At 74.0% G+C, this 55,609-nt stretch carries 53 protein-coding genes and 2 pseudogenes (1 of these 55 cut by a window edge); 24 read left to right on the top strand and 31 right to left on the bottom strand.

Features of this window, described 5'->3' with window-relative positions:
- On the bottom strand, positions 1 to 171 hold the 5' portion of the coding sequence (locus ABD946_RS23355) for a MarR family winged helix-turn-helix transcriptional regulator (protein WP_345286647.1). It extends 279 nt beyond the left edge of the window; the window shows 171 of its 450 coding nt (coding positions 1–171); the start codon lies at positions 169 to 171; its stop codon lies off the left edge, out of view.
- 133 nt (positions 172 to 304) lie between these two features.
- Between ABD946_RS23355 and ABD946_RS23350 the strand changes: the two genes are divergently transcribed.
- The 6 genes from ABD946_RS23350 to ABD946_RS23325 all read left to right on the top strand — a co-directional run bounded on the left by ABD946_RS23350 (position 305) and on the right by ABD946_RS23325 (position 7,117).
- Positions 305 to 1,732, top strand: coding sequence for an MFS transporter (locus ABD946_RS23350; protein ID WP_345286645.1), 1,428 nt, complete (start codon positions 305 to 307; stop codon positions 1,730 to 1,732).
- A 310-nt stretch (positions 1,733 to 2,042) separates the two neighbouring features.
- Complete coding sequence (locus tag ABD946_RS23345; RefSeq protein WP_345286643.1) at positions 2,043 to 3,344, top strand: FG-GAP-like repeat-containing protein; 1,302 nt, start codon at positions 2,043 to 2,045, stop codon at positions 3,342 to 3,344.
- A gap of 83 nt (positions 3,345 to 3,427) precedes the next feature.
- Positions 3,428 to 4,327 (top strand): NAD(P)-dependent oxidoreductase, encoded by a 900-nt coding sequence (locus tag ABD946_RS23340; protein ID WP_345286641.1) that lies wholly within the window; start codon positions 3,428 to 3,430, stop codon positions 4,325 to 4,327.
- A 103-nt stretch (positions 4,328 to 4,430) separates the two neighbouring features.
- Entirely contained in the window at positions 4,431 to 4,844 is a 414-nt protein-coding gene (locus tag ABD946_RS23335; protein WP_345286639.1) for a VOC family protein, read from the top strand.
- 89 nt (positions 4,845 to 4,933) lie between these two features.
- Positions 4,934 to 5,812, top strand: a complete 879-nt coding sequence (locus ABD946_RS23330; protein ID WP_345286637.1) for an oxygenase MpaB family protein — start codon at positions 4,934 to 4,936, stop codon at positions 5,810 to 5,812.
- 294 nt (positions 5,813 to 6,106) lie between these two features.
- Entirely contained in the window at positions 6,107 to 7,117 is a 1,011-nt protein-coding gene (locus ABD946_RS23325; RefSeq protein WP_345286635.1) for an isopenicillin N synthase family dioxygenase, read from the top strand.
- Between the two features lie 40 nt (positions 7,118 to 7,157).
- Here ABD946_RS23325 and ABD946_RS23320 read toward each other — a convergent pair whose 3' ends face one another.
- The 3 genes from ABD946_RS23320 to ABD946_RS23310 form a co-directional block, all read right to left on the bottom strand.
- The gene (locus tag ABD946_RS23320) at positions 7,158 to 8,132 is read right to left on the bottom strand and encodes a septum formation family protein (protein ID WP_345286633.1); all 975 of its coding nucleotides are present in this window, start codon (positions 8,130 to 8,132) and stop codon (positions 7,158 to 7,160) included.
- A gap of 96 nt (positions 8,133 to 8,228) precedes the next feature.
- Positions 8,229 to 10,595 (bottom strand): ABC transporter permease, encoded by a 2,367-nt coding sequence (locus tag ABD946_RS23315; protein WP_345286632.1) that lies wholly within the window; start codon positions 10,593 to 10,595, stop codon positions 8,229 to 8,231.
- Complete coding sequence (locus tag ABD946_RS23310) at positions 10,592 to 11,296, bottom strand: ABC transporter ATP-binding protein (RefSeq protein ID WP_345286630.1); 705 nt, start codon at positions 11,294 to 11,296, stop codon at positions 10,592 to 10,594. Before ABD946_RS23310 ends, ABD946_RS23315 begins: the two co-directional genes overlap by 4 nt.
- Before the next feature lie 209 nt (positions 11,297 to 11,505).
- Between ABD946_RS23310 and ABD946_RS23305 the strand changes: the two genes are divergently transcribed.
- The 3 genes from ABD946_RS23305 (at position 11,506) to ABD946_RS23295 (ending at position 14,298) form a co-directional block, all read left to right on the top strand.
- Positions 11,506 to 12,810: a sensor histidine kinase gene (locus ABD946_RS23305; RefSeq protein WP_345286628.1), complete on the top strand. Its 1,305-nt coding sequence runs from the start codon at positions 11,506 to 11,508 to the stop codon at positions 12,808 to 12,810.
- Positions 12,807 to 13,487: a response regulator gene (locus ABD946_RS23300; RefSeq protein ID WP_345286626.1), complete on the top strand. Its 681-nt coding sequence runs from the start codon at positions 12,807 to 12,809 to the stop codon at positions 13,485 to 13,487. Before ABD946_RS23305 ends, ABD946_RS23300 begins: the two co-directional genes overlap by 4 nt.
- Positions 13,488 to 13,578: 91 nt before the next feature.
- The gene (locus ABD946_RS23295; protein ID WP_345286624.1) at positions 13,579 to 14,298 is read left to right on the top strand and encodes a MerR family transcriptional regulator; all 720 of its coding nucleotides are present in this window, start codon (positions 13,579 to 13,581) and stop codon (positions 14,296 to 14,298) included.
- A gap of 99 nt (positions 14,299 to 14,397) precedes the next feature.
- On the opposite strand, the gene ABD946_RS23290 is transcribed toward ABD946_RS23295, so the two are convergent.
- Positions 14,398 to 15,336 (bottom strand): NADP-dependent oxidoreductase, encoded by a 939-nt coding sequence (locus tag ABD946_RS23290; RefSeq protein ID WP_345286622.1) that lies wholly within the window; start codon positions 15,334 to 15,336, stop codon positions 14,398 to 14,400.
- Between the two features lie 110 nt (positions 15,337 to 15,446).
- Here ABD946_RS23290 and ABD946_RS23285 point away from each other — a divergent pair, with 110 nt between their 5' ends.
- Positions 15,447 to 15,842 carry a winged helix-turn-helix transcriptional regulator gene (locus ABD946_RS23285; RefSeq protein WP_345286620.1) on the top strand — a complete coding sequence of 132 codons (396 nt, stop codon included), beginning with the start codon at positions 15,447 to 15,449 and terminating at the stop codon, positions 15,840 to 15,842.
- A gap of 191 nt (positions 15,843 to 16,033) precedes the next feature.
- Entirely contained in the window at positions 16,034 to 17,086 is a 1,053-nt protein-coding gene (locus ABD946_RS23280) for an AraC family transcriptional regulator ligand-binding domain-containing protein (protein ID WP_345286617.1), read from the top strand.
- A 63-nt stretch (positions 17,087 to 17,149) separates the two neighbouring features.
- Here ABD946_RS23280 and ABD946_RS23275 read toward each other — a convergent pair whose 3' ends face one another.
- The 4 genes from ABD946_RS23275 to ABD946_RS23260 are packed head-to-tail and all read right to left on the bottom strand — an operon-like array spanning position 17,150 to position 22,851.
- Complete coding sequence (locus ABD946_RS23275) at positions 17,150 to 19,309, bottom strand: 3-hydroxyacyl-CoA dehydrogenase NAD-binding domain-containing protein (protein ID WP_345286615.1); 2,160 nt, start codon at positions 19,307 to 19,309, stop codon at positions 17,150 to 17,152.
- Between the two features lie 28 nt (positions 19,310 to 19,337).
- Entirely contained in the window at positions 19,338 to 20,552 is a 1,215-nt protein-coding gene (locus tag ABD946_RS23270; RefSeq protein ID WP_345286613.1) for an acetyl-CoA C-acetyltransferase, read from the bottom strand.
- A 14-nt stretch (positions 20,553 to 20,566) separates the two neighbouring features.
- On the bottom strand, positions 20,567 to 21,709 hold the full coding sequence (locus tag ABD946_RS23265; RefSeq protein ID WP_345286611.1) for an acyl-CoA dehydrogenase family protein: 1,143 nt from the start codon (positions 21,707 to 21,709) through the stop codon (positions 20,567 to 20,569).
- Positions 21,710 to 21,720: 11 nt separating this feature from the next.
- Complete coding sequence (locus ABD946_RS23260) at positions 21,721 to 22,851, bottom strand: CaiB/BaiF CoA transferase family protein (protein WP_345286609.1); 1,131 nt, start codon at positions 22,849 to 22,851, stop codon at positions 21,721 to 21,723.
- Positions 22,852 to 23,039: 188 nt separating this feature from the next.
- Here ABD946_RS23260 and ABD946_RS23255 point away from each other — a divergent pair, with 188 nt between their 5' ends.
- Entirely contained in the window at positions 23,040 to 23,303 is a 264-nt protein-coding gene (locus tag ABD946_RS23255; protein ID WP_345286607.1) for a DUF1876 domain-containing protein, read from the top strand.
- Between the two features lie 295 nt (positions 23,304 to 23,598).
- Here ABD946_RS23255 and ABD946_RS23250 read toward each other — a convergent pair whose 3' ends face one another.
- Entirely contained in the window at positions 23,599 to 24,633 is a 1,035-nt protein-coding gene (locus tag ABD946_RS23250) for a hypothetical protein (protein WP_345286605.1), read from the bottom strand.
- The gene (locus tag ABD946_RS23245; protein ID WP_345286603.1) at positions 24,630 to 24,983 is read right to left on the bottom strand and encodes a PadR family transcriptional regulator; all 354 of its coding nucleotides are present in this window, start codon (positions 24,981 to 24,983) and stop codon (positions 24,630 to 24,632) included. The genes ABD946_RS23250 and ABD946_RS23245 overlap by 4 nt, the downstream gene beginning before the upstream one ends.
- A 143-nt stretch (positions 24,984 to 25,126) precedes the next feature.
- Here ABD946_RS23245 and ABD946_RS23240 point away from each other — a divergent pair, with 143 nt between their 5' ends.
- The 5 genes from ABD946_RS23240 to ABD946_RS23220 all read left to right on the top strand — a co-directional run bounded on the left by ABD946_RS23240 (position 25,127) and on the right by ABD946_RS23220 (position 30,444).
- The gene (locus tag ABD946_RS23240; RefSeq protein ID WP_345286601.1) at positions 25,127 to 25,810 is read left to right on the top strand and encodes a carbohydrate binding domain-containing protein; all 684 of its coding nucleotides are present in this window, start codon (positions 25,127 to 25,129) and stop codon (positions 25,808 to 25,810) included.
- A gap of 165 nt (positions 25,811 to 25,975) precedes the next feature.
- Complete coding sequence (locus ABD946_RS23235; RefSeq protein ID WP_345286599.1) at positions 25,976 to 27,352, top strand: FAD-dependent oxidoreductase; 1,377 nt, start codon at positions 25,976 to 25,978, stop codon at positions 27,350 to 27,352.
- An 81-nt stretch (positions 27,353 to 27,433) separates the two neighbouring features.
- Positions 27,434 to 28,411 carry a hypothetical protein gene (locus tag ABD946_RS23230; protein WP_345286597.1) on the top strand — a complete coding sequence of 326 codons (978 nt, stop codon included), beginning with the start codon at positions 27,434 to 27,436 and terminating at the stop codon, positions 28,409 to 28,411.
- 116 nt (positions 28,412 to 28,527) lie between these two features.
- The gene (locus ABD946_RS23225) at positions 28,528 to 29,778 is read left to right on the top strand and encodes a sensor histidine kinase (protein WP_345286595.1); all 1,251 of its coding nucleotides are present in this window, start codon (positions 28,528 to 28,530) and stop codon (positions 29,776 to 29,778) included.
- Positions 29,779 to 29,802: 24 nt separating this feature from the next.
- Positions 29,803 to 30,444 carry a response regulator transcription factor gene (locus tag ABD946_RS23220; RefSeq protein ID WP_345286593.1) on the top strand — a complete coding sequence of 214 codons (642 nt, stop codon included), beginning with the start codon at positions 29,803 to 29,805 and terminating at the stop codon, positions 30,442 to 30,444.
- Here ABD946_RS23220 and ABD946_RS23215 read toward each other — a convergent pair.
- Positions 30,417 to 30,806 carry a hypothetical protein gene (locus ABD946_RS23215; RefSeq protein ID WP_345286591.1) on the bottom strand — a complete coding sequence of 130 codons (390 nt, stop codon included), beginning with the start codon at positions 30,804 to 30,806 and terminating at the stop codon, positions 30,417 to 30,419. The genes ABD946_RS23220 and ABD946_RS23215 overlap by 28 nt on opposite strands.
- Before the next feature lie 69 nt (positions 30,807 to 30,875).
- Between ABD946_RS23215 and ABD946_RS23210 the strand changes: the two genes are divergently transcribed.
- On the top strand, positions 30,876 to 31,556 hold the full coding sequence (locus ABD946_RS23210; RefSeq protein ID WP_345286589.1) for a Pr6Pr family membrane protein: 681 nt from the start codon (positions 30,876 to 30,878) through the stop codon (positions 31,554 to 31,556).
- A 7-nt stretch (positions 31,557 to 31,563) separates the two neighbouring features.
- On the opposite strand, the gene aroA is transcribed toward ABD946_RS23210, so the two are convergent.
- The 4 genes from aroA to ABD946_RS23190 all read right to left on the bottom strand — a co-directional run bounded on the left by aroA (position 31,564) and on the right by ABD946_RS23190 (position 35,927).
- The gene (gene aroA / locus ABD946_RS23205) at positions 31,564 to 32,808 is read right to left on the bottom strand and encodes a 3-phosphoshikimate 1-carboxyvinyltransferase (RefSeq protein WP_345286587.1); all 1,245 of its coding nucleotides are present in this window, start codon (positions 32,806 to 32,808) and stop codon (positions 31,564 to 31,566) included.
- 279 nt (positions 32,809 to 33,087) lie between these two features.
- The gene (locus tag ABD946_RS23200) at positions 33,088 to 34,293 is read right to left on the bottom strand and encodes an MFS transporter (protein ID WP_345286699.1); all 1,206 of its coding nucleotides are present in this window, start codon (positions 34,291 to 34,293) and stop codon (positions 33,088 to 33,090) included.
- Positions 34,294 to 34,343: 50 nt separating this feature from the next.
- Positions 34,344 to 35,429 carry a PLP-dependent cysteine synthase family protein gene (locus ABD946_RS23195; protein WP_380150115.1) on the bottom strand — a complete coding sequence of 362 codons (1,086 nt, stop codon included), beginning with the start codon at positions 35,427 to 35,429 and terminating at the stop codon, positions 34,344 to 34,346.
- A gap of 114 nt (positions 35,430 to 35,543) precedes the next feature.
- Positions 35,544 to 35,927 carry a hypothetical protein gene (locus ABD946_RS23190; protein WP_345286586.1) on the bottom strand — a complete coding sequence of 128 codons (384 nt, stop codon included), beginning with the start codon at positions 35,925 to 35,927 and terminating at the stop codon, positions 35,544 to 35,546.
- A gap of 187 nt (positions 35,928 to 36,114) precedes the next feature.
- Here ABD946_RS23190 and ABD946_RS23185 point away from each other — a divergent pair, with 187 nt between their 5' ends.
- The gene (locus ABD946_RS23185) at positions 36,115 to 36,903 is read left to right on the top strand and encodes a heparin lyase I family protein (RefSeq protein ID WP_345286585.1); all 789 of its coding nucleotides are present in this window, start codon (positions 36,115 to 36,117) and stop codon (positions 36,901 to 36,903) included.
- 7 nt (positions 36,904 to 36,910) lie between these two features.
- Here the strand turns inward: ABD946_RS23185 and ABD946_RS23180 are convergent, their stop codons facing one another.
- The 3 genes from ABD946_RS23180 to ABD946_RS23170 form a co-directional block, all read right to left on the bottom strand.
- On the bottom strand, positions 36,911 to 37,828 hold the full coding sequence (locus ABD946_RS23180; protein WP_345286583.1) for a 1-phosphofructokinase family hexose kinase: 918 nt from the start codon (positions 37,826 to 37,828) through the stop codon (positions 36,911 to 36,913).
- 107 nt (positions 37,829 to 37,935) lie between these two features.
- Positions 37,936 to 39,375, bottom strand: a complete 1,440-nt coding sequence (locus tag ABD946_RS23175; protein ID WP_345280480.1) for an NF041680 family putative transposase — start codon at positions 39,373 to 39,375, stop codon at positions 37,936 to 37,938.
- A gap of 101 nt (positions 39,376 to 39,476) precedes the next feature.
- Positions 39,477 to 39,920 carry a hypothetical protein gene (locus ABD946_RS23170; RefSeq protein WP_345280416.1) on the bottom strand — a complete coding sequence of 148 codons (444 nt, stop codon included), beginning with the start codon at positions 39,918 to 39,920 and terminating at the stop codon, positions 39,477 to 39,479.
- A gap of 110 nt (positions 39,921 to 40,030) precedes the next feature.
- On the opposite strand from ABD946_RS23170, the gene ABD946_RS23165 reads away from it, so the two are divergent.
- The gene (locus ABD946_RS23165; protein WP_345286581.1) at positions 40,031 to 40,207 is read left to right on the top strand and encodes a hypothetical protein; all 177 of its coding nucleotides are present in this window, start codon (positions 40,031 to 40,033) and stop codon (positions 40,205 to 40,207) included.
- Positions 40,208 to 40,214: 7 nt separating this feature from the next.
- On the opposite strand, the gene ABD946_RS23160 is transcribed toward ABD946_RS23165, so the two are convergent.
- Together ABD946_RS23160 and ABD946_RS23155 are read right to left on the bottom strand one after the other, a co-directional pair.
- Entirely contained in the window at positions 40,215 to 41,081 is an 867-nt protein-coding gene (locus ABD946_RS23160; RefSeq protein WP_345286579.1) for a carbon-nitrogen hydrolase family protein, read from the bottom strand.
- 2 nt (positions 41,082 to 41,083) lie between these two features.
- Positions 41,084 to 42,562, bottom strand: a complete 1,479-nt coding sequence (locus ABD946_RS23155) for an APC family permease (RefSeq protein ID WP_345286577.1) — start codon at positions 42,560 to 42,562, stop codon at positions 41,084 to 41,086.
- 126 nt (positions 42,563 to 42,688) lie between these two features.
- On the opposite strand from ABD946_RS23155, the gene ABD946_RS23150 reads away from it, so the two are divergent.
- The gene (locus ABD946_RS23150; protein ID WP_345286575.1) at positions 42,689 to 43,291 is read left to right on the top strand and encodes a TetR/AcrR family transcriptional regulator; all 603 of its coding nucleotides are present in this window, start codon (positions 42,689 to 42,691) and stop codon (positions 43,289 to 43,291) included.
- 50 nt (positions 43,292 to 43,341) lie between these two features.
- Here ABD946_RS23150 and ABD946_RS23145 read toward each other — a convergent pair whose 3' ends face one another.
- The 9 genes and pseudogenes from ABD946_RS23145 to ABD946_RS23105 form a co-directional block, all read right to left on the bottom strand.
- Complete coding sequence (locus tag ABD946_RS23145) at positions 43,342 to 43,620, bottom strand: mycoredoxin (RefSeq protein WP_345286573.1); 279 nt, start codon at positions 43,618 to 43,620, stop codon at positions 43,342 to 43,344.
- 25 nt (positions 43,621 to 43,645) lie between these two features.
- Positions 43,646 to 44,716 (bottom strand): glycerate kinase, encoded by a 1,071-nt coding sequence (locus ABD946_RS23140; RefSeq protein WP_345286571.1) that lies wholly within the window; start codon positions 44,714 to 44,716, stop codon positions 43,646 to 43,648.
- Positions 44,713 to 45,537: a sugar phosphate isomerase/epimerase family protein gene (locus ABD946_RS23135; RefSeq protein WP_345286569.1), complete on the bottom strand. Its 825-nt coding sequence runs from the start codon at positions 45,535 to 45,537 to the stop codon at positions 44,713 to 44,715. Before ABD946_RS23135 ends, ABD946_RS23140 begins: the two co-directional genes overlap by 4 nt.
- Positions 45,537 to 46,670 carry a dihydrodipicolinate synthase family protein gene (locus tag ABD946_RS23130; protein ID WP_380148782.1) on the bottom strand — a complete coding sequence of 378 codons (1,134 nt, stop codon included), beginning with the start codon at positions 46,668 to 46,670 and terminating at the stop codon, positions 45,537 to 45,539. Before ABD946_RS23130 ends, ABD946_RS23135 begins: the two co-directional genes overlap by 1 nt.
- On the bottom strand, positions 46,667 to 47,818 hold the full coding sequence (locus ABD946_RS23125) for a Gfo/Idh/MocA family protein (RefSeq protein ID WP_345286567.1): 1,152 nt from the start codon (positions 47,816 to 47,818) through the stop codon (positions 46,667 to 46,669). The genes ABD946_RS23130 and ABD946_RS23125 overlap by 4 nt, the downstream gene beginning before the upstream one ends.
- A gap of 118 nt (positions 47,819 to 47,936) precedes the next feature.
- Entirely contained in the window at positions 47,937 to 48,917 is a 981-nt protein-coding gene (locus tag ABD946_RS23120; protein ID WP_345286693.1) for a hydroxyacid dehydrogenase, read from the bottom strand.
- A 71-nt stretch (positions 48,918 to 48,988) separates the two neighbouring features.
- Positions 48,989 to 49,849 carry a carbohydrate ABC transporter permease gene (locus ABD946_RS23115; RefSeq protein ID WP_345286566.1) on the bottom strand — a complete coding sequence of 287 codons (861 nt, stop codon included), beginning with the start codon at positions 49,847 to 49,849 and terminating at the stop codon, positions 48,989 to 48,991.
- The gene (locus tag ABD946_RS23110) at positions 49,846 to 50,754 is read right to left on the bottom strand and encodes a carbohydrate ABC transporter permease (protein WP_345286564.1); all 909 of its coding nucleotides are present in this window, start codon (positions 50,752 to 50,754) and stop codon (positions 49,846 to 49,848) included. Before ABD946_RS23110 ends, ABD946_RS23115 begins: the two co-directional genes overlap by 4 nt.
- Positions 50,751 to 52,095, bottom strand: a pseudogene (locus ABD946_RS23105) (ABC transporter substrate-binding protein). The gene ABD946_RS23110 and the pseudogene ABD946_RS23105 overlap by 4 nt, the downstream one beginning before the upstream one ends.
- Positions 52,096 to 52,329: 234 nt before the next feature.
- Here ABD946_RS23105 and ABD946_RS23100 point away from each other — a divergent pair.
- From ABD946_RS23100 to ABD946_RS23090, 3 genes and pseudogenes are all read left to right on the top strand, one after another.
- Positions 52,330 to 54,182, top strand: a pseudogene (locus ABD946_RS23100) (DUF2264 domain-containing protein).
- Entirely contained in the window at positions 54,179 to 54,919 is a 741-nt protein-coding gene (locus tag ABD946_RS23095) for a sugar phosphate isomerase/epimerase family protein (protein WP_345286562.1), read from the top strand. Before ABD946_RS23100 ends, ABD946_RS23095 begins: the two are co-directional and overlap by 4 nt.
- Before the next feature lie 96 nt (positions 54,920 to 55,015).
- Positions 55,016 to 55,237, top strand: coding sequence for a hypothetical protein (locus ABD946_RS23090; RefSeq protein ID WP_345279483.1), 222 nt, complete (start codon positions 55,016 to 55,018; stop codon positions 55,235 to 55,237).
- 2 nt (positions 55,238 to 55,239) lie between these two features.
- Here ABD946_RS23090 and ABD946_RS23085 read toward each other — a convergent pair.
- Positions 55,240 to 55,609 (bottom strand): GNAT family N-acetyltransferase (locus ABD946_RS23085; protein WP_345286560.1); only part of this gene is annotated, 370 nt, incomplete at its 5' end.

The raw sequence follows: 55,609 nt of genomic DNA, 5'->3' as shown, positions 1-55,609 counted from the left end.
GAAGGCCTCGCTGAGCTGACCGATCGTCATCGGGCCTTCCACCCCCAGGCGGCTGAGCAGGATGTAGGCGCTGCGGTCCAGCCCGCCCTCGCGCTTGCCGCGCGGGCTCAGGTGGCTGTGCCGGCCGAGCAGCATGGTCTCGAACTCGACCTGCTGGGTGGGCCTCTCCATCGCGCGCTTCCTTCCCTGCGGCACCTCTCCCACCAGCAGGTATACCACGGCACTGTGCACCGTACATGCGTTGTGCATCATACACATCAGATGTACGGTGCACAGGCACCTGCCACCGCCCCGAGGAGACCCCGTGCCGGACAGCCCGCCCGCGAACACCCACCCCCGAGCCGTCACCGGCGTGCTCGCCCTCGCCGGCATGCAGACCCTGGTGGTCCCGCTGATCGGCGACCTGCCCGCGCTGCTCTCCACCAGCGCCTCGAACGCCTCCTGGGTGATCACCGCCACCCTGCTCTCGGCCGCCGTCGCCACCCCCGTCGCCGGACGGCTCGGCGACATGTACGGCAAGCGCCGGATGCTGTTGGTCTCCACCGTGCCGCTGATCGCCGGTTCGGTGGTCTGCGCGCTCTCCTCCTCGGTGCTCCCGATGATCGTCGGGCGCGGCCTCCAGGGCGTCGGCATGGGCATCGTCCCGCTCGGCATCAGCCTGCTGCGGGACCTGCTGCCGCCCGAGCGGCTCGGCTCGGCGATCGCCGTGATGAGCGCCTCGATGGGCGTCGGCGGCGCGCTCGGCCTGCCGTTCTCGGCCGCCGTCGCCGAGCACGCCAGCTGGCGGGTGCTGTTCTGGGTGGCCGCCGGACTCAGCGTGCTGGTGGCCGTGCTGGTGGCCCGCACCGTCCCGGCCGGACGCTCCGTCAGCTCCCCCGCCGGACGCTTCGACCTCCCCGGCGCGCTCGGCCTCGGCGCCGGCCTGGTCTCGCTGCTGCTCGCCGTCTCCAAGGGCTCGGACTGGGGCTGGGGCAGCGCCACCACCCTCGGCCTCCTCGGTGCGGCACTCGCCCTGCTGCTGCTCTGGGGCGTCTGGGAGCTGCGCACCGCCGACCCGCTGGTCGACCTGCGGGTGACCGCCCGCCCCCAGGTGTTGATCACCAACGCGGCCTCCGTCCTGGTCGGCTTCGCCATGTACGCCCAGTCCCTGGTGGTGCCCCAACTGCTCCAGCTGCCCGAGGCCACCGGCTACGGGCTGGGCCAGTCGATGATGGCGATGGGCCTGTGGATGGCCCCGGCCGGGCTGGCCATGATGGTGCTGGCCCCGCTCGGCGCCAAGCTCTCCGCGGCCAAGGGCCCCAAGGTCACGCTGGCCGTCGGCAGCCTGGTGATCGCCCTCGGCTACGGCTCGGCGCAGCTGCTGCTCGGCTCCACCTGGGGCCTGCTGCTGGCCTCCCTGGTCTGCAACACCGGCGTCGGCCTCGCGTACGGCGCGATGCCCGCGCTCATCATGGGCGCCGTCCCGCCCCAGGAGACCGCCTCGGCGAACAGCTTCAACACCCTGATGCGCTCCATCGGCAGCTCCGTCTCCGCCGCCGTCACGGGCGTGGTGCTGGCCCAGCTGACCACCGACTTCCACGGCCGTGCCCTGCCGTCCGAGCACGGCTTCCGGATCGCCCTGCTGATCGGTTCGGGTGTCGCCCTGGCAGCCGCCGCGGTGGCCACCGCCATCCCGGCCGCCCGCCCCGTCCGGGCCGCCGCCGCGCCCGACCCCGCCCCGGCCCGGGTCTGACCCACCGCAGGGGCTCGGCCGGACGGCCGAGGGCGGCTGACGGTCCGTCACCCGACCGGGTGGCGGCCGGGCACCCCACCCCGAGCCGCCCCGCCGCACCCGCCGGGCCCTTGCCATCATCCGTTCCCCGGGCCGACCCCCGACCGCCCGGCGGAAGGACCCGCCGTGAAGCTCACCCCCGCCCTCGACCTCGCCCGTCACCCTGACCCTGACCACCGCGCTCTGCACGGCCGGGGGCCTGGCTCACCGCCCGCCCCGTCCACGCCGCCTCCGCCCGGGGGCTCGCCCCGCCCCGATGGTCCTGCGGGTGATGCCGCTGGGCGATTCGATCACCGCCGGCGACGGCAGCTCCACCGGAGCGGGCTACCGGCTCCCGCTGTACCGGACGCTGTCCGGTCGGGCACCGGGCGGTCAGGCACCGGGCGACCGGGCACCGGCCGAACGGCCGCGCTACAGCACCGACTTCGTCGGCTCCGGCGCGTACGGCGCGGTGCCCGACCCGGACCACGAGGGGCACAGCGGTTCCCTGATCGACCAGATCGCCCCGGGGGTCGACGGCTGGCTGGCCGCCGCCCAGCCCGACGTGGTGCTGCTGCACCTCGGCGTCAACGACCTCCTCCGCGGCGAACGCGCCCACGCCCCGGACCGCCTCTCCGCGCTGATCGACCGGATCACCGCCGCCCGGCCGGGCGCCACCGTCCTGGCCCTGGGCCTGATCCCCACCACCCACGGGGTCGAGAGCGCCGCACAGAGCTTCAACTCCTCCATGCAGGAGGCCATTTCAGCCAGGCAGCGGAGCGGCGCCAAGGTCCGCTACGTCACCCCGCCGTCCCTCGTCCCCGCCACCGAACTGCCCGACGGCCTGCACCCGAACGACCGCGGCTACGCCAGGCTCGCCGAGGCCTACGCCCGGGCGCTCGACCAAGCGGTCGCCGACGGGCTGGCGGTCCGCCCCGCACCGCACCGCGCGGGCACCGAATCGGGCGGCGCGGGCCGGGACCGCTGGGCCGACTTCGACGGCGACGGCCGGGCCGACCGCCTGGTGATCGCCGACGGCGGCGCGGTCCGGGCACTCCTCAACCGGGGCGGCGACGGCCACGGCGGCTGGCACGACCTCGGCCAGATCGCCACCGGGACCACCACCGACCGCACCCGCGTCCGCCTCGCCGACCTCGACGGCGACGGCCGCACCGACTACCTCACCCTCACCGACAACGGCGCCGTCACCGCCCACCTCAACCGAGGCGGCGACGGCCACGGCGGCTGGCAGAACCTCGGCCAGATCGCCACCGGCACCACCACCGACCGCACCCGCGTCCGCCTCGCCGACCTCGACGGCGACGGCCGCACCGACTACCTCACCCTCACCAACGACGGCGCCGTCACCGCCCACCTCAACCGAGGCGGCGACGGCCACGGCGGCTGGCACGACCTCGGCCGGATCGCCACCGGGGTGACGGTCCCTCAGCAGCAGGTGGAGTTCGCCGACTTCGACGGCGACACCCATGCCGACCGCCTGGTCACCGACGGCGCGACCTGGGCCGCGCTGTACGCCGGCGGCCCCGGACAGGGCGGCTGGACCGACCTCGGCCAGATCGCCACCGGCCCCTGAGGCCTCCGCCGCCCCCGCCCGGTCATGACGAGCCGTCAGTCGTATGCTCACCAACGGGGAACCACGACCGAGAGGGGAACGTCATGTCGGACCGGCTCGCCATCGGTGTGCTCGGCACGGGGATCATGGGGGCGGCGATGGCCCGCAACCTGGCCCGTGCCGGGCACTCCGTCACCGCCTGGAACCGCACCCGCGCCAAGGCCGAACCGCTGGCCGCCGACGGGGTCCGGATCGTCGGCGCGGCGGCCGAGGCCGTCGAGGGCGCCGACGTGGTGCTGACCATGCTCCACGACGGCGCGGCCGTCCTGGACGCGATGGGCCGGGCCGCCTCCGGCCTGCGCCCCGGGGCGCTCTGGATGCAGTCCACCACCGTCGGCCTGGAGGACGTCACCGCGCTGGCCGAACTGGCCGCCGCGCACGGCCTGGTGTTCTTCGACTGCCCCGTGCTCGGCACCCGCGCGCCCGCCGAGGCCGGGAAGCTCACCGTGCTGGCCGCCGGGCCCGCCGAGCACTGGGCCGAGCTGGTGCCGGTCTGGGACGCGGTCGGCGCCCTCACCGTCCGGACCGGCGACGACGGCGCGAGCGGCGCCGCCACCCGCCTCAAGCTGGTCGCCAACAGCTGGGTCCTGGCCGCCACCAACGCGGCCGGCGAGGCCCTGGCCCTCTCGCACGCCCTCGGCGTCGACCCGCAGCAGTTCCTCGACCTGATCGCCGGCGGCCCGCTGGACATGGGGTACCTGCACGCCAAGTCCGCCCTGATCCTCGGCGACGGCCTCAGCCCGGCCTCCTTCGCCGTCACCACCGCCGCCAAGGACGCCCGCCTGATCGCCGAGACCGGCGCCCGGCACGGCGTCCGGCTCGACGTGGCCGCCGCCTCGGCCGAACGCTTCGAGCGGGCCGCCGCCCAGGGCCACGGCGACCAGGACATGGCCGCCGCGTACTACGCCAGCTTCGCGCCCGGCACGGAGCCGAAGCACTCCTGACGGACCGTCACGCGGGGCCGGACTCGACAATCGAACATCCGGCCCCGGCGCGGCACCCCGCCCTACGCTCTCCTCCAGGTATCCCGACCGGAGGAGACGCCCGATGACCCAACCGCCCCCGCCCCAGGTCTGGCCCAGCCTGCGCGCGGCCGACGCCCCGGCCCTGATCCGCTTCCTGGTGGAGGCCTTCGGCTTCGAGGAGACCGCCGTCTACGCCGACGGCGACACCGTCCACCACGCCCAGCTGTCCTGGCCGGCCGGCGGCGGCGTCATGCTCGGCTCCGTCCGGGGCGGCGAGGACGACCCGTGGCCGCTGCGCCCGGGCACCTTCGGCGCCTACGTGGTGGTCACCGGCGACCCGGACACCCTCTTCGACCGCGCCGTCCGGGCGGGCGCCGAGGTGGTCACCGCCCCGCGCGACGTCGACTACGGCAAGGACGGCTCCCGCGACTTCACCGTCCGCGATCCGGAGGGCAACCTCTGGTCCTTCGGCACCTACCCGGGCGAGCCGCGCTGACCACGCGTCAGATCATGGTGTTGACCGGCCGGTTGCCGCCACCCTAGGGTCTCGGCAGCCAGCCGTCCGCACCGGAAGGATCCCCCCCGATGAACCGCTACGAGTGGCTGCGGCGGATCCGCCGGCTCGACCCGGAGACCCAGTACACCGAGATCTACCGGATCATGAGCCAGTACGAGTTCCCCTGGGACACCAACCAGGCGCTCGGCTTCGCCCTCTACCGCACGTACGCGGTCCCCAGCATCGGCCGCCTGCTCGCCGAGACCGGGGAGTTCACCGGGCGGGCGCAGAAGCGCTACGACGACACCGTGCTGATCCTGGAGGCGGTGGTCGAGCACGGCTTCGACTCCCCGCAGGGCCGCGAGGCGATCCGGCGGATGAACCAGATGCACCGCCGCTACGCGATCTCCGACGAGGACTTCGTCTACGTGCTCGCCACCTTCGTGGTGGTCCCCAAGCGCTGGATGGACGACTACGGCTGGCGCCGCTTCTCCCCGCACGAGGTGCGCGCCTCGGTCAACTACTACCGCGAGCTCGGCCGCCGCATGGGACTGCGCGGCGTCCCGGAGACCTACCGGGAGTTCGAGACCCTGCTCGACGGGTACGAGCGCGCGCACTTCGCCTTCGACCCCGGCGGCCGGGCCGTCTCGGACGCCACCCTGGACCTCACCGAGAGCTGGTACCCGCGCCCGCTCGGCGGCCAGATGCGGCTCTCCGCGCTCTGCCTGCTCGACGACCCGCTGCGGGAAGCCTTCGGCTACCCCGCCCCGCCGGCCGCCCTGCGCGCCGCCGTCCGCGCCGGGATGCGGCTGCGCGGCCGCTTCGTCCAACTGCTGCCCGCACGCCGCACGCCGCACTTCGCCCGGGACGGGCGGCAGGTGCGGGGCTACCCGAACGGCTACCGGCTGAGCGAGCTGGGCACCTTCGGGACCGACGCCCCCGCGAAGTGCCCGTTCCCCCACTCCTGACGGAACGGCCCCGGACAGCGCAGTCCCCGGTACTTCCGTCCGTCTGCCGGATCCGTGGCCGTCGCTCGCGGAGCCGCGCCCGGAGGGAGTTGCCGGGGGCCTGACCGGGGGGCTTGGACCTGATCGCGCGGGGGGCCGACGTCTCGGCCGGCGGGGCGACCCGTCCGGTGTTCCCGGGGTGTACCCACAAGTCTCCTCCGCATTCCGGACAGGTCAACCCTCTGAGCGGAACAAACGCGCACTAATCTGGTGCTGTGGTCCGGTAGCAGCGGCACTCACCACGGACGGCGGCACATGACAGCGCACCTCACCGGTCTCCCGGTCATCGACCTCTCCCTCGCCGACGGCTCCGCCGACGACCGCGCCCTGCTGCACGACGCGCTGCGCGCGGCCGCCACCGAGGTCGGCTTCTTCCAGCTCATCGGCCACGGCGTGACGCCGGAGGAGACCACCGAGCTGACCGACGCCATGCACGCCTTCTTCGCCCTGCCCGAGGCGGACCGACTGGCCGTCAGCAACCTCAACTCCCCGCACTACCGCGGCTACACCCGCACCGGCACCGAGCGCACCGGCGGCAGCCAGGACTGGCGCGACCAGCTCGACATCGGCGCCGAGCTGCCCCCGCACGTGCCCGGCCCCGAGGACCAGCCCTACTGGTGGCTGGAGGGGCCGAACCAGTGGCCGCCCGCGCTGCCCGCGCTGCGGCCCGCCGCGCTCAACTGGATCGACCGCCTGGGCGCGGTCGCCGCCAAGCTGCTGCACGAGCTGCTCGCCTCGATCGGCGCCCGCCCCGACTTCTACGACTACGCCTTCGCCGGCCACCCCCACCTGCGGCTCAAGCTGGTCCGCTACCCCGGCACCGCTCCCGACGGGGCGGGCCAGGGCGTCGGGGCGCACAAGGACTACGGGTTCATCACCCTGCTCCTCCAGGACACCGTCGGCGGGCTGGAGGTGCTGCTCCCCGACGACACCTTCCTCGCCGTCCCGCCGGTGCCCGGCGCCTTCGTGGTGAACCTCGGCGAGCTCCTCGAAGTCGCCACCGACGGCTACCTCAAGGCCACCCGCCACCGCGTGGTCAGCCCGCCCGGGGCCCGCGAGCGCTTCTCCGTCCCGTTCTTCTACAACCCCCGCCTCGACGCCCACGTCGAGCCGCTCGACTTCCCGAGCGCGCACCACGCCCCGGGCGCCACCGACGACCCGGCCAACCCGCTCTTCGCCGAGTTCGGGCGGAACGAGTTGAAGGGCTACGCCCGGGCCCACCCCGAGGTGACGGAGCGCCACCACCCGGAGCTGCTCTCCGCCTGATCGGGCCCGGGGGCTCGACCGGGCCGCGGCGCGGGCCCGGTCAGGCCTCGTCGGGAGCGTCCTGCGGGACGACCGGCAGGTCCAGGGCCGAGCGGAAGCGCAGGTCGGCCTGGCCGTGGACGCGCAACTTGTCGACCTCGGCGAGCAGTTGGACGGATTCGGTCCGCGCCACCAGGTCGGCCTGCCGGGCCTGGGCCTCCAGCTCCGCCTTGAGCGCGTCCAGCCGCTGCTTCGGCCCCTCGCTCCAGCGGACGCCGTCCAGCAGGCCCGACTCCACCCGCAGCGCCTTGGCCAGGTCGGCGGCGAACTCCCGGTACTGGAGCGGGGCTTGGGACGGATCCTGCTCCGGCCACTGCGACAGCGCCTCGTCGACGGGGTGCTCGGCCGCCAGGTAGCCGTACTGCTCGGGCGAGTAGCCGGCCGTGCCCTTGGTGATCGAGCCCCGCCGCGGCTGCGGGTGGGTGAAGTGGCAGACCATTCCCCGTCCGCCGAGCTTCCACTGGGTCTCGCTCGGCATCAGCGCGCCGATCCTGGTCCCGCGCGGGATCGCCATGCGGTCGAGCACGTACCCGTACTGGCCGTGCCGGCACCGCCCCAGGACCATGGTGCGCAGCTCCTCGCTCCCCGGGTACGCCTGGTCGGCCAGGTCGTAGGCGGTGAACACCTCCATCCGGTGCGGCTCGGTGCAGGGCACCTCCTCGGCGCGCGACAGCTCGTCGTTCCCGCCCCGGAAGCACTCCCCGGGCTCCCACGGCTTCTCGGCGTCGCGGACGCGCTGTCCGACCTCCCGGACGGCCTCCGAGCCCTTGGTCGCCACCACCACCGTGGTGACGGCCACCAGGGCGACCGCCACCACCAGGGCGGCCCAGGCACCCGGGCCGAACCGCCGCCGGGGCCGCTCGAACTGCCCGGGCAGCCCGGGCGGCGGCGGGTAGGACGGCGCGGCGTAGGGGTTCGGCTCCTCCACCGCACCGTCACGCGGGCTGCCCGGCCGGTCACATGACGGCGTGTCCACTGCTTCGCTCCCCCTGGTCCCGCCGCCACCACCAGCGGTCGAACGGCTGCGCGAGCGTACCGGAGCGGGCGGACGGCCCCGGCCCCGGGCCCGGGGTCACTCGGTCCGCAGGGCCGTGGCGGTGGTGGTGCGGGCCGCCCAGGTGGCCGGGAGGAGGGCGCCCAGCAGGGCGATCAGCAGCCCGGCCGGGGCCAGCAGGGCGAGCTGCCCCGGGCCCGGGCCGGCCAGCACGGACCTCGGGAGGTCGACGCCCGCGGCGTGGCCCATGGCGGGGACGACCACCTCGTGCAGCAGGACTCCGGCCGGGAGCCCGAGCGCGGTGCCGAGCAGCCCGATCAGGGTGACCGAGGAGAGCACCAGGGCCACGGTCTGACGCGGGGTCATGCCGACGGCCTTGGCGATGCCCAGGTCGCGGACCCGCTCCCGGGTGTCCAGCAGCACCGAGTTGAGCACCCCGAGCCCGGCCACCCCGACCAGCAGCAGGGTGAGCAGCGCCGCCATCGCGGTCAGCACCAGGGCCAGCCCCTCCCGCCCGTCCGGCGCCGTCGCGACCGCCTCGCCGCCCAGCGGGCCGACCACGGCGCCGAGCCGGGCGGCGTACGCGGCCGGGTCCGTCCCGTCGGTCAGGGCGACCAGGTAGGAGCCGGGGCCGGCGGCGGGGAAGTCGGCCAGCAGGGCGTGCAGGTGCATGCCCTCGTCCGCCGTCTCGAAGCCCTCGCCGACGATCCGCAGCTCCCTGGTGGTGCCACGGTGGACCACCCGGACGGTGTCGCCGATCCGGTGGCCGGTACGGGCCAGGAAGCCGCTGGGGGCGACCACCTGGCCGGGGCCGTCCAGCCAGTGACCGTCGATCAGCTCCAGCGCGCCGCGCCGGGAGTCCCCTTCGTACAGCACCGCCCGGGAGGCGCCGGACACCCCGGGCACGCTGGTCTCGGCCCAGGTCCGGCCGTAGTACCCCGCGGTGCCGGGCTCGGCCTCGATCGCGGCGCGCAGCCGGGCCGGGTCGGCGGCGGGCCGTTCGGCCTGGCCGGGGGCCGGGACGCCGGGCCCGCCGGAGCCGCCGCCGGTGAAGACGGTCACCTGGGCCCGGCCGCCCGGGTCCTGGGCGGCGCCGACCGCGCCGAGGGAGCCAGTCAGGCCGACCGCGAAGACCGCCGTCAGGGTGCCGAAGGCGACCGCGAGCAGCATGGCCAGGGCCCGGACCGGGTGGGCGAAGGGCAGCGCCAGTCCGTACGTCACGGCCCGGGGCAGCGGGAGCCGGACGGCCAGCCGGTGGGCCCGGCGGCCGCGGCCGGCCCGCGGGGTGCGGCCTACCGCGATGGCCTCGACGGTGCGCAGCCGTCCGGCCCGCAGGGCGGGCAGCAGGGCGGCCAGGGCGACCACCGCCAGGGCGGTGGCCGGGACGAGCACGTCCACCCACCAGGCCACGCCGAGCGGGACCGCACCGTACGCCTCCTCGGTGTCGGCGAGCAGCGGCAGGGCCAGCAGGTTGCCGAGCGGCACGCCGAGCAGGACGCCCGCGCCGGCCGGGACCAGGGCCTGGGCCAGGTAGGCGCGGACCACCTCGGCGGGGGTGAAGCCGACCGCCTTGAGGATGCCGATCCGGCGCAGCCCGGTGCCGACCGCGCCGCTCACCGCTCCGGCCACGGTGATCACCGCCATGGCCAGGCCGAGCGCGCCGAAGGTGAGCAGGAACGGGACGGTGGGCGCGGCGCCCTGGTCCGCGGCCCGCTTGGTGTCCAGCCAGGAGACGGATCCCAGCACCGCGCCGGCGGGCAGCGCCCCGGCGTACGTCCGCCGGGCCGCGTCGAGGCGGGCCACGCCGTCGGGGTCGGCGAGCCGGTGGAGCAGCTGGGTGGTGGCGGGCTGCTCCGGAGTGGCCAGGGCGTCGAGCTGACCGGGCGTCACCCAGGCGTCGGCGCTGCGGCCGGCCGAGGTGGCCAGGCCGACCACGGTGAACTCCGGAGATCCCGGGAGCTGCGCGGCGCGCAGCACCGTCCCGAGCGGGAAGCCGGGCCCGGCGAAGGCGCGGGAGAGCACCAGTTCTCCGGGCGCGGTTGCCCAGCGGCCGCTGCCGAGTTCGAGCCTGTCGACGGCGCCGCCGGGGTCCGCGCGGCCCACGGTGCTGAGGGCCGGCAGGCGGCGGCCCTCGGGGTCGGTCAGCTGGAGGCCCAGCGCCCGGTACGGGCCGGCGGTCTCGGTGACGCCCACGGCCCGTGCGGCGGCTTCGAGTTGGGCCCGGTCCGCCTTGGCCGGGTCCAGCTGGACGGTCAGGTGGGCCCCGTGCCCGCGGGCGAAGGCGCGGTCGAACGGGGCGTCGACGGCGACCAGCAGCGCCCCGGCCACCACGGAGGAGGCGACCGCGAACAGCGCGGCCAGCGCCACCACCAGGCTCTGCACCCTCCGTCGGGCCACCCCGGCGCGCACCACGGAGCCGAGGGCCCCGGCGAAGCGGATCCTCATCGGCCGGCCTCCGTCCGGGAGTGCCGCGCGAGTTGACCGTCCTGGGCGAGTTGACCGTCGATCAGCACCACCGTGCGGGTGGCGCAGGCCCGGGCGAGCTCCAGGTCGTGGGTGACCAGCACCACCGTCTGGCCGCCGCGGTGCAGCTCGGTGAGCAGCTCGCGCACCTGCTCCCCGGCGGCGCTGTCCAGGGCTCCGGTCGGCTCGTCCGCCAGCAGCAGGGCCGGGCGGTTCACCAAGGCCCGGGCCACCGCGACGCGTTGGCGTTCGCCGCCGGAGAGCTGTCCGGGGTGGGCCCGGGCGTGCCGGGCGATGCCGAGCTGCTCCATCAGCTCCTCGGCACGGGCGGCGGCGGTGCGCCGTCCGGCGCCGCGCAGCTGGGCCGGGAGCAGGATGTTGTCGGCCACGGTGAGGTCGTCCAGCAGGTTGAAGAACTGGAAGACCATGCCGATCCGCTCCCGGCGGAAGCGGGCCAGGGCGTGCTCGCCGAGCCCGTCCAGCCTGGTCCCGGCGACGGTGACGCTGCCGTCGGTCGGGCGGTCCAGCCCGGCCACCAGGTTGAGCAGGGTGGACTTGCCGCTGCCGGAGGGCCCGGTCACGGCCAGCGCCTCGCCCTCGGCGACGGTGAGGTCGAGCGGGCCGAGCGCGGTGGTGGTGCCGTGGCGCCGGACGACGCCGGCCAGTTCGATCACATGGGACACGGTGGTCCTCCGGTGAGGGGTCTCGGTTCGGGGAACGGGGTGAACCTAGGCCCGGGCGCGCGGGCGGCGCGTCGGCCGTCACGCCGACCTCCGGCCCTCCCGGCGGACGATCCCGGCCGCGGGTCCTTCCCGCGGCGTACGCCTCGCGGAGGGCGGGGTCGTCGTCAGGGTGGACGCGCCCGGGGCCACCCGGCCCGCACAATGACCCGGTGCGGGAGCGGGAACGACGCGGATGGCGTCACCAGGTGCGGGAGGCGCTGCGGGCGGAAGGCCGTCCGCCGGCCCCGCCGTCGCGCCTGGCCCGGTGGGCCGACGTGCTGCTCGCGGTGGTGCTGACCGTCACGGCCCTGGTGGTCGCGGTGCGGTACCCGGGCGACGGGCCGATCCGGATCGGCCCGCAGCAGGTCTTCACCGTCCCGGCCCCGCCGGACCTCCCGCTGGGCGCCGTGCCGGAGACGGCGGGGCCCGACGGGCCGTCAGCCGCCGCGCTCTGGCTGCTGGTGCCGCTCTCCGCGCTGCCGCTGGCGCTCCGTCGGCGGTGGCCGTTGGCGGTCTTCGCCCTGGTGCTGGCCGCCCTGCTGGCCCTCGGCGACCGGGCCTCCTGGATCAACGTGCTCTGCTGCGTGCTGGCCGCCTACGGCGCCGTCCGGCACAGCCGCCACCGGGTTCCGGCCGTCGCGGCGCTGCTGGCCGGGGCGGTGGTGGCGGGGGTGGTGCTGCGGGACGCGCGACCAGTGCTGCCGGGGTGGTCGAGCCCGGCGGTGGTGCTGCTGGCGGCGGGGGTCTCGGCCTCCCTGGTGCGGTTCTGGCAGCGGCGGCTGGCGGCCGGGCGGGAACGGATGGAGGAGCTGCGGCTGGCCCAGCGGGAGGAGACCCGGCGGGCGGTCGCCGAGGAGCGCGCCCGGATCGCGGCCGAGCTGCACGACGTGGTGACCCACAATGTCAGCGTGATGGTGATCCAGGCGGGCGCGGCCCGCACCGTGCTGGGCACCGCGCCCGAGCAGGCCCGCGAGGCGCTGCTCGCGGTGGAGTCCGGCGGACGGGCGGCGCTGGCCGAACTCCGGCAGGTGATGGGCCTGTTGGCCGCCCCCGAGCACGAACGGGCCGAAGGCCTGGAGCCCCAGCCCGGGCTGGGGCAGCTCGACGCGCTGGTGGAGCGGGTGGTGGCGGCCGGGCTCCCGGTGGAGACCAGCGTGGCGCTGCCCGCCGAACCGCTGGCGCCGATCGTGGAGCTGACGGTGTACCGGGTGGTGCAGGAGGCCCTGACCAACACCCTGAAGCACGCCCCGGGGGCCCGGGCCAGGATCACCCTGGAGACCTCCGGGGAGTGGCTGGCGATCGAGGCCACCGACACCGGCCCCGCCGGGGCCCGCATGCCCGTCAGCACCGGCGGCGGGCGCGGTCTGATCGGCCTGCGGGAGCGGCTCGCCGTCTGCGGCGGCGAACTGACCGCCGGGCCGACCCTGGCCGGCGGCTACCGGATCACCGCGCGGCTGCCCTGGCGGACCGGATGAGCGCGGCCCCGCTGCGGGTCGTCCTGGCGGACGACCAGGCGCTGGTGCGGACCGGCTTCGGCATGATCCTGGCCGCCGACGGCATCGAGGTGGTGGCCGAGGCCGCCAACGGGGCCGAGGCGGTGTCGGCCGTCCTGCGCACCCGGCCGGACGTGGTCCTGATGGACGTCCGGATGCCCGTGATGGACGGCATCGAGGCCACCCGCCGGATCGCCGGACAGGCCGGCGGCCCCAAGGTGCTCATCCTCACCACCTACGACCTCGACCACTACGTCTACGCGGCGCTCACCCTCGGCGCCAGCGGCTTCCTGCTCAAGGACGTCACCCCCGAGCACCTGGTCGCCGCCGTCCGCCTGGTGCGCACCGGCGACGCCCTGCTGGCCCCCGCCATCACCCGCCGCCTGGTCGAACGCTTCGCCCGCCCGGAGCCGCCCTCCTCTCCCCCGCCCCCACCGCACCGCGCCCTAGCCGACCTGACGCCCCGTGAGCTCGAGGTCCTGCGCCTGCTCGCCACCGGCCTCAGCAACGCCGAGCTCGCCGACCGCCTGGTCCTCAGCCCCACCACCGTGAAGACCCACGTCGGCCGCATCCTCACCAAGCTCGGCCTGCGCGACCGCGTCCAGGCCGTCGTCCTCGCCTACGAGACCGGCCTGATCACCCCGCACGCCGAAAGCTGAACCCCGCTTCTCGGCACCGGCCCGCCCCGGATGGGACACTACTGCTGTCACAGCGGTAGTGCCGCGTCCCGATCCGAGCAGGAGGCCCACCATGGCAGCGCCGGCGCCGTCGCAGATGACCGTCGACGAGTTGGCGGCGCGGGCCGGGGTGACGGTGCGGACACTGCGCTTCTACAGCACCAAGGGGCTGCTGCCCCCGCCGGAGCTGGGACCGCGCCGGGTCGGGTGGTACGGGGCCGAGCACCTGGGCCGGCTGGAGCTGATCGAGGAGCTCCAGCGGCAGGGCCTGACACTGGCCGCGATCGAGCGCTACCTGTCCCAACTCCCCGAGGACATCAGCTCCTTGGACCTGGCGTTCCACCGTGGCTTGGTCGCCTCCTGGACCCCCGAGGTGGCCGAGGAGGCGACCCGCGAGCAGCTCGGACGCCGGGTCGGCCGGGAGCTCTCCGAGGAGGACGTCGACCGGCTGGCCGCGATGGGCGCGGTGCACCGCACCGAGGACCCGGAGCTCTTCAAGATCGAGCCCGGCATGCTGCCGCTCGGCGTCCGCGTCCTGGACGTCCCCATCCCGCTGGAGACCCTGCTGGCGGCACGCGCCGTGGTCCGCCTGCACAGCCAGGCCACCGCGCACGACCTGCACCGCCTGTTCCGCGACACGGTCTGGCGCCCGTACCGGGAGAGCGAGCCGAGCGAGGAGGACCTGGAGCGGATGAAGGGCCTGACCGAACGGATCCAACCCATGGTCGTCCAGGCCCTGGTGACGGCCTTCCAGCGCTCGCTGGCCGAGGAGCTCACCCGCCGCGAGCCCTGAGCCGCGCGTACGTGACCGCACGGGCACGTCGAATGCGCTTGCGGCGCTGCCCGGACGGCATGCCGACTCCCCCGAGCCCCGTCCGCGCCCGGCGAGGAGTCATCGCACCAACACCACGGCACCCCTCCGGCCCGGGCGGGCCAACAGCTCATGGGCCCGGGCGGCCTCGCCGAGCGGGAGGACGGCACCGACCCGCAGGACGAGGCGGCCGTCGGCGGCCAGGGTGCTCAGCCGGGCCAAGGCCTCGCCGTCGGCCGCCACCCAGACCTGGGCGACCCGGATGCCGCGCAGGGCGACCGGGGCGCGGCCGGCCGAGAGGGCGACGAAGGCACCCCGGTTGCGGACCGCCCCGAGGGCCTCCACCCCGAGCAGTGCGGCGTCCAACGCCCCGTCCACCCCGCCGGGCACCAAGGCCCGTACCTGCTCGGCGAGTTCGCCAGCGCCCCGGGGCACGAACCACTCCGCGCCCAGCCCGAGCAGCGCCTCCCGGTCCGCCTCCGCGCCCTGAGCCACCACCCGCAGCCCGCGCAGCGCGGCCAGTTGGACGGCGAGCCCGCCCACCCCGCCCGCCGCACCGGTGACCAGCAGCGTCGCCCCGGCCGGCAGGCCGAGCAGGTCGAGGGCCTGATCGGCCGTCAGGCCGTTGAGCGGCAGGGCCGCCGCCTCGACCACCGGCACCCCGTCCGGTGCCGCGGCCACGGCCGTCGCGTCCAGCACCACCTGATCGGCGTGGGTGCCGAGCGGGACGTCCAGCCGGTCCCGCAACCCGATCACCCGGTCGCCGAGCCCGAACCCCGCCACGCCCTCGCCCAGTTGCTCCACCACACCCGCGACGTCCCAGCCGATGCCGGTCACCTCCCGCTCCGCCACCAGCCCGGCCCCGGTCAGGACTCCGGCCCTGGTCACCGCGTCCACCGGGTTCACGGCGGCGGCCTCCACCCGGATCCGCACCTGCCCCGCCCCGGGCTCGGGCGGCTCCACCTCCTCCACGCCCACCTGCTCGGGACCTCCGAAAGTACGGACGACGACGGCACGCATCACTGCTCCCCTCCACGGACTGATCGCCAACTGCCGCCGACGCTACGGGCCGTTACGCTCCCCCGGTAAGGACGCACCCCGAGGTGCGTACCGCACCGGGAGGAGAGCCAGTGCCCACCATGACCGCCGCCCAGCGCCGCGCCGCCGAACGGGCCCGCTACGACGCCTACCTGGCCGACTGCCCGGCCCGCCACCTGCTGGAGCGGATCGGCGACAAGTGGGTCAGCCTGACCGTCAACGCCCTCGCGGACGGCCCGCTGCGCTACTCCGAACTCCGGGCCCGACTGGCCGGGATCAGCGAGAAGATGCTCACCCAGACCCTCCGCCACCTCGAACGCGACGGCCTGCTGACCCGCGCCGTCACCCCCACCGTCCCGGCCCGGGTCGACTACGCGCTCACCCCGCTCGGCGAGACCCTGCTCCCCGTCCTCCACACCCTCAAGGCCTGGGCCGACCAGCACATGCCCGAGGTCCTCCGGGCCCGCGCCGAACACGACCGGGGGTAGCCGAGGCAGGACGAGAAGGGCCCTCCCTCCGGGCCCGGTGGGGGTCGGGGCCGGGAGGAGGGCCTCTCATGGCGGGCGGCTGGGGGGCCTCCCGTCCCGACGCTAGATGATCGCGGCGGTGGAACCGAGGACCGAAGGCGTCAGGCACCGGACCCTGTGCGACAGGCACCGGCTGGCTATGCTCGGCTCCCATGCCGTCACAGCCGCCGTCACAGCCGCACGAAGGGACCACCCCCTCGGCGTTCACCCGGGTGAACGCCGGCTGCGCCGAACTGCTGGGCGTGGAGCGGGAGCAGTACGGCCGCCTGCTCGGCATGGCGCCTGAGCACCTCACCGACGACCGCTACCGGACGCCGGCCGCCACCAACATCCGGATCTGGCAGCTGATGGTCACTCAGGTCCACTGGACCGAGGTGGCCCTGGCGATGACGCGGCAGTCCTCGCTCGGGGCCTTCGGCGTCTGGGACTACCTGCTGACCTCCGCGGCCACCCCGCTCGACGGCCTGCGGGACGCCTCCGCGCACCTGGCCGCCATCGCCGACGCCGGAACGGAGGAGGTCCGGATCGCCGAGGAGGACGGGGAGGTCGTCGTCAGCCACGCCAACGAGGCGGACCTGACCGACGAGACCGCCGCCGCGATCCGCTCGTTCGCGATGGGGCTGTTCCGCCGGCGGCTCTCCGAGGCCACCCGGCAGGACCTGGTCCCCGTCCGGGTGGCGTTGGCGGCCCGTGCTCCCCGGCGGCACCGCGCGCTGCGCGAGCTCTACGGCGGGGCGCCGGTCGAGTTCGACGCCCCGATCTCCTCCGTCACCTTCGCCGCCGCCGACATCAGGGCCGCCAACCCCCTTGCCCAGCCGGGGCTTTCGGCCGTCCTGCGGGCGCACGCGGAGCAGAGCGTCGCCACCGCCGTCCCGCTGCACAGCTGGCTGGACCTGTTCCGGATCGCCCTCGCGGCGGCGGAGCGGGAGGGCGGACCGACCCTCACCGCGGTGGCGCAGCGGCTGGCGATCGGCCCGCGCACCCTCCAGCGCCGCCTGGACGAGCACGGGAGCACCTGGCGGGAGGAGCTGCAGGCCGTCCGCCGCACCCGGGCCCTGGAGCTGCTGCGGGGCACGGAGTTGAGCACCGAGGCGATCGCCGCCTGCACCGGCTACGCCGACGCCCGCGCCCTGCGCCGCGCGGTCAGGAGGTGGTCCGGCAGCAGCCCCAGCGCCCTGCGCGAGGCCGAGGGGCTGTCGCCTTGACGGGGCCCGGCCGGTGACCGAGGTGGTCACCGGCCGGGCCCCGAGGGCACTCCCGGCGAGGCGTCAGAAGGTGCGGCCCTCGGCCGCCATCTCGTCCAGCAGCGCCGGCGGCTCGAACCGCGGCCCGTACGCGGCCGCCAACTCCCGGGCGCGGGCGGCGAACCCGCCGACGCCGCCCTCGTAGCCGTTGATGTACTGGAGCACGCCGCCCGTCCAGGCCGGGAAGCCGATGCCGAGGATGGAGCCGACGTTGGCGTCCGGCACCGTGGTGAGGACGTCCTCCTCCAGGCAGCGGACCGAGTCGATCGCCTCGGAGAAGAGCATCCGCTCCTGCATGTCGCGGAACGGGATCTCCGCGCCGGGGCGGGTGAAGTGCTCGCGCAGGCCCGGCCAGAGGCGGGTGCGCTTGCCGTCCTCGTACTCGTAGAAGCCGGCTCCGCCGCTGCGGCCGGGGCGGTCGAACTCGGTGACCATCCGGTCGAAGACCTCGTCGGAGGGGTGGCCGGGCCAGACTCCGCCGGCCTCCTCGACGGCGCGGCGGGCCTCGTCGCGGATCTTGCGCGGCAGGGTGAGGGTCAGCTCGTCGAGGAGCGAGAGGACCTTCGCGGGGTAGCCGGCCTGGGCGGCGGCCTGCTCGATCGAGGCGGGCTCCAGGCCCTCGCCGACCATCGCCACGCCCTCGCTGATGAACTGTCCGATCACCCGGGAGGTGAAGAAGCCACGGGAGTCGTTCACCACGATCGGGGTCTTCTTGATCTGCTGCACCAGGTCGAACGCGGCGGCCAGCGCCTCGTCGCCGGTCTGCGGGCCTCGGATGATCTCGACCAGCGGCATCTTGTCGACCGGCGAGAAGAAGTGCAGGCCGATGAAGTCGGCCGGGCGCTCCACGCCCTCCGCCAGCAGGCCGATCGGCAGGGTGGAGGTGTTGGAGCAGAGCAGCGCGTCGGGCGCGACCACGCCCTGGACCTCCTGGAACACCTTGTGCTTGAGCTCGGTGTTCTCGAAGACCGCCTCGATCACGGTGTCGCAGCCGGCCAGGTCGGCCGCCTCGGCGGTGGGGGTGATCCGGGCCAGGAAGGCGTCCCGCTCCTCCGCGGTCATCCGGCCGCGGGCCACCTGCTTCTCCAACAGCCCGGCGGAGTAGGCCTTCCCGCGCTCGGCGGCCTCCAGCGTGACGTCCTTGAGGAAGACCGTGAGGCCGGCCTTGGCGCAGGAGTAGGCGATGCCCGCGCCCATCATCCCGGCGCCGAGCACCGCGACCCGCTCGGCCTTCCGCTTGGCCGGCGAAGCCGGGCGGCTGGCACCGGAGTTGACGGCCTGCATGTCGAAGAACAGCGCCTTGATCATGTTCTTCGAGGTCTGCCCGCAGGCCAGCTCGGTGAAGTACCGGGCCTCGATCACGAAGGCGTTGTCCACGTCCACCTGGGCGCTCTCCACGGCGGCCGCGAGCACGTTGCGCGGGGCCGGGTAGGGGGCGCCGTTGATCTGCTTGCGCAGGTTGGCCGGGAAGGCGGGCAGGTTGGCGGCGAAGGCGGGGGTGGCGGGGGTGCCGCCGGGGATCTTGTAGCCCTTGACGTCCCAGGGCTGAACCGCGGTCTCGTTGGCCTCCACCCAGGCGCGCGCCCTGACGAGCAACTCGTCCGCGTCGGAGACGAGTTCGTCGACCAGGCCGATCTCCAGCGCCTGCGCCGGGCGGTACTGGCGGCCCTGCAGCAGCACCTTCAGCAGCGCGTCGGTGATGCCGAACATCCGGACCGTGCGGACCACCCCGCCGCCGCCGGGCAGCAGGCCCAGCGTCACCTCGGGCAGGCCGATCTTGCTGCCGGGCGCGTCCAGCGCGATCCGGTGGTGGCAGGCCAGGGCCAGCTCCAGGCCGCCGCCGAGGGCTGCGCCGTTGATGGCCGCGACCACCGGCCGGCCGAGCGTCTCCAGGGTGCGCAGCGAGCGCTTGATCCGCATCGAGTTGTCGAACACCCGCTGGGCGTCGGCGGGTTGGGCCGCGGAGATGAGGCGCAGGTCGCCGCCGGCGAAGAAGGTCTTCTTGGCCGAGGTGATGATGACACCACGGAGGCCGTCGAAGTCCTTGAGGCGCTGGACGGTCTCCTCGAACGCGGCGGTGAAGGCGGCGTTCATGGTGTTGGCGGACTGGTCCGGGTCGTCGAGCACCAGGGTGACCACACCGGCCTGGTCCTGCTCCCAGCGGATGGGGGTGACGGAAGTCATGACTGAGGTCTCCAGAAGTGTCGGGTGGTCAGATGCGCTCGATGACGGTGGCGATGCCCATCCCGCCGCCGACGCACAGGGTCACCAGGCCGTAGCGCTGCTCGCGGCGCTCCAGCTCGTCCAGCACCGTGCCGATCAGCATCGCGCCGGTGGCGCCCAGCGGGTGGCCGAGGGCGATGGAGCCGCCGTTGACGTTCACCTGGTCCGGCCGGAAGCCGAGCTCGCGCACGAAGCGCAGGGCGACGGCGGCGAAGGCCTCGTTGATCTCCACCAGGTCGATGTCGGCGGCGGTCAGTCCGGCCTTCGCCAGTGCCTTGCGGGTGGCCGGGGCGGGGCCGGTGAGCATGATGGTGGGCTCGGAGCCGGAGACGGCGGCGGAGACGATCCGCCCGCGCGGGCGCAGCCCGTACCGCTCGCCGACCTCGCGCGACCCGATCGCGACCAGCGCCGCGCCGTCCACGATGCCGGAGGAGTTGCCCGCGTGGTGGACGTGGTCGATGGCCTCGACCCAGTGGTACTTCTGCAGCGCGACGGCGTCGAAGCCGCCCATCTCGCCGATGGCGGCGAAGGAGGGCTTGAGGCCGGCCAGGGTCTCCACCGTCGTCCCCGGGCGGATGAACTCGTCGCGCTCCAGCACGACCAGGCCGTTGCGGTCGCGCACCGGCACCACCGAGCGGTCGAACAGGCCGTCGGCCTGGGCCTTGGCGGCGCGGGCCTGGGACTCGGCGGCGAAGGCGTCCACGTCGGCGCGGGAGAAGCCCTCGATGGTGGCGATCAGGTCGGCGCCGATGCCCTGCGGGATGAAGGAGGTCTCGTAGGCGGTCATCGGGTCGGCGAACCAGGCACCGCCGTCGGAGCCCATCTTGACCCGGCTCATCGACTCCACGCCGCCGGCCAGGATGAGGTCCTCCCAGCCCGAACGGACCTTGGCCGCGGCCTGGTTGACGGCCTCCAGGCCGGAGGCGCAGAAGCGGTTCTCCTGCACGCCGGCCACGGTGTCCGGCAGGCCGGCCGCGATGGCGGCCACCCGGGCGATGTCGGAGCCCTGGTCGCCGATCGGGCTGACCACGCCGAGCACGATGTCGTCGATCGCGGCCGGGTCCAGGCCGGGCAGGCGGCGCTGGATCTCGTGGATCAGGCCGACCACCAGGTCGATCGGCTTGGTGGCGTGCAGCGAACCGTTGGCCTTGCCCCGGCCGCGCGGAGTGCGGATCGCCTCGTAGACGTACGCTTCGGTGGTCACGGTGTGGGTGCCTTTCAGCCGAGGATGGAGCGGCCGATGATCTCTTTCATGATCTCGGTCGTGCCGCCGTAGATGGTCTGGATCCGGCCGTCGGTGAACGCCTTGGCGACCGGGTACTCCGTCATGTAGCCGTACCCGCCGTGCAGTTGGAGGCAGCGGTCGGCGGTGCGCTTCTGCAGTTCGGTGGCCCACCACTTGGCCATCGAGGCGTCCACCGGGGTGAGCGCCCAGCGGTTGTGCTCGGTGATGCAGCGGTCCACGAAGGTCCGGGTGACGGCGCACTCGGTGGCCAGCTCGGCGATCTCGAAGCGGACGTGCTGGAGCTTGGCCAGCGGGCGCCCGAAGGCGGTGCGCTGCTTGACGTACTCGGTGGTGAGCTCGACCAGGTGCTCGGCCCCGGCGATCGCGGCCACCGCGATGGCCAGGCGTTCCTGGGCGAGGTTGCGCATCAGGTAGTAGAAGCCCTGGTCGACCTCGCCGAGCAGGTTCTCCTTGGGGACGCGGACGTCCTGGAAGAACAGCTCGGCGGTGTCCTGGGCCTTCTGGCCGATCTTGTCGAGGTTGCGGCCGCGCTCGAAGCCGGGCATCCCGCGCTCGACCACCAGCAGGCTGAGGCCGTGCGCTCCGCCCTCCTCGGTGGTCTTGGCGACCACCACCACGAGGTCGGCCAGGATGCCGTTGGAGATGAAGGTCTTGGCGCCGTTCAGCAGGTAGTGGTCGCCCTTGTCCTCGGCCCGGGTGGTGATGCCCTGGAGGTCGGAGCCGGTGCCGGGCTCGGTCATCGCGATGGCGGTGATCAGCTCGCCGGAACAGAAGCCGGGCAGCCAGCGGCGCTTCTGCTCCTCGGTGGCCAGCTGGCTGAGGTAGGGGCCGATGATGTCGTTGTGCAGACCGATCGCCAGGCCGCTGGCCCCGGCCCGGACGAACTCCTCGGCCAGCACGGCCGGGTAGCGGAAGTCGCCCTCGCCGCCCCCGCCGTACTCCTCCTCGACGGCCAGGCCGAGCAGGCCCTGCCGCCCGGCGGCCAGCCAGGCCGAGCGGTCGACGATGCCGTCCTTCTCCCAGCGGTCGTGGTGCGGCAGCACCTCCTTGGCCAGGAAGGCCCGGACGGTCTCGCGGAACGCCTCGTGCTCCTCGGTGTAGATCTCGCGCTGCACGGCTCCTGCTCTCAACTGGAGGGGATGTGAAGGCTCTTGACGTCCCAGTCGCGCGCCACCTGCTCGGTGTGCGCGCCGGGGAGGGCCGGCGGTCGGTGCACCGAGCCGGGGGTGGCGGAGAACCGGGGCGCCGGGGCGGGCTGGGTGACGCCGCCCTCGGTGAGGTAGGTGCCCCGGGCCACCAGGTGCGGGTGGACGGCGGACTGACCGAGCGTCAGCACCGGGGAGGTGCAGGCGTCCGTGCCCTCGAAGAGCTCGGTCCACTCGGCCTGGGTGCGGGTGGCGAACCGGGCCGCGACGGCCGCCCGCAGCTCGGGCCAGCGCGGCAGGTCGTACTGACCGGGGGCGTCGGCGGGGAGCTCCAGCAGGCGGGTGAACTCGGCCCAGAACTGGGGCTCCAGCGCGCCGACCGCCATGTACCGGCCGTCCGAGGTGCGGTAGGTGGCGTAGCACGGGGCGCCGCCGTCCAGCAGGTTGACGCCGCGTCCGTCCTGCCAGAGCCCGGCGCCCAGCAGGCCCCAGAGCATGGTGGTCAGGTGTGCGGCGCCGTCCACGATGGCGGCGTCCACCACCTGGCCGGCGCCGGTGAGTTCGGCGTGCCGCAGGCCGGCCAGCAGGCCGACCACCAGGTAGAGCGAGCCGCCCGCGTAGTCGCCGAGCAGGTTGGCCGCCCAGGCGGGCGGGCCGTCCGCCGGGCCGGCCAGGCCGAGCACCCCGGCGGTGGCGGTGTAGCCGAGGTCGTGCCCGGCCCGCTGGGCGAGCGGACCGCCCTGGCCCCAACCGGTCATCCGGCCGTAGACCAGTGCGGGGTTGCGGGCCAGGCAGGCCTCCGGGCCGACCCCGAGGCGCTCGGCGACGCCCGGGCGGTAGCCCTCGATCAGCAGGTGGGCGCGCTCGACCAGGTCGAGCACCTGACCCGGGCCCTCGGGGGCCTTGAGGTCCACGAGGACCGAGCGCTTGTTCCGGTTGGTCAGGTCGTGCTCGGGGGCGGGGCCGAGCGGGGACGGACCCGGGCGGTCCACCCGGACCACGTCCGCCCCGAGGTCGGCGAGCAGCATCGCGGCGAACGGGCCGGGCCCGATGCCGGCCAACTCCACCACCCGCACCCCGGCGAGTGGTCCCCGGTTGGTCGAACCGTCCACAGCCGTCCTCTCGTCTTTGACAGTGGGGCTGTCACAGTCGCGATGATAGACAAGTGACCCGGCGGTAACAAGGCTTCGGCGCACGGGTCGCGGATCCGGTCCGACCCGCCTCCCGCCCGCCTTGAAATCGGCCGTGCACAGGCGGAGGCTGGGCCTTGAACGATCCACCCGGAATGAGGTGATCGACCATGCGAAACCAGTGGAACGTCGCCCTCGTCTTCGAGGAGGACGAGAACCGCACCACCTGCACCGCCTCGCTGGAGGGCTTCAGCGCCCCCGGCGTCCGCGGCCTCGGAATCGCCCGTCGCAACCCGGACGACGCCCCCGACTCCACCGTCGGAGAGGAGCTGGCCGCGGCCCGCGCCTGCTCCAACCTGGCCCACGAGCTCATCCTCAAGGCCGCCTCCGGCATCGAGTCCCACACCCACCGCGAGGCCCGTCTGCTCTTCTGACGGCGCCTCACCCGCCCGGTGAACGCACGGAGGCCCCGCCGTGACGGCGGGGCCTCCGGTGTGCGGACGGCTAGAGCCTGTCTGACAATTCGCGTCGGATCAGGCCGGGTCGTTCAGGGCCCCTCCTGCCCGATGGCGGGCAAGGAGGGCGCGTGCGATCGGCGTGCGGCCGGGACGCCCTCGTAGCGGAGCTACTTGGGCGTTTCGGCCGTGCGGCGAGCGTGCGTGCCAAGGGGGCACCTCCCGGCCGAAGGCTGGGGGAGGGCCGACCCCGGCGGGAATTGTCAGACAGGCTCTAACGAGCGGTGGGCGGGCGTCGCTCCAGGAAGCCGGGCCGCCAGTGCGGCAGGACGGCGGCGAGCAGCGCGAACCCGGCCAGCAGCGCGACGGCGAGGACGTGGTGGCCGGAGTTCCACAGGTGGGCGGCGGCCGAGAGCAGCATCAGGGCGAGCACCGGCACCCCCGCCACGGCCGCCGCCGCCGGACCCGGCCGGCCGCGCAGCAGCGCGGGCACGGCCACGGCGAGCAGCGTGAGCTCCGTCGCACCGAGCAGCAGGGCCAGCACGACGCTGGGCGCCCCCGCACCGAGGATCCGGAACGGCCCCAGCCCGAGCGCGGTGTTCAGCAGCACACCGCCGACCAGCAGACCCGCCAGAGAGCTCAGGCGCCGCCCCCTGGTCGGCGGCCCGAGCAGGTCCCGGGGCGCGGCCATCAGGATCAGCAGCCAGATCACCTGCGGCCCGTACCAGGCCGCCATCCTGGCGAGCAGCCGAGGGCCGTCCCCGTAGGACCAGCTCGTCGACAGCAGCGACTCGACCACCACGTGGCCCAGGACCGCCAGCAGGCCCGGCGGCGCCAGCGCCCGGGCCGCGGTCCAACGGCCGGTGACGGCCGCGACGGCCACCACCAACAGGAGGAGCAGACCCGCCCGGCCGAGCCAGTAGCCGAAGCCCGGCAGGGTGTCCACCGGCGCAGCGATCAGCCAGTACAGGGGCCACCCGCGCTGCAGGGAGACGACCACGCCGTCCACCTCCTCCGCCAGCGTGCCCGCCACCGCCGCCACCCCCGCGAACGGCGCTGCCAGAGCAGCCAGTTGAGCCAGTGTCCGGTCCGACCCGAGCCCGAGCCGCATCCGCAGGCCGTGCCCGGCCAGATCGACCCACTCCCGCGCGGCCGACCAACGCCCCCGCCCGGCGGTGGCGTCCGCGAAGACCGCCGCCAACTCGGCGCCCTCGCCCCGGCGGTAGGACCCCGGGTGGAGGCGCATCGCCACCCGCACCCCGAGGCCGCTCGCCCCGCCCATCCCGCTTGCCCCGCTCGCCCCACTCACGAGGCGAATCCCGGACGCAGCTGCGCGGCGCGGCCCGAGGACAGCCGCCGGTCGGCCTCGGCCACCACCGCGCGCAGCCGTTCGGCCTCGCGCTCCAGCACCTCCCGCCCGCCGTCGGTGAGCCCGAAGGTCCGCCGTGCCCTGCCGTCGACCACTTCCTCCCCCTCCACCCGGACCAGTCCCTGCTTGAGCAGGCGTTCCAGGGCTCCGTAGAGCGTCCCGGCGCGGAGCTTCACGCGGCCCCCGGAGATCGCGGTGACCTCCTGGAGCAGCGCGTACCCGTGCCGGGGCGCATCGGCCAGCGCGGTGAGCAGGAGCAGTGTCGGCTCCTGCATCGAACGTTCCGTCATGCCTCTACATATACCGGTGAGTTGAATATACCGTCCAGAGGATCGGCGAATTCGGCACTCTTGACCCGGCCTCCCGCCCTCCACCAGGCTGGGCCCACTCCCTGCACCGCTGCCCGTCCACAACTCCCCACCAGGAGAAGGCAATGCGTGCACCCCACAGACAGTCCGCCACCCCCGCCGCCCTGCTCGGAGCCGTGGCCCTGGCCCTCGTCGGCCTGGTCACGGTCGTACCCGCCGCCGCCGAGCCGCCACGCCAGCAGGTGGTGCGCAACGGCGACTTCGCCGAACCGCTGAGCTCCGGCTGGTCCTGCACCGGCGACGTGACCCTCACCGACCGGATCGTGGAGGGCCGCCCCGGAACCCACGAGCAGGCCGGCTGCACCCAGGCGGTCCGGGTCGTTCCCGGCTCCACCTACGAACTCACGGCCGAGGTCTCCGGGTCCTACGCCTTCGTCACCGTCGAGGGGGTCCCGAAGGTCCCCGACGGCAAGGTGACGCGCTGGGCCGACGGCTCCGGGTGGACCACCCTGACCGCCACCGTCTCCGTGGTCGCGGTCAACCAGGTGACCGTCTCCTTCCACGGCTGGTACGGCCAGGGACCCTTCCGGATCGGCCGGATCGCCATGACCGACGTGACGGCCCCCGGCGCCTGCGTCCTGACCACCCCGGCCTGGCCGCCGAGCCCGACCGTCAGCAGCCCCCGCCCGACGATCAGCCCGAGCCCGAGCCCGAGCCCCAGTCCCACGTGGACCGCCGACCCGAGCCCGAGCACCGAGCCGCGCCCGTACTGGACCTGGACCTGCACGCCGTCGCTCGCGGCCGGGTGACCCGGCGGTGACCCGGCCTTAGCACCACGGATGGGGCGTGGTCCAGACCTCTGCACCTGATGGACATAGGGCATCCCTATGGGGCCATAGATCGGGAAAGGGTAGCCTAACCAGGAACCGCCGGGCACCCTGGCGGTCAACGCTGCCCAGCCGAAGGATGCACGTATGTCCCGCCCCATCCGAGTGGCCATAGTCGGAGCCGGCCCCGCCGGCATCTACGCCGCCGACGCGTTGATGAAGTCCGAGGTCGCCGCCGACCCCGGTGTGTCGATCGACCTGTTCGAGCGCATGCCCGCGCCCTTCGGCCTGATCCGCTACGGCGTCGCCCCCGACCACCCCCGGATCAAGGGCATCATCACCGCGCTCCACCAGGTGCTGGAGAAGCCGCAGATCCGCCTGTTCGGGAACGTGGACTACCCCACCGACCTCTCCCTGGACGACCTGCACCGCTTCTACGACGCGGTGGTCTTCTCCACCGGCGCGATGGCCGACCGCGAGCTGAAGATCCCCGGCATCGAGCTGGACGGCTCCTACGGCGCGGCCGACTTCGTCTCCTGGTACGACGGCCACCCGGACGTTCCGCGCGAGTGGCCGCTGGAGGCCGAGAAGGTCGCGGTGCTCGGCGTCGGCAACGTGGCGCTGGACGTGGCCCGCATCCTGGCCAAGACCGCCGACGAGCTGCTGCCCACCGAGATCCCGGCCAACGTGTACGAGGGGCTCAAGGCCAACAAGGCGCTGGAGGTCCACGTCTTCGGCCGCCGCGGCCCGGCCCAGGCCAAGTTCAGCCCGATGGAGCTGCGCGAGCTGGACCACTCGCCGAACATCGAGGTCATCGTCAACCCCGAGGACATCGACTACGACGAGGGCTCGATCGCCACCCGCCGGGGCAACAAGCAGGCCGACATGGTCGCCTCCACCCTGGAGAACTGGGCGATCCGCGACATCGGCGAGCGCCCGCACAAGCTCTTCCTGCACTTCTTCGAGTCCCCGGTCGAGGTGCTCGGCGAGAACGGCGAGGTCACCGGCCTGCGCACCGAGCGCACCGAGCTGGACGGCACCGGCAACGTCAAGGGCACCGGCGCGTACACCGACTGGGACCTGGGCGCCGTCTACCGCGCCGTCGGCTACCTCTCCGAGGAGCTGCCCAAGCTGCCCTGGGACGCCGTCTCCGGCACCGTGCCGCACGAGGCCGGCCGGGTCATGGAGGCCGGGCACCACCTGCCGTCCACCTACGTCACCGGCTGGATCAAGCGCGGCCCGGTCGGCCTGATCGGCCACACCAAGGGCGACGCCAACGAGACCGTGGCCTGCCTGATCGAGGACTTCCGGGCCGGCGCGCTGCGCACCCCGGACGCCCCGCAGGAGGACGCCGTCCTCGCGCACCTGACGGCCAACCAGGTCGCGTACACCACCTGGGACGGCTGGAAGCTGCTGGACGCGTACGAGAAGGCGCTCGGCGAGCCGCAGCAGCGCGAGCGGGTCAAGGTGGTGGAGCGCGAGGAGATGCTCCGCGCCAGCGGGGTGACCCTCCCTCAGGAGTAGCACCGCTTCCCCCTCCGGGGGGATCCGGTTCCTGACCAGGGCGGAGGCCCCGGGCGGGGCGCCGGACGGGAGGGTGGACCCATGGACCTCACCCCGTCCGGCGCACTGCGCCGGGGCATCTGCGCACTCACCGTCGCGGCCACCGTGCCGTACCTGACCCTCAAGACCCTCTGGCTGTGCGGCAGCACGATCGGATTCGGCCCGGACGCCGAGATCGCCCACTCCGGCGCGATGTGGGCCGCCAACCTGGTCACCTTCGTCATGGACGCGGTGGCGGTCGTCCTGGCGCTGGCCTTCGTCCGCCCCTGGGGCCGGCGGATCCCGGCCGGGCTGGTGCTCTTCCCGGCCTGGGTCGGCAGCGGGATGCTGGGCGCCCTGCTGATCGAGCTTCCGCTGATCTTCGGCACCGAGCTGCTGCTCGGCACCGAGCCCTCGGTCGACCCGCAGGGCTGGCTCCAGCCCTGGGTGTTCGCCGTGGTCTACGGCGGCTTCGCGGTCCAGGGGGTCGCCCTGCTGGCCGGCTTCGCCCTGCACGCCCGGGAGCGCTGGGCCGGGCTGCTCTCCGACCGGATCGGCGACCTGCCCCGCACGGCCACCCTCGGACTGCAGCGCACCCTCGCGGTGACCGCCGCAGGGCTGGCCCTGCCGCTCGCCGCCGCCCGGCTCTACTGGGCGCTCGGCGGCCACCTGGCCCGCCCGCTGCGGCTGTTGGACGGCCACCGCCCCGCCAGGATCATCGACGCCGTCACCGCCGTGCTGTTGCTGGCCGCCTGCACCGCGTTCCTCTGGGTGGTGCTGCGCCGCACCCCGCAGCGCCGGCTGGCCCCCGCCCTGCTGACCGGCTGGCTGGCCGGCGGCGCGGTCTTCGCCTGGGGCGCGTGGAACGTCTTCGTCTGGCTGCTCCAGCCCGACCTCCCCGAGCGGACCGACACCGTGCCACCGGCCGGGCAGTTGGCCGAGGCGGCGCAGGCCGGGATCGGCGGGCTGCTGCTGGTGACCGGGGCCCTGGTCCTGATCGAACGTGCGCACGCTGCCGCTGACATAGGGTCAGCTGCGTGAGACCGACCGGCAAGTGGGGGGCGGAGGAAGGAGCGGTGTTGGGGTGCGTGGCTCGGCGGCGCCGAGGAGGGAGTCCATGCGGAGCATCGGCGACTGACGAGAAGCCGGCGAGGTGCGTGCCCCGGCACCGCGACGCCGCCCCCCACTTGCCGGTCGGTCTGCGTGCACTGGTCGGACGCAGGGCGGCGCTCCGCTGGGTGCACCTGGTGCTCGGCGGAGCCCTCCTGATGCCCTTCTGGCTGCTCTGCCTGGTGCTGGTCTCCACCGCCCGGGGACTGAACGACACGCGCGGGGACCTGTGGGCGCAGTTCGAGGCCTTCGCGGTGGCCCTGCCGCTCGCCGCCGCCGTGGCGCTGCTGCTGCCGGCCGTCCGGGTCCTGGAGGCCACCGCCGCCCGGGCCCTCGGACTGGCCGACGGACGGGAGTTGACGGTCACCGCGTCACGGTCCTGGGCCGCCCGGCGGCGCACCGCCGCCTGGTTCGTCCAGCACCTGTTCTGCGGCGGGGTGGTCTCGGGGATGTCGCTCTCCGTCCCGCCGGCGGTCTGCGTGCTGCTGCTCTTCCCGGACCAGGCCGCGGTCCGGGAGCTGTTCGGACCGCTCGGGGTGGCGCCGCAGCTGGTCGCGCTCGGGCTGGTGGCACTGGTGCTGCTGACCAACGCCGGGGCCGGGGCCTGGCTGGCCCGCACCGCGGTGCCGCTGCTCGGGCCGACGCCCGGCGAGCGGCTCGCCGCGGCCGAACGGCGCGCCCTGGAGCTGGCCCAACGCAACCGGCTGGCGCGGGAGTTGCACGACTCCGTCGGCCACGCGCTGAGCGCCGTCGGGATCCAGGCGGCGGCCGCCGGGCGGGTGCTGCGCAGCGACCCGGAGTTCGCCGAGGAGGCGCTCAAGGCGATCGAGGAGACCGCCCGGGCCGCGGTGGCCGAGCTGGACACCGTGCTCGGCCTGCTCCGCGAGGAGCCCGAGCCCGCCGCCGGCTCCACCGCTCCCACCCTGGCCGGGCTCGGCGCCCTGCTGCGGCAGATGGAGCTGGCCGGGGTCGCGGTCTCCGCGCGGGTCGGACCCGGGACGGGCGAGCTGCCGGCCGAGGTCTCCCGGGCGGCGTACCGGATCGTCCAGGAGGGGCTGACCAACGTGCTGCGCCACGCGGGGCGGGTGACCGCCGAGCTGCGGCTCGAAGTGGTCTCCGGTGCACTGGAGTTGGAGCTGGTCAATCCGCCCGGCGAGGACCGGCCGAGCCGTCCGGGCGGCGGGCGGGGGTTGGCCGGGATGGCCGAACGGGCCGCGGTGCTGGGCGGCACCTGCGGCGCAGGCGTGGACACCGACGGCCGCTGGCGGCTCACCGCCCGGCTGCCGCTGAACAGTTGAACCGAACGAGCAGGGGGCCGGGACATGACGGTGCGCGTGGTGATCGCCGACGACGAGCGGCTGGTGCGGATGGGCCTACGGGCCATCCTGAACGCCGAACCGGACCTGGAGGTGGTCGGGGAGGCCGCCAACGGTGCCGAAGTCGTCTCCCTGGTGAGGGAGTTGCGGCCGGACGTGGTGCTGATGGACGTCCGGATGCCGCAGGTGGACGGCATCCGCGCCACCGAACAGTTGGTCTCCACCCTCGACCCGGCGCCCCGGATCCTGGTGGTCACCACCTTCGAGAACGACGACCACGTCTACGACGCGCTCCGGGCCGGAGCCGCCGGCTTCCTGCTCAAGCGCGCCAGCGCCGACGAGATGGTCCAGGCCGTCCGCCTGGTCGCCCGCGGCGACTCCCTGCTCTTCCCCGCCGCCATCCGCGACCTCGCCACCGCCCGCCGCCCCGCCCGCCCCGACGCCCGCACCCGCCGCCTCACCGACCGCGAGTCCCAGGTCCTCCGCCTGATGGCCGCCGGCCTCAACAACGCCGAGATCGCCGCCCACCTCGTCGTCAGCCCCGAGACCGTCAAGACCCACGTCGGCGGCATCCTCACCAAACTCGCCGCCCGCGACCGCACCCAGGCCGTCATCACCGCCTACCAGGAGGGCTTCGTCAGCCCCTGACCCGCCCGGGCCGCCTCCTCCAGCAGTGACCACCCGTCAAGCTCCACGGCGGGACCGCCCGGCGCCCAGCCACCCGCCAGCGCGGCGTCGAGCAGGGCCCTGACGGCCCCCGGCTCGTGCAGGTTCAGCCCGGCGCCCCTGACGTACCCGACGTCGCCCGAGCCGAGCGGCGCCCCTCCCGGCACGTACCGGTCCGGGCCGTCGGCGAAGACGATGCGCAGCAGGCCGCTCTCCCCTGCGGGCTGGGGGTGCAGGGTCAGTCTCTCCTCGCAGCCCTCCGGCCGGTGGCGGTGACGGAGCGTCCAGAGGTACCTGGTGCCGTCGGCGGTCAGGCGGCGCGGGGTGTTCGGCTTGCGGGGCACGGGGTGATCGTACGCCGGTGACCAGGCGCCTTCCGTGGGTCGGCTACCCGCAGGTAGAGTGCGGCGACCATGCCAACACTCGACCACGGACTGGTGAACAACATGTCGGTCTGGACCCGCCCCTCACTCTGGTGGCGAGCGGCCATCGTGCTCTCGGCCGGGCTCGGGCTGATCCTCAGCAACAGCTCGCTGGTGTACTTCACCATCGAGAGCAACGTGATCGTGCTCGGGTACTTCCTCGGGGCCGTCTACTGGATGGTGAAGCGCTCCACCGTCGAGGCGCCCGCGCCGCGGCTGCGCGGGGCGGTGACGCTGTACATCACCATCACCGGCCTGGTCGCGCACATCCTGCTGAACAAGGGGGCCAACCCGCTGCCGGGGCTGGTGAACGGCGAGAACCTGGTGCAGGAGTGGTCCAGCTTCTTCCTGCACTACGTCACGCCCGTGCTGGTGCTGGGCGACTGGCTCTGCCTCAAGCCGCGCAACGCCTCCCGTTGGAAGGACCTGCCGCTCTGGCTGGCCTTCCCGCTCGGCTACGCCGCCGTCACCATCGCCCGGGCCCTGCTCTTCCCGGACTTCCCGGTCAAGTACCCGTACTTCTTCCTGGACCCGAGCGAGAAGGGCTACGGCTGGGTGTCGCTCCAGATCGTCCAGCTGACCTTCGAGTTCATCGCGCTGGCGGCGCTGGTGGTGGGCCTCGACCGGCTCGGCACGCTGGTCGCGCGCAGGCTGAAGCCGGCCGAGGCCTGAGAGCCGGTCAGATCCCCCAGGAGGCGCGCAGCTTCGCGAACTCCTCGTGGAAGGCCGGGAAGGTCTTCCGCACGCATCCCGGGTCGTCGAAGGTGACGCCCGGGGTGCGCAGCCCGGCCACCGCGAAGGACATCACGATCCGGTGGTCCCCGAAGGTGGCGATCTCGACCGGCTTCGGCGCGCCCGGCTTGATCTCGATCCAGTCCCGGCCGGTCTCCACCTCGATGCCCTGGGCCCGCAGGTTCTGCGCACAGGCCTCCAGGCGGTCGCACTCCTTGACCCGGGTGTTGTAGACGTCCTCGATCCGCACCGGCCCGTCGGCGAACGGCGCGAAGGCGGCCAGCGTCGGCATGGTGTCGGAGATGTCCCGCATGTTGACGGTGATCCCGGACAGCCGCCCGCCGGGAGCACCGGCCACGGTCACCTCGTCCTCGCCGATCCGGACCTCCGCCCCCATCCGCTCCAGCACCTCGACGAACTTCAGGTCGCCCTGGAGCGCGCCCTGCCCGAGGCCGGGCACCGTCACCTCACGGCCCGTCAGGGCGGCGGCGGCGAAGACGTAGCTGGCGGTGGAGGCGTCCGGCTCGACCGGGTAATCGACGGCGGTGTAGCCGCCCGGCGGCACCACGAAGACCTTGCCGTCGCCCTCGCGCCCGACCTCCACGCCGAAGCTGCGCATCATGGCGAGGGTGATCTCGACGTAGGGCACCGAGACCAGGTCGGTGACGGTGATCCGCAGGCCCTGCTCGGTGAGCGGGCCGAGCAGCAGCAGGGCGGTCAGGTACTGCGAGGAGAGCCCGGCGTCCAGGGTGAGCTCGCCGCCCTTGACGCCGCGCGCGCTGATCCGCAGCGGGTGGTGGCCCTCGTTCTCCTCGTGCACCAGCACCACGCCGAGCTCGCGCAGCGCCTCGGTGAGCGGGCCGACCGGGCGGCGGCGCATCTGCGCGGAGGCGTCGAAGCGGAACTCGCCGTGCCCGGCGGCGGCCAGCGCGGGGAGGAAGCGGGCGGTGGTGGCGCCGTCGCGGCAGTAGACGTCGGCGTCGTTGGCGGGGCCCTGCGGGCGGCCCTCGACGATCCAGTCCTGGCCGTCCTCGGTGACCGCGTAGCCGAGCGCGGCGAGGCCGGCCGCGAAGCCCTCGGTGTCGTCGGAGTGCAGCGGGCGGCGCAGCCTGGTGCTGCCGTCGGCGGCGGCGGCCAGGAACAGCGCGCGGGCCGTCACCGACTTCGATCCGGGAATCTCGACTACCGTCACGGCGTCCTCCAGGGCGCGGTTGGTCCAGCGGGCGGGGGTGGTCCGGGCTCTGCCTCCCGGGCACCGCACTGCCTCCCGGGACGGCCCGGTGCGGGGCGCGGCGGTGCCCGGCGGACACCCGGGGACGCCCGCCCGGCCCGGTCCGGAAGACGCCCCCATCCTCTCCCGCCGCCGCGCCGGCACGCCGACCGGTCCGAGGTGTGGACCGGTCGGCGGACGGCAGGTGACGAGGAACGGGGCGGACACCGTCTGCTCGGGCCGCCCCGTTCTGACGCTGTCTCAGCCGACCGTGGCCCCCGCGCGGCGGGCCGGGGCGGCGGGAGCCAGCCTGCCGCTGCGGTGCAGGGCGGCCAGCCCGGCGGCCGCCGCCAGGCCGAGGACGGTCAGGCCGAGCCAGGTCGCGGCGGGGGCGAGGTCCAGCGCGGCGCCGACCGCGAGGTTCCCCAGGGTGATGCCGATCCCGCAGACGGTGTTGTAGAGCCCGTAGTGGGTGGCCACCAGCCGGCCCTCGGCGAGCGAGACCACGGTGTCCATCTCGAACGGGTAGGCCAGCATGGTCCCCAGCGTGAGCAGCGCGGCGGCCAGCACCGGCGGGCCGAGCGCGAGCGCCAGCCGGGCCGGACCGGGCCCGGGCGGCGGGACGGCGGCCGCCGCCGCGAGCGGCAGGAAGGCCGCCGCCATCGCCAGCAGACCCGCCGTCAGGGAGCGCCCGGGCGGCCAGGTCCGCCGGCACCAGGCCGTCAGCCGGGTCTGGCCGAGGACGGTGGCCAGCCCGGAGACCACGAAGAGCGCCGCGACCGCCGGTGCGGCCGCCTCGCCGCCGATCCGCCGGACCTCCAGCGGCAGTGCCAGGTAGACCTGGAAGGAGAGCACGTAGGAGCCGGTCATCGCGAGGGCGAAGAGCAGGAACCTCCGGTTGCCCAGCAGCCCGCGCCACCGCACCGGCTCACCGCCTCCGCGCTCGGCCGGCCGGTGCGGCAGGCTGCGCACCTGGACGGCGCTGAGCACGGCGAAGACCGCCGCCGCGGCCAGGCAGGTGAGGCGGAAGTCCAGCCAGGTGAGGGCCAGTCCGGCCAGCGGGCCGAGCAGGATGCCCGCCTGGTAGAAGACGTTGAACAGGGCGAAGGCCTCCACCCGGCGCTCCCCCGCGTCGGCCGCCACGTACGCGCGCACCGCCGGGTTGAACAGCGCGCCGGCCAGCCCGGTGGCCGCCGAGGCGGCGAGCAGCGCGGGGACGGAGTCGACCAGGCCGAGCACCGCGAAGCCGACGGTGCGCAGGGCCAGGCCGGCGACGATCAGCGGCTTGTAGCCGAAACGGTCCGCCAGGGCGCCGCCGGCCAGGAACATGCCCTGCTGGCTGAGGTTGCGCACGCCGAGCACCAGGCCGACCGTCCAGCCGGCCAGGCCGAGGGTGCCGGAGAGGTGCTGGGCCAGGTAGGGCATCAGCATGTAGAAGCCGAGGTTGATGGTGAACTGGTTGACCATCAACAGCCGGACGCTGCGCTCGAACGAGCGGTACCCGCCCCGTCCGCCGCTCACCGGGCCTCCCCCAGCGGGTCGGTGACGGTGCGGCAGCGGGTCCAGCGGGTGACCTCGCGCTCGCCGGGGTGGGTGATCTCGTCGGGGTGCTCGGCGGTCGCGCCGTCCAGCAGGCCGTGCGGGCGGCAGTACTCGTCGTTGTAGACGGTGGAGAGGTAGCGGTGCGGGCCGTCGGGGAAGATCGCGGCGATCCGGGTGCCGGGCGGTTCGGTCCGGGCGGCCCAGGCGGCGACCAGGGCGACGGCGCCCACGCTCCAGCCGCCGGAGGCGTACGCGGAGCGGGCCAGCGCCCGGCAGGCCCGCACGGCCTCGGGAGCGGCCACCCAGTGCACCTCGGCGAACTGCTCGTAGGCGACGTTGCGCGGGTGGATGGAGCTGCCGAGGCCGCGCATCAGCCGGCCGCGGGCGGGCTGGCCGAAGATGGTGGAGCCGGTGGTGTCCACCCCGATCACCCTGAGCTCGGGGTAGTACTCGCGCAGCACCCGGCTCACCCCGGCGGAGTGGCCGCCGGTGCCGACGCTCGCCACCAGCACGTCCACCCGGCCGAGTTGGGCCACCAGCTCCTCGGCCAGCGGCTCGTAGGCGGCGACGTTGTCGGGGTTGGCGTACTGGTCGGGGCACCAGGCGGTGGGGTCGGCGGCCAGCAGCTCGGCCACCCGCAGGCGGCGGGCCTCCTGCCAGCCGCCGGTGGGGTGCGGCTCGCTCACCAGGTCGACGGTGGCGCCCTGGGCGGTGAGCAGCCGGTGCACGTCGGGCTCCAGCCCCGGGTCGGTGACCACGGTGACGGGGTGGCCGTGGATCTGTCCCGCCAGCGCCAGCCCGAGGCCGAGGGTGCCGCTGGTGGACTCCACGATCCGGGCGCCGGGCCGGAGTTCGCCGCGCTCGCGGGCCCGGCCCACCATGTGCAGGGCCGGGCGGTCCTTGATGCCGCCGGGATTGAAGCCCTCCAGCTTGGCCCAGAAGCCCTGGGCACAGCCGGTGAACGGTTCGCCGATCCACACCACGGGCGTGTGGCCGACGGCGGCGGCCAGCGAGCGCCCGGTGCCGGCGGCCGTCCTGGGGAGGGTGGCGGGGGTGAGCACCGCCGTGTCGAGGGAACGCGTGATCGTCACTGCTCTGCTTCCTGCTGACGGATGATCGGTCGGCGGGCACGCCCGTCACCCCCACTGGTCGGCGGGGCGGGGCGTGGGGTTCCGCTAGACCTGTTGCAGGCAGAGCGTGTTGAGCAGCGTGCGGCCGTGTCTCGCGCCGGCCCGGCGGGCGCGCGTCCGGGGCGGGGCGGCCGGGCGGTGGTTCCCGAGCAGTGCGACGGTCAGCAGGGCGACCAGCGCCAGGGCCGGGAGCAGCGGGGTCGGGGAGGCCAGCCACTGGGCGGACTCCTCCGCGCAGTGGTCGGGGACGGGCGGGGCGGGGGTGGCCCCACCCGGGCAGGCGTCCTGCGGGCCCAGCTCGAAGACCGTCAACACCCCGGCGGGGGCGGCCAGATGGGTGTGCGCGGAGGGACCGGCCGCCGAACAGGTCAGCGCGGCCAGCACCAGGGCGACCAGCGCCAGCAGCGCTCGGTACGGGGATGCACGCACAGGGTGACCATAACCCGGCCGCGGAGCCCACGGTCAACCGCCACTCGCTCAACTGGCAGGAACCGTACACGCGTTCGTCACCAAATCCCGACACCCGGGAACAGTCAGGAAGCTTTACTGTCCATCATCAGGACGGCAGGATGACTGCCGTCCCACCCACCCCCCGACCCGCAGGAGTTGGCAGCCGATGCGCACCCGCGTGCTCCCCACCGTCCTGACCGCCCTCGTCCTGACCCTCCCGGCCGTTCTCGTCCCGGCGGCCTCGGCCCACGCCGCGCCGAGCTGGACCCTGCGCTGGTCGGCCGACCCGGCCCGCGACGGACTGCGCGCCTTCGAGACCGTCGAGGACGACCGCGCCGACTCGCACCCGTCCGGCGGCCCGCACATCAAGGTCTCGGGCGACGCCTACCGCTTCGACATGCACAAGGTGGACCGCGACTCCTACGACGACCGCCAGCGCCACGAGGTCACCGGCAACCGCACCTCCTCCTCCGACTTCCTGGAGTGGAAGTCGGGCCAGACCTGGCGCGTCACCTACTCGATGTACATCCCGAGCTCGCTGATGGCGACCACCACCTTCACCCACATCATGCAGACCAAGCAGCCGGGCAACGGCACCTCCCCGATCACCGTCACCTCGCTGCGCCGGGTGGACGGGAAGCAGACCATCGAGCACAAGGTGTTCGACGGCGACGTGCTGGTCGGCCGCACCGACCTCGAACCGCTCCAGAACAAGTGGGTCGACGTCGAGTACGAGATCAAGATCGGCGACAAGAAGGCCGGCTCGGTCCGCTGGGTGCTCAAGAGCGGCGGCAAGACCGTGGTCGACGCCACCAAGACCGGCGTCGACACCTTCCTGGCCGACCGGGTCCGCCCCAAGTGGGGCATCTACCGCTCGCTCGGCGACACCTCGGGCTCGCTGCGCGACACCTATCTGCTGCTCAGGAACATGAAGGCCTACCAGCTGAAGGCCTGACACCCCGTCACGGCAGCGGCTCGACCCGGACGCGGTCCCGCCACTGCCGGTACGCGCCGCCGTCGAACTCGCCCGCCCGGGGCGCCAGGACGGTCGCGGCGGACAGCGCCACCGCGCGACGCAGCCGGTCCGGCCAGGGCTCGTCGCGGACCAGGCCCAGGGTGAGGGCGGCCACGGCCGCGTCGCCCGCGCCGGTGGGGTTGCCGGGGACCGGCTCCGGCGGGGCGGCGAGCCAGCTGCCGCGGTCCGTCACCGCGAGCAGCCCGTCGGGCCCGAGCGAGGCCGCCACCGCGCCGGCCCCGGCGGAGCGCAGCAGCGCGGCACCGGCCGCCGGATCGTCGGATCCGACGGCCGCCGCCAGCTCCTTGCGGTTGGGCTTCACCAGCGCCGGGCCCGCCGCCAGCCCGTGGGTCAGCGCCGCCCCGTCCGCGTCCAGCACGGCCGGGACGCCCCGCTCCCCGGCGAGCTCCACCAGCGTCCGGTACGCATCGGCGGGCAGTCCGCGCGGCAGGCTCCCGGAGAGCACCACCGCCCCGGCTCCGGCCAGCAGCCCCGCGTACCGCTCCAGGAAGGCCCGCCACTCCTCCTCGGTCACCACCGGCCCCGGCTCCAGATACATGGTGGCGTCGCCGTCCTCCTGCTCCACCACCGCGATGGTGCGCCGGCTCTCCCCGGCGACGGCCGCGAACTCCTCCGGCAGCCCGGCCCGCCCCAGCTCCTGACGGATCGCCGTCCCTGCCGCCCCGCCGGCCAGCCCGGTGACCACCACCTCGGCCCCGAGCGCGTGCAGCACCCGGGCGACGTTGACCCCCTTGCCGCCCGCCTGCTCGGCCACCTCCCGCACCCGGTTGCTCCCGAAGCGGGCCACCCGGGGCAGGTGGTAGGTGACGTCGAGGGCGGCGTTGAGGGTGACGGTCAGGATCACGGCAGGCTCCAGTGCTCATTGATGCTTGATTTATAGCCGGATCGAGCATCTTCGAGCAATACCGTCGAGCCCGGCCCTCGATTGAGTACCGGTACTCAGCTTGTTCTTTAACCTTTCCGATCTTGGTGTTCGGCCATGGTGAGGTCGCGTTTGACGGTTTTGCCCACGTCGTAGCGGGGTGCGGGCCGACGGTTCTTCGATCCTGGTGGTCGTCCGGGGCCGGGCTTGCCAGGTTTCGGGGCCCTGGCCGGGCAGAGCATGGTGGCGCGGAGGTTCCTGAACCCGCGCCGGACCCTGGCGGGGGTCAGTCGGCCCGGGGCGGCGGGCTTCTCCCAGGGCCGACGTAGGTCCTCGGCGAGTGGGCGGGCAAGGCGGAGTTGGGTGTGCGCGGCGATGACGGTCCAGGTCCAGCGGTCGGCGGCCTCGGGGGTGCGGATCTTCGGTCGGGTCCAGCCGAGGGTCTGCTTGAACAGCCGGAAGGTGTGCTCAAGGTCGAATCTGCGGAGGTAGGAGCGCCACCAGCGGTCGACGTCGGTAGCGGTGGCGCCGGTGGCCGAGGACCACAGCCACACCGGGTCGGGTGCGCGGTCGCCGGGCAGGTAGTCGACCTCCAGGCGGACCAATGTGCCTTCGATGACGGGCAGTTCGCCGTCGTGGTCGAGCCAGCAGGTGCGGTGTGTGAGCCGGGGGTGGAGCCGGTCCCAGCTCTGGGCGGTGGCGGTGCCGTAGCGGGTGGTCTCGGTCGTGGTGGTGTGCGCTGGTTCGGGCCAGGTGGCGGGCTTGGCCAGGGCGAACTCGGGTCCGTGCTTGGGCGGGCGGCCGTTGGTACCCGGCGCGCGGGGCGGCTTCGGCAGTCGAAGTACCCGGTCCGAGCGGATCCGGCCGAGTACTTCGACGGGCAGGTCCGCCAGCACGTAGGCGAGCCGGGTCACGTCGTAGCCGGCGTCCATCACGACCAGGATGTCCGGATCGCCGTCGGCCCAGTGCCCTGCCGCGACCAATCGCCTGACCACGGAACGCAGTTGATCGGCGGTCACCGCGGTGGCATCGTCAGCGGGCCCCAGCCGGAGTGCGTCCAGCACCCCGGTCCAGGACGTGCGCCCGGATTCCAGCGCGACGACGAAGGAGTAGGGCCAGCCCGGGATGAACTGCGAGACGCTCTTCGCTCGTCCGTGCACGTGGCAGAACAGTCTGTCCGCGCTGGTCGGCGCGTCGGACCGCAGCCAGGGGCTGACGTCCACCGCCAGCACGATCCGGCCGTCGTCCGTCCTCGGCAGCGGCAGGCCGGCCAGCTCGGCGCGCAGCCGGTCCACCTCGATCCGGCCGCAGTTCAGCGCGTCGTACAGTGCGCCGTGGCCGCGCCGGTGCTCAGCGGTCAGCGTCAGGTCGACCAGCGACCTCACCGGCCCGTCGGCGCACAGCAGCGCGTCGGTGAGCTCGAACAGCGCGTCCGCCCGGGCGGTCAGGCAGCCGTAGAAGTCAGCCCTGAACCCGGACAACACGGCCAGCGACTCAACGTGGGCAGCGTCGTCCAGCAGACTCACCATCACGGCCTTGGGTTCGATCATCAGCGTCTCGACAGCGCACATGATCACCCCAAGGCCGATCCGGTGTCCGGAGAACGTCAGAACCCATGGTCAGTCACGGGTCAACGGGCTGAGGTTTCGTCAGGCTTCTGCGGATGCTCTGCCTCCGCCTTGACGCCAGCGGCACATAGCCGATGGACGAGAAGAGTCATCTCGGGCATCGTGCCTGCGAACGTGCCGGCCCGGATCTGTTGGAGTGTCCCCTTTGCCTGTGCCAGATCTCCGCCGAGTTCGGCGCGAAGAACCTTCATCACGAGGACCGGGCTGGCGAGAGGGTCACTGAGTATGAGCCGCGCCTCGCCGTGTTCGGCCAGAAGACGCCGGCGCAGGTCGTCCGGTATGCAGCTTCCTCCCGGCCCGCACTCGTACAACGCGTCGCCGCAGACGGAGCAGTGGTAGCCGATGTCCCATTCAAGCCTCTGCCCAACCAACGCCTGAACGCCGACGCACTCCATCTCGGAGCCGCAGCCCGAGCACTGCGACGGGTACCTGACGGACTCGATCACCGCGACTTGTCCCATCCACTGGCACAACCATGACGACGCCAGCATCCAGGGCCCTGAGGTTAAAGAACAAGCTCAGGCGCCGGCCCCCGGGCCTGCCGGAGACTGGCCCGGTGAGTCGGACCTCGGGCAAGTGGCGCACGACACCGGCGGGGCACCAGACCCCGGTCCGGTACCAGTCCACCGGACACGCACTGGCCGAACTCGGCTGCCTGCTGGCCTCCCTGGCCTTCCTCAGCCTGCCCGTCCTGCTGCTCCTGGTGGCCGCCAAGCTCTTCCCCTCCCCCTGACCGGCGCTCACCCCCGCCCGGACGGCCGGGGCCGGAAGGCACCGCCGTAGGCGGGCAGCTCGATGGCCTGCCCGTAGCGCTCCAGCTGGGCCCAGGGCCGGTTCAGCCCCGAACTGCCGTACTGCCGCACCCGGGTGACGGCGTCCAGGTCGAGGACGTCGACCAGGACCTCCTCCCCGCCGGCCGCCTGCTGACGCACCGTGCCCTCCGGGTCGACGATCGCGCTGTGGCCCACCCCGGCCGGGTCGGCCGCGTTGAGGTTCACCACGTAGACCTGGTTGGTCCAGGCGTTGGCCCGGGCGCAGACCAGCTCCATCTCCCTGTCCCGGGTGGTGGTCAGGGTCGGCTGGATCACCACCTCGGCACCCAGCCAGGCCAGTTGACGGACCGTCTCGGGGAAGGAGCCGTCGTAGCAGATGGCCAGCCCGGCCCGGCCGATGCCCGGGAGGTCGAAGACCACGAACTCGTGGCCCGGCTCGGTGGTCTCGTAGGGCTGCCACGGGAAGACCTTCCGGTACCGGGCCGCGATCTCCCCCTGCGGCGAGACGGCGATCGCGGTGTTGAAGATCCGCCCGTCCGCGTCCCGTTCGTAGAGGCTGCCGGGCACCAGCCAGAGCCCGGTCTCCCGGGCCAGCTCGCCGATCCGGTCCGTGAGCGGGCCGGGGACGCTCTCCGCCACCTGCTCCATCCAGTCGGTCCGCGCCTGCAGCAGGGGTGCCTCGGCGGCCAGCAACAGCTCCGGCACGACGACCAGTTGGACGTGCGGGAAGGTGGCTCGGACGGCCCGGACCTGGGCGGCGAACCGCTCCCAGGTGGCCTCGGGGTCGAAGGGGACGGGGGTGGTCTGGAGGGCGGCGATGGCCAGGGTGCGCATGGTCAGTGGTCCTTGACGGTCGGTCCGGCCACGCTGTCGCGGCCGGTGCGGAAGAAGGCGCGGAATCGGGCCCGGGCGAGCAGGGCCGCCGCCGCACCGAGCAGGATCGAGCCGACGCCCAGCAGGAAGACCCCGCCCACTCCGCCGACGGAGGTGGAGCCGTAGCCGGGGTCGACCATGTCGTAGGCGGTCCGGGCGAAGGCGGCGATCATCATCAGGCCGCCGGCCAGCGGCAGCAGGCCCCTGAACAGCAGGTCCCGGGCGGAGCGGCGCAGGGTGCGGCGGAAGTACCAGACGCAGGCCAGGCCGGTGACGCCGTAGTAGAGGGCGATCAGCAGGCCGACCGAGAGGATCGCGTCCCCGAGGAAGTCGGCGGAGAGCAGGGTCAGCAGGACCAGCACCACGGCTGCGGCCGCGCCGAAGACGGTGGTGCCGAACGCCGGGGTGCCGTGGCGGGGGTGGATCCGGGCGAAGCGCCGGGGCAGGGCTCCGTGCGAGGCCATCGACAGCGTCGCCCGGGAACTGCCGACCAGACAGGTGAGCAGGGCGGAGACGGCCGAGACGCAGACCGCCAGCTGCACCACCGTGGCGAGGCCGCCGCCGAGCACGGCCGGTGCGAGGGCGGCCAGCACGTCGGCCGCGTTGTCCGGGCTGCCGAGCCCTCCGCCCTCGGTGCCGGTCCCGGCGAAGGAGATCGCGGCGAAGGCGGTGAAGAGGTAGGTGGCGAGCAGGACCAGGGTGGAGATGACGGCGGCCCGCCCCGGGGTCCGGGCGCTGTCGACGGTCTCCTCGTTGGCGGTGATCAGCGCGTCCCAGCCCCAGTAGATGTAGAGGCAGAGGATCACCGCCTCCGCGAAGGGCCCGAACCCGTCGAAGCCGAAGGGGTCGAGCCAGCCCGGCGAGGGCGCGGTGGCACCGTCGGCGGCCAGGGCCGCCACCCCGAAGGCGAGCAGGGCCAGCAGTTGCAGCGCCAGCAGTGCGTACTGCACCGCCGCGGCGAGCTGCAGCCCCCTGCGGGCCAGCAGGGTGGCCCCGCCGAGCAGCAGCACCGCCGTGACGGTCACCGCGGCGCCGTTCCCGGCCCTGTCGGAGAGCCCCAGCAGCCCGAGCAGGTAGCCCGCACCGACCCGGGCCAGCGCGGTCATCGCGATCAGCGTCGCGCACTGCACCACCCAGCCGCCGGAGAGCCACCCGGCGAACGGCCCGAAGGCCCGGGTGGTCCAGACGAACGTCGTTCCGCAGTCCGGCAGTTCGCGGTTGAGCTCGCGGAAGGCGAAGGCGGTGAGCAGGATCGGCACGAAGCCGAGCAGCAGCGCGGCGGGAGCCGCGTCGCCGGCCACCACCGTGACGAAGCCGAGCGTGACGGCTATCGAGTAGGCGGGGGCGACCGAGGAGAGGCCGAGCGCGACGGAGGCCAGCAGCCCCACCGAGCCCGGGCGTAGGCCCTTCGTGGTGGTGCCGGTGGTGATGAGGGTGGACACGGGGGCACTCCCGGTGGGGTCGGGGCGTTTTCGTTAAACAGAGATTTAAAGAAAAGGCCCCACTGGCGTCAAGAGCTGGTCGGGTATCGTTACGCTCACCTTCAGCAACGACCGGGAGACGGATCAGTGGCGCGGCGCAAGGACCAGGACGCACGGCGGGCCGAGCTCGGCGAGGCGGCCCAGCGGGCGCTGCTCAGTCGGGGCCTGGAGGGGCTGCGCCTCAAGGACGTGGCGGCCGAGGCCGGAGTCACCCCGGCGGCCGTCCTGTACTACTACGGCGACCTCGACGAGCTGATGTACGAGACCTTCCAGCAGGCCATCGAGCGCTTCTGCCGGGCCCGCGAGCAGGCCGCCGAACAGGAGCCCGACGCCCGCCTGCGGCTGCGCGACTGCATCGCCTCCGGCGTCGCCACCGGCCCGGACGACCTGCTGCCGCGGCTGCTCTTCGAGTACTGGCCCAGGAGCCTGCGCGACCCGCGCGCGGCCGCCCTGGACTCCGCGCTGACCGAACGTCAGGTGGCGGTCTACTACGGCATCCTGGTGCTCGGCGAGGCCCAGGGCCACTTCCGCCTCGCCGATTCGCCGCGGCTGCTGGCCAGCAGCCTGCTGGCGATGGAGGACGGGTACCAGATGGAGGTGCTGGCCGGCCGCCGCACCCGCGCGGAGGTGATCGGCGCGCTGCACGCCTACGCGCGCGCCGTCACCGGCCACGACCCCGGCGCGGCCTGAGGCGCGGTCGGGGCCTGAGGCGCGGTCGGGGCCCGGCCGGTGACGGGTGGTCAGCCGCGCTTGCGGGCCTGCGGGGCGTGGGTGTCGACGGCGGCGAGCAGGTCGCGGCGGGACGGGTTGACCAGGGCGTGGCCGGCCACCGAGACGGTGGGGACGGTCTCGTTGCCGTCGGCGACGGAGCGGACGTAGGCGGCGGCCTCGGGGTCCTTCCAGATGTTCACGGTGGTGTACTCCAGGTCCGTGAAGCGCAGCTGGGTCATCAGCTTCACGCAGTACGGGCACATCGGCCGCCAGTAGACGACCACACCGCTGTCCTGACCTTCGGTCATGTTCTCCCCCTCGCTCTCCCGGCCCCTACCCGCCGCCGCGGGCCGCCTCACCTGCCGCAAGCTTCGCACCGGCCACCGCCAGCCAGTGCAGCGGGGCGTCCAGGGCGGCCCGGGAGGAGCCGGCCAGGGCGGTCAGGGTCAGGACGGGGAGGTCGGAGGCGCCGGCCACCACGGCGGTGCGGGTGCGTGCGGCGCGGCGGAGGACCTCGCCGACGGCCTTGCCCTGGTGGGAGGTCGCGTCGTAGCGGCCCTCGCCGGTGATCACGAGGTCGGCGTCGGCGACCGCCTCGTCGAGGCCGAGCAGGTCGGCGACGGCCGCCGCTCCCGGGGTGATCCCGGCGGACCAGAGGGTGTGCAGGCCGTACGCGGTGCCGCCCGCCGCTCCGGCGCCGGGCCGCTGCGGCTCGCCGCCGAGGAGTGCGGCCAGGCGGGTCAGTCCGTGGTCGAGGGCGGCGATGTCGGCCGGGGTGGCCCCCTTCTGCGGTCCGTAGACGGCGGCCGCGCCGGTGGGGCCGAGGAGGGGGTTGGTGACGTCGGTGAGGAGGTGGACCCCGTCGGCCGGAGGCGGTCGCAGCGCGCCGCGGTCGACGGCGGCCACGGACGCCAAGGGCCCTCCGCCGTCCGGAAGTTCAAGACCCCGGTGGTCGAGCAGACGCAGGCCGAGGGCGGTGAGCAGGCCGGTGCCGCCGTCGGTGGAGGCGGAGCCGCCGAGGCCGATCAGCAGGCGGGTGGCGCCCGCATCGAGGGCGGCGGCCACGGTCTGGCCGGTGCCGCGGGTGGTGGCGGTGAGCGGGGCCGGGCGGTCCATCAGCGGGAGACCGCTGGCGGTGGCGAGTTCGACCACGGCGGTGCCGTCCGGCAGCAGGGCGAACAGACCGGTCACCGGACGGCCGTCCGGGCCGGTGCAGCCGGGCACCCGGTGGAGCGGGGCCGGACCCGCGACGGCGGCGAGGGTGCCCTCGCCGCCGTCGGCCATCGGCCGCAGGACCAGGCGGTCCTGCGGCCGGACCGAGCGCCACCCGGCCGCCAGGGCCTCGGCGGCCTCGGCAGCGGTGGCCGTCCCCTTGAAGGAGTCCGGCGCGATCACGACCTTCACGGACGGTCCGTCACGTGGGTCCGGTGGCGCTCGACCACGGTGTGGAGGGTCTCGGCGCCGGGGGTGTCCCAGATCTGCTGGTTGAAGATCTCAACCTCCACCCAGCCGGTGTACCCGGCCTGCGCCACCATCGCGTCCAGCGCCCGGAAGTCGATGAAGCCGTCGCCGACGTGGCCGCGTCCGAGCAGGGCGTCGGCGGGGAGGGGGAGGGTCCAGTCGCAGAGCTGGTAGGCGGCGATCCGCTCCCCCGCCCGGGCGATCTGCTCCGCCAACTGCGGGTCCCACCAGACGTGGTAGCTGTCGACGACGACGCCGACCTGCGAGGCGGGGAAGGGCTCCGCGAGGTCGAGGGCCTGGCCGAGGGTGGAGACCACGGCGCGGTCGGCGCAGAACATCGGGTGCAGCGGCTCGATGGCCAGGCGGACGCCGAAGTCACCCGCGTGCGGGGCCAGTTCGGCGAGCAGGTCGGCCACCCTGGCACGGGCGCCGGGCAGGTCGCGGGAGCCCTCCGGCAGACCGCCGACCACCAGGACCAGGGTGTCGGTGCCGAGTTCGGCCGCCTCCTCGATCGCCTGGAGGTTGTCGGCCAACGCCGCGCGCCGCCCCTCCGGCGTGGCGGCGGTCAGGAAGCCGCCCCGGCACAGGCTGCTGACGGTCAGTCCGGCCTCCCGGCAGAGCTTGGCGGCCCGGGCCACCCCCGTCTCGGCCACCTTGTCCCGCCAGAGGCCGATCCCCTCGATCCCGGCCTCCGCACAACCCCGGACGGCCTCGGGAAGGGTCCACCCCTTGGTGGTGATCTGGTTGAGCGAGAGTCCGCGCATCACAGGGACACCGCCAGGAAGCTGCTCATGCGCTGCGCGGCCAGGTCCGGATCGGGCAGGACGCCCGCCCGGTCGGCGAGTCGGAAGAGCTCGATCAGGTGGGGGACGGAGCGACCGCTCTGGGCACCGGCGACCATGGTGAAGTGCGACTGGTGGCCGGCCAGCCAGGCGAGGAAGACGATGCCGGTCTTGTAGTGGAAGGTCGGTGCGGCGAACAGGTGCCGGGCCAGCGGCAGGGTCGGGGCGAACAGCGCGTCGTAGGCGGCCAGGTCACCGGTGTCCAGGGCCCGCAGGGCGGCCGCGGCGACGGCGGCGATCGGGTCGAAGACGCCCAGCAGGGCGTCGCTGTGGCCGAGTTCGTCGCCGCGGATCAGCTCGGGGTAGTGGAAGTCGTCCCCGGTGTAGAGCCGCACCCCGTCCGGCAGGGCCCGGCGCAGGGCGACCTCGCGGCCGGCGTCCAGCAGCGAGACCTTGATGCCGTCGATCCGGTCGGCGTGCTCACGGATCAGGCTCAGGACGGTGTCGGTGGCCGCGTCGAGGTCGGCGGAGCCCCAGTAGCCGGCCAGCGCCGGGTCGAACATCTCGCCCAGCCAGTGCAGGATCACCGGCCGCCCGGCCTGCTCGATCAGCTCGCCGTAGACGTCGAGGTAGTCCTGCGGGCCGCGCGCGGTGGCGGCAAGCGCCCGGCTGGCCATCAGGATCGGCTGCGCGCCCGCGTCCTCCACCACCTCCAGCTGCTGGGCGTAGGCGGCCCGGACCTCGTCCAGGGCGGCGGGTGCGCTGAGCTGGTCGGTCCCCACCCCGCAGGCCAGCCGTCCGCCCACCGCCCGCGCCTCCGCGCCGCTGCGGCGGATCAACTCGGCCGTGGCGGCCCAGTCCAGGCCCATCCCGCGCTGCGCGGTGTCCATCGCGTCGGCCACCCCGAGGCCGAGTGACCACAGGTGGTGGCGGAAGGCCAGGGTGCTCTCCCAGTCGACGGCAGCCGGGGCGCCGGGGGCGTTGTGGCCCAGCGGGTCGGCGACGACGTGGGCGGCGGCGAAGACGGTGCGGCCGACCGGTGCGGGGCCGGCGGGGAGGGCGAGCGGCTCCCGCAGGAGGTGGGAGCCGGTGCCGGGCAGGTCGACGGTGGTCACAGCGACAGCTCCGTGACGTCCAGGCGGCGACCCTCACGGGCGGACCGCAGTCCCAGCTCGGCGAGTTGGACGCCCTTGGCGCCTTCCAGCAGGTCCCAGTGGTAGGCCGAGCCGGTCGCGACGTGGCGCAGGAACAGCTCCCACTGGATCTTGAAGCCGTTGTCGAACTCGGCGTTGTCCGGCACCTGCTGCCACTGCTCGCGGAACGACTCGGTGGCCGGCAGGTCCGGGTTCCACACCGGCTTGGGGGTGGAGGCCCGGTGCTGGACGCGGCAGTTGCGCAGCCCCGCCACCGCGCTGCCCTCGGTGCCGTCCACCTGGAACTCCACCAGCTCGTCGCGGTCGACCCGCACCGCCCACGAGGAGTTGATCTGCGCGGTGATCCCGCCCTCCAACTCGAAGACGCCGTACGCCGCGTCGTCGGCGGTGGCCTCGTACGCGCGCCCCTGCTCGTCCACGCGCCGCGGGATGTGGGTGGCGGTGTGCGCGTACACCGACCGCACCGGGGCGATGACGTTGTCCAGCACGTAGCGCCAGTGCGGGAACATGTCCAGGATCATCCCGCCCCCGTCCTCGGCCCGGTAGTTCCACGACGGGCGCTGCGCGTCCTGCCAGTCGCCCTCGAACACCCAGTAGCCGAACTCCCCGCGCACCGACAGGATCCGCCCGAAGAAGCCGCCGTCGACCAGCCGCTTGAGCTTGAGCAGGCCCGGGAGGAAGAGCTTGTCCTGCACCGCGCCGTTGCACACCCCCGCCTCCCGCGCGAGCCTGGCCAACTCCAGGGCGGCGTCCAGGGATTCGGCCGTCGGCTTCTCCGTGTAGACGTGCTTGCCCGCCGCGATGGCGGCCCGCAGCGCGGACTCCCGCGCCGGAGTCACCTGCGCGTCGAAGTAGACCTCCGCCAACGGGTGCTCCAGCGCCTCCTCCAGCGAGGTGGTCCAGTGGGTCAGGCCGTGACGGTCCGCCAACTCCTTCAGCTTCAGCTCGCTGCGGCCCACCAGGATCGGCTCCGGCCACAGCACCTCACCGTCACCGAGCGGCAGACCGCCCTGCTCGCGGATGGCCAGGATCGAACGGACCAGGTGCTGGCGGTAGCCCATCCGGCCGGTGACACCGTTCATCACAATGCCGATCACCCTGCGGGGCATAGGAAAGTCTCCTTAGAAGAGTTGCAGAATCCGGGGGCGCGAGGAACCGCGCGCGGCGGAGGACGCCGACCGGTACGTCCGGAACGGTGGGCCAGGTGCCGATGGTGCGCCGCAGGCGTCAGGCGCTGCGGGCGATGTCCTGCGGAAGCACCGGGTGCGCGAAGGGCAACCCGGCCGCGTAGCGCGCCAGTTCGTCGGCGGCTGCGGCGGCCATCCGGTGGAGTTCGCCGCCGAGGGAGCCGGCCACGTGCGGGGTGAGCACCACGTTGGGCAGCTCGTACAGCGGGGAGTCGGCGGGCAGCACCTCTGGGACGGTCACGTCCAGCACCGCGTCGAGCCGGCCGGTGACCAGCTCGGCGACCAGTGCGTCCTGGTCGAGCAGCGAGCCGCGGGAGGTGTTCACCAGGGTGGCGCCGTCCGGCATCAGGGCCAGCCGCCGGGCGTCGATCAGGTGGTGGGTGGCGGGCAGCTCGGGCGCGTGCACCGTCACCACGTCCGAGGAGGCGCAGAGTTCGTCCAACTCCACGCTCCGGGCCCCGAGTTCACGGGCCTCCTCGGCCGTCACGTACGGGTCGTGCAGCAGCAGCTCCAGGTCGTACGGGCGGAGCAGCTCCAGCACGCGCCGCCCGATCCGGGAGGCGCCGACCACGCCGACGGTGCGGCGGTAGTTGCCGGAGGCGGCGTAGGCGTCCTGCCAGTCGTGCCGGGTGCGGCGGGCCCGGTAGTCCTCCCGGATCCGCAGCAGCTGCTTGTTGGCCAGCAGCACGGCGGCGACGGTGTACTCGGCCACCGGGAGCGCGTTGGCCCAGGCGGCGGAGGTGACCTCCAGGCCGCGCCGCCAACAGGCCTCCGTGATGTGGTGCTTGACCGAGCCGGCCGCGTGGATCACGGCGCGCAGCCGGGGGGCGGCGGCCAGCACGGTCTCGTCCAGCGGCGGGCAGCCCCAGCTGCTGACGATCACCTCGGCCTCGGCGAGGGCGGCCCGGGCGGCCGGGGTGGTGAAGTCGTCCACCACCAACCGGGGGTCGAGGTCGGCGAGTTCGGTGAGCCGGGCGAGGGTGTCCCGGTCGATCAGCCGCTCGGCGAGGCCGCGCTCCATGGCGAGCAGGGCGCGCGGCCTGCGCTGCGCGGTCGGGTCGGGCTGGGTCACGGGAGTCTCCTGGTAGAGGGTCACTTGACGCTCCCTGCGGTCAGTCCGGCCTTCCAGTGGCGCTGGAGCACGACGAAGGCGATCACCAGCGGGAGCACGGCGAGCAGCGAACCGGTGACCACCAGGGGGTAGTACTCGGGGAAGGCGCGGGTCTGCGCGTTCCAGCTGTAGAGGCCGAGGCTGACCGGGAACAGCCGGCTGTCGGAGAGCATCACCAGCGGGAGGAAGAAGTTGTTCCAGATCGCGGTGAACTGGAACAGGAACACGGTCACGAAGCCGGGCATCACCATCTTCAGGCCGATCGACCAGAAGGTGCGCAGCTCGCCGGCGCCGTCCATCCGGGCGGCCTCCAGCACCTCGCCGGGCACGTAGCCGGCCACGAACACCCGGGCCAGGTAGACCCCGAAGGGGTTGACCAGGGAGGGGATGAAGACCGACCAGAAGGTGTTCACCACGCCGAGTTCGGAGGCGAGCAGGTACATCGGCAGGGCGAGCGCGGTGGTCGGCACCAGCACGCCGAGCAGGACCAGGCCGAAGACCTTCTCCTTGCCGGGGAAGTCGTAGACCTGGAAGGCGTACCCGGCGCAGACGCAGACCAGGGCGCAGAGCAGGGCCCCGATCCCGGCGTAGAGCAGGGAGTTGAGGTACCAGCGGAAGTAGATGCCGTCCCCGCTGGTGGCCAGCGCCTGGAGGTTGGCGCCCAGGTGCCAGGTGTCGGCGGTGAGGGCGCGGCCGCCGATCAGGTCGCCGGTGTCCTTGGCGGCGGCGGTGAGCAGCCAGCCGAGCGGGAGCAGGGTGTAGGCGGTGGCCAGCAGCAGGGCGCCGTTGACGGCGGTCCTGGAGAGCGACCAGGGGCGGCGGGCGGTGCGGGTCGTGCTCATCCGGCGCTCGCCTCCTTGCGGCCGCGGCCGAAGCGGGTGACCAGGAAGGAGAGGGCGGCGGCGGTCAGGGCCAGCAGCACCGAGGCCGCGGCGGCCAGTCCGTAGTCGCCCTTCTCGAAGGCGGCGGTGTAGGCGTACATGTTCGGGGTCCAGGTGGAGCTGACGCCGGGTGAGGCGCCGTGCAGGATCATCGGTTCGGTGAAGAGCTGGAGCGAGCCGATCACGGTGAACAGGCCGACCATCGTGATCGAGGCCCGGATCAGCGGGATCTTCACGCTCAGCGCGGTGCGCAGCGGGCCGGCGCCGTCGACCACGGCGGCCTCCAGCACCTCCCGCGGGATGGCCTGCAGCGCGGCGTAGAAGATCACCATGTTGTAGCCGGTCCACTCCCAGAGCGCGATGTTCACCACGGCGGGGAGCGGGTGGCCGAGCAGGTCGGGCTGGGTGCCGAGGCCCTCCAGGGCACCGATCACCGGGCTGATGCCGGGGGTGTACAGGTACATCCAGACCAGCGCGGCGATGATGCCGGGCACCGCGTGCGGGAGGAAGAGCGCCAGTTGGAAGAAGCGGCGGGCCCGGGCCAGCGCGGAGTCCAGCAGCAGGGCCAGGCCGAGGGCCAGACCGGTCATCAGCGGGATGTAGAGCAGGCAGTACTGGGCCGTCGTCAGGAAGCCCTCGCGGAAGGCCTGGTCGGCCAGGGCCCGGGTGTAGTTGCCGATCCCGGTGAAGACCGTCTCCGAGCCGCCGAAGCCGAGGCCTGAGCTGCGCTCGCTGTGCAGGCTGAGCCAGAGGGCGTAGCCGATCGGGACCAGGGTGCAGGCGGTGAAGAGGAGCAGGAACGGGGCCAGCAGGGTGGCGGCGGCCCCGTTCCCGCTCTTCCTCCGCCGGGTGACGGAGCTGGTCACTCGGCGACCTTGAGGCCGCGGTTCTTCAGCTCGGCCACGGTGGCCCTCTGGGCGCCGTCCACGGCCTGGCCGAGGGTGGTGCCGCCGGACAGCTTGCCGAAGGCGTCCTTCAGCGAGGTGTTGGTGGCGCCCATCGCGGGGGCCCCAACTCCAGTTCGGCTTGATGGACTTGGCCGCGTCCTGGTAGACCGCGTAGATGTCCTGGCCACCGTAGAAGGCGGTGTCGAAGGCGGCCTTGGCGACGGGCACCAGCTCGGGCGCGGCCGGGTAGGCGGAGGAGGTGCCGGAGAAGATCCGGGCCTTGATGCCCTCGGGGGTGGTGGTGGCCCAGGTGGCGAACTCGACGGCGGCCTTGGCCTTCTTGCTGTCCTTGGAGACGGCGAAGGTGGTGCCGCCGAGCATGCCGCTGGCGGGGCTGCCGTCCCAGGTCGGGATCGGGGCCACGGCCCACTTGCCGGAGCCGTCCGGCACCGAGGACTTGAGCACGCCGCCGCCCCAGGAGGCGCCCAGGTAGCCGGCCGTCTCGCCCTTCTGCAGCGAGGCGGTCCACTGCTGGCTGAACGAGGGCATCGAGCGGACCAGGTCCTCGCCGATCATCTGCTGCCAGTAGTCGGCGACCTTGGCGGTCTGCGGGGTGGTCAGGGCGACCTGCCAGGCATCGCCCTTGGTGCCGAACCAGGTGGCCCCGGCCTGCCAGGCGAGCGCCTCGAAGGTGCTCGGGTCGTCGGGGAAGAAGGTGGCGATCCGGGTGGTGGGGTCGGCCTGCTTGAGCTTCTGGGCGGCGGTGCGGAACTCGTCCCAGGTCTTGGGCGGGGCGGTGATGCCGGCCTTCTCGAAGAGGTCCTTGCGGTAGTAGAAGGACTGCGGGGCCGCGTCCAGCGGCAGCGCCCAGTTCTTGCCGCCCAGGGTGGTCAGTTCGATGGCCTGCGGCAGGTACTTGGCCTTGAGGTCGGCGGTGACCAGCTTGGAGATGTCCTGCACCGCGCCCTGGCTGACGAAGTCGGGCAGCTGGGGGTACTCGACGTTGAAGACGTCGGGGGCGTTGCCCGCCTTCACCGCGTTGGCGATCTTGGCGTAGCCGCCCGCGTTGCCCGAGGGGATCTCCTCGAAGGTGATCTGGACGTTCGGGTGGGAGGCGTTGAACGCGGCCACCACGTCCTTGGTGCCCTTGGCCCAGCCCCAGAAGGTGAGCGTGACCGGCTTGCCGTCGGTGGCCTGCTCGCCCGCGGCCGCCTGGGTGGAGCCGGAGCCACCGCTGCCGCAGGCGGTGAGCAGGGCGAGCGAGAGCGCGCAGGCGCCGAGCAGGAGGGCTCTGCGGGGGCGGGTGGGGTTAGCGGACATGGCTCGGCTCCTGGCAGTGAGGGGGGAATTGCACCGCTTTGATGCCGGATCACCGTTCTTACGACGATCTGACGAGGTGTGACCGCCATCTTGGGCCGCCCTCCGATCGGAGTCAAGAGATCTGGATCGAATGATCCGATCTGATCTCTGTATCGATCATTTGATCGCCCGACCTTGACGGGTGATCACCCTCCTCCTAGATTCGGCCCGGTAAGCCCCGGACGGAGGACACCCATGCCAGCCGCCATGCCCGCTCCCTTCCCGCTCCCCGCGGAGGACCGCGCCCTCAGCCCGCACACCGGCTGGACCAGGGCCCACTGGGAGGCCGCCGCAGACGGTCTGCTGGCCGCCGTCCGCCCGTACGCCTCCCCCGGCCTGGCCCGGATCGACCTGCCGGGCCCCCGCCCCAGCTGGTCCGGCCCCGCCTCGGACGGCCTGGAGGGCTACGCCCGCACCTTCCTGCTCGCCGCCTTCCGCACCGCCGGCGCCCGGGGCGAGGACCCCACCGGCCTGCTGGAGCGCTACGCCGCCGGCCTGGCCACCGGCACCGACCCGGCCTCGGCGGAGGCCTGGCCCCCGATCACCGACCGGGGCCAGCCGATGGTCGAGGCCGCCTCGATCGCCCTCGCCCTGCGCCTCACCCGCCCCTGGCTCTGGGAGCTCCTGGACCACCCCGTCCGGCTCCGCGCCGCCCGCTGGCTGGCCGCCGCCCTCCACCGCGAACCGGTCGACAACAACTGGCACCTCTTCCCGCTCACGGTGGCCGGCTTCCTCGGCGAGCTAGACGCCACCGACCCCGGCCTGCTGGAGGAGGCCGGCACCGACGCCGAGGCCTGCCGGGCCGCCGTCACCCGGGGGCTGGCCAAGCTGGACGGCTGGTACCTCGGCGAGGGCTGGTACACCGACGGCCGCCCGCGCGCCGTCGACCACTACAACGGCTGGGCCCTGCACCTCTACCCCGTGCTGCACGCCCACCTGTCCGGCGACGCCGAGCTGCTCGCCCGCCACGGCGCCCGCCTGGCCGCCCACCTCGACGGCTACGCCCGCACCTTCGGCGCCGACGGCGCCCCGCTGCACCAGGGCCGGTCCCTGATCTACCGTCACGCCGCGGCCGCCCGCTCTGGCTCGGCGCCCTCACCGGCCACACCCCGCTGACCCCCGGCACCACCAGGCGGCTGGCCTCCGGCGCGCTGCGGCACTTCCTCGACCGCGGCGCCGCCGACCGGCGCGGCCTGCTCACCCTCGGCTGGTACGGCGCGCACCCCCCGATGGTCCAGCCCTACTCCGGCCCCGCCTCGCCCTACTGGTCGAGCAAGGGCTTCCTCGGCCTGCTGCTCCCCGCCGACCACCCCGCTTGGACCGCCACCGAACAGCCCGCACCCGCCGAACTGGCCGACTCCGTCCGGCCGTTGGCCGCCCCCGGCCTACTGGTGCAGTCGACGGCCGCCGACGGGCTGGTCCGGGTGCACAACCACGGCAGCGACGACCAGCCCGCCGACGGCGCGGCACTGCCGGACGACCCGCTGTACGCCCGCTGCGCCCACTCCACCGCCACCGGCCCCACCTTCTCCGCCGAACTCCCGGACAACCACTTCGGGTTGACGATCAACGGCGCCCCCACCGGACGCGGCCGGATCACCCCGCTCGGCACCGGCCCCGGCTGGGCCGCCTCCCACTCCACCCCGGCCGACGGCGTCCGGATCACCTCGCTCACCCTGGCCCACGGCCCCGACGAGGTCCGCGCCCACCTGGTCACCGGCGCGGCACCCGGCACCCCCGCCCGCCAGACCGGCTGGGCCGTCACCGCCGCCCGGCTGCACTCCTCGCTCCACCCGGTGCACGGCTACACCGCCCTGACGGCCCACCACCTCCCCGAGGGCACCGCCTACGGCCCGGACGCCACCCTCCCCGCCCTCACCGGCGCGGTCACCGACGGGCTCTTCGCCTGCACCGCCCGCCTCGCCGGAACCCCCGACGGCCCGTCCCCCTCCGTCGCGGTCACCGGCACCACGCTGCACGTCCACTGGCCCGACGGCTCCTCCGTCACCGCCTCGCTCGGCGACGCCACCGTGGAGGTGCGGCGATGAGGTGGGCCTTCTCCACCCTCGGCCTGCCCGGCCTCCCCGTCCCCGAGGTCCTGCGCCTGGCCACCGAGCACGGCTGGGACGGCGTCGAACTGCGCTGCACCCCCGGCGAGCCGGTCCACCTCGACCTCGGCACCGCCGAACGCACCGCCCTGGCCCGGCAGTTCACCACCTCCGGCGTGCTGCCCCTCGCCGTCTGCTCCTACCTCCGGATCGCCGAACCGGGCGAGGACGGCCCCGTCCTCGCCGAGCTCACCGCCCACCTCCGGCTGGCCGCCGACCTCGGCGCCCCGTACGTCCGGGTCTTCCCGCGGGGCAACGACGCCACTGCCGTCCGCCGCCTGACCGCCATCGCCCCGACCGCCACCGCGCTCGGCGTCCGCGTCCTGGTCGAGACCCACGACACCCACCGCTCCGCCCGCGCCGTCGCCCGGCTCGCCGCCGCCGTCGGCTCCCCCGCCGTCGGCGGCCTCTGGGACCTGATGCACACCCACCTGGCCGGCGAGACCCCCGCCGACTCCCACACCGCCCTCGCCCCCTGGCTCGGCTACACCCAGGTGAAGGACATCGCCTCCCCCGAGGACCTCACTCCCCTCCCGCTCGGCTCCGGCACCCTCCCACTCGCCGACTGCCTCGCCCTCCTCCCCCCGACCGCGTGGGTCTCCTGGGAGTACGAGGCCCCCTGGCACCCCGCCGCCGCCCCCTTCGCACCGCTCCTCGCCCGCCCCAGGCCCAGCTGATTCCCGTTCGGGCACACCTGCCCGCCAGGGGTACCCGTACCACCTCCGATCTGCGATGATCCCCACTCACGACACCTAGCGCCTCAGGTGGGGAACATGATCGATCTGCTGCTCGTCGCCCTGCTCGCCTTCGTCGCGTTCGGCTGCGTCTGCATCCTCTGGGCCGAGCGCGGCGGCCCCCGCTGGACCCACGGCGTCGTCACGGCCATCCGGATCCTCACCGCCACCGCCGAGGCCTTCGGCAAGTCGAACCGCCGCCGCGCCACCCAGCCGTACGTCGGCGGTGACGGCGGCGGCAGTGGCGGCGACGGCTCCTGAGGTCAGATCAGTTCCAGGACCCCGACGATCTCGCCGTCGCTCAGTTCGCCGGTGGGGCGGAAGCCCAGGCCCAGGTAGAAGTTCTCCGGGCTGGCCGGGCCCTGGTGCCAGGTGACGAAGAGCCGGCGGCCGCCGCGGCGGCGGATCTCGGCCGCCACCTCCTGCACCGCGAAGCGCCCGTAGCCGCGCCCCTGCGCCTCGGCGGAGATGTTGAGCCGCCACAGTCCGGACCGGACGTCGCCGCTGCCGTCACCGAACCAGTCGATGGCCAGGAAGGCCATCAGGAAGCCGACCACCCGGTCACCGTCCATGATCAACCGAGGCCAGGCCACCCCGGGGTGGACGTACGCCTCCGCCAGCGACTTCACCACC

The organism is Kitasatospora albolonga, from assembly GCF_039535905.1.
GTDB classification, from domain to species: domain Bacteria; phylum Actinomycetota; class Actinomycetes; order Streptomycetales; family Streptomycetaceae; genus Kitasatospora; species Kitasatospora albolonga.
This window is presented reverse-complemented; position numbering and strand designations above follow the sequence as displayed.

Bases quoted from the DNA above. Each gene is read 5' to 3' on its own strand.
- ABD946_RS23115 (WP_345286566.1), bottom strand. From the start codon at position 49,849: ATGAGCACGACCCGCACCGCCCGCCGCCCCTGGTCGCTCTCCAGGACC.
- ABD946_RS23340 (WP_345286641.1), top strand. From the start codon at position 3,428: ATGTCGGACCGGCTCGCCATCGGTGTGCTCGGCACGGGGATCATGGGG.
- ABD946_RS23145 (WP_345286573.1), bottom strand. From the start codon at position 43,620: ATGACCGAAGGTCAGGACAGCGGTGTGGTCGTCTACTGGCGGCCGATG.
- ABD946_RS23345 (WP_345286643.1), top strand. From the start codon at position 2,043: ATGCCGCTGGGCGATTCGATCACCGCCGGCGACGGCAGCTCCACCGGA.
- ABD946_RS23255 (WP_345286607.1), top strand. From the start codon at position 23,040: ATGCGAAACCAGTGGAACGTCGCCCTCGTCTTCGAGGAGGACGAGAAC.
- ABD946_RS23240 (WP_345286601.1), top strand. From the start codon at position 25,127: ATGCGTGCACCCCACAGACAGTCCGCCACCCCCGCCGCCCTGCTCGGA.
- ABD946_RS23290 (WP_345286622.1), bottom strand. From the start codon at position 15,336: ATGCGTGCCGTCGTCGTCCGTACTTTCGGAGGTCCCGAGCAGGTGGGC.
- ABD946_RS23325 (WP_345286635.1), top strand. From the start codon at position 6,107: ATGACAGCGCACCTCACCGGTCTCCCGGTCATCGACCTCTCCCTCGCC.
- ABD946_RS23275 (WP_345286615.1), bottom strand. From the start codon at position 19,309: ATGACTTCCGTCACCCCCATCCGCTGGGAGCAGGACCAGGCCGGTGTG.
- ABD946_RS23315 (WP_345286632.1), bottom strand. From the start codon at position 10,595: ATGAGGATCCGCTTCGCCGGGGCCCTCGGCTCCGTGGTGCGCGCCGGG.
- ABD946_RS23090 (WP_345279483.1), top strand. From the start codon at position 55,016: ATGATCGATCTGCTGCTCGTCGCCCTGCTCGCCTTCGTCGCGTTCGGC.
- ABD946_RS23175 (WP_345280480.1), bottom strand. From the start codon at position 39,375: ATGGTGAGTCTGCTGGACGACGCTGCCCACGTTGAGTCGCTGGCCGTG.
- ABD946_RS23210 (WP_345286589.1), top strand. From the start codon at position 30,876: ATGCCAACACTCGACCACGGACTGGTGAACAACATGTCGGTCTGGACC.
- ABD946_RS23200 (WP_345286699.1), bottom strand. From the start codon at position 34,293: ATGGTCAACCAGTTCACCATCAACCTCGGCTTCTACATGCTGATGCCC.
- ABD946_RS23245 (WP_345286603.1), bottom strand. From the start codon at position 24,983: ATGACGGAACGTTCGATGCAGGAGCCGACACTGCTCCTGCTCACCGCG.
- ABD946_RS23335 (WP_345286639.1), top strand. From the start codon at position 4,431: ATGACCCAACCGCCCCCGCCCCAGGTCTGGCCCAGCCTGCGCGCGGCC.
- ABD946_RS23125 (WP_345286567.1), bottom strand. From the start codon at position 47,818: ATGCCCCGCAGGGTGATCGGCATTGTGATGAACGGTGTCACCGGCCGG.
- ABD946_RS23300 (WP_345286626.1), top strand. From the start codon at position 12,807: ATGAGCGCGGCCCCGCTGCGGGTCGTCCTGGCGGACGACCAGGCGCTG.
- ABD946_RS23160 (WP_345286579.1), bottom strand. From the start codon at position 41,081: ATGCGCACCCTGGCCATCGCCGCCCTCCAGACCACCCCCGTCCCCTTC.
- ABD946_RS23120 (WP_345286693.1), bottom strand. From the start codon at position 48,917: ATGGAGCGCGGCCTCGCCGAGCGGCTGATCGACCGGGACACCCTCGCC.
- ABD946_RS23280 (WP_345286617.1), top strand. From the start codon at position 16,034: ATGCCGTCACAGCCGCCGTCACAGCCGCACGAAGGGACCACCCCCTCG.
- ABD946_RS23185 (WP_345286585.1), top strand. From the start codon at position 36,115: ATGCGCACCCGCGTGCTCCCCACCGTCCTGACCGCCCTCGTCCTGACC.
- ABD946_RS23095 (WP_345286562.1), top strand. From the start codon at position 54,179: ATGAGGTGGGCCTTCTCCACCCTCGGCCTGCCCGGCCTCCCCGTCCCC.
- ABD946_RS23230 (WP_345286597.1), top strand. From the start codon at position 27,434: ATGGACCTCACCCCGTCCGGCGCACTGCGCCGGGGCATCTGCGCACTC.
- ABD946_RS23295 (WP_345286624.1), top strand. From the start codon at position 13,579: ATGGCAGCGCCGGCGCCGTCGCAGATGACCGTCGACGAGTTGGCGGCG.
- ABD946_RS23220 (WP_345286593.1), top strand. From the start codon at position 29,803: ATGACGGTGCGCGTGGTGATCGCCGACGACGAGCGGCTGGTGCGGATG.
- ABD946_RS23135 (WP_345286569.1), bottom strand. From the start codon at position 45,537: ATGCGCGGACTCTCGCTCAACCAGATCACCACCAAGGGGTGGACCCTT.
- ABD946_RS23330 (WP_345286637.1), top strand. From the start codon at position 4,934: ATGAACCGCTACGAGTGGCTGCGGCGGATCCGCCGGCTCGACCCGGAG.
- ABD946_RS23235 (WP_345286599.1), top strand. From the start codon at position 25,976: ATGTCCCGCCCCATCCGAGTGGCCATAGTCGGAGCCGGCCCCGCCGGC.